This is a genomic window from Hymenobacter terrenus (assembly GCF_000972495.1).
Classification (GTDB): domain Bacteria; phylum Bacteroidota; class Bacteroidia; order Cytophagales; family Hymenobacteraceae; genus Hymenobacter; species Hymenobacter terrenus.
This window is the reverse complement of the sequence record NZ_LATM01000014.1, coordinates 1-57,671: the sequence shown is the minus strand read 5'-3', so window position 1 is coordinate 57,671 and position 57,671 is coordinate 1. Positions and strand designations below refer to the sequence as shown.

At 58.1% G+C, this 57,671-nt stretch carries 42 protein-coding genes and 1 tRNA gene (1 of these 43 running past the window's edge); 26 read left to right on the top strand and 17 right to left on the bottom strand.

All coding sequences use genetic code 11. The annotated features are described in order from the left end of the window. From WX88_RS16610 to WX88_RS16600, 3 genes are all read right to left on the bottom strand, one after another. On the bottom strand, positions 1–2,603 hold the 5' portion of the coding sequence (locus WX88_RS16610) for a glycosyltransferase family 117 protein (protein WP_046245522.1). 406 nt of this gene lie to the left of the window's left edge; only the first 2,603 of its 3,009 coding nucleotides appear in the window; it begins with the start codon at positions 2,601–2,603; its stop codon lies beyond the left edge, outside the window. A gap of 267 nt (positions 2,604–2,870) precedes the next feature. Then, positions 2,871–3,545 carry a T9SS type A sorting domain-containing protein gene (locus WX88_RS16605; protein WP_082116095.1) on the bottom strand — a complete coding sequence of 225 codons (675 nt, stop codon included), beginning with the start codon at positions 3,543–3,545 and terminating at the stop codon, positions 2,871–2,873. A gap of 243 nt (positions 3,546–3,788) precedes the next feature. Beyond that, positions 3,789–4,592 carry a biotin--[acetyl-CoA-carboxylase] ligase gene (locus WX88_RS16600; protein ID WP_082116094.1) on the bottom strand — a complete coding sequence of 268 codons (804 nt, stop codon included), beginning with the start codon at positions 4,590–4,592 and terminating at the stop codon, positions 3,789–3,791. A gap of 22 nt (positions 4,593–4,614) precedes the next feature. On the opposite strand from WX88_RS16600, the gene rsfS reads away from it, so the two are divergent. The 7 genes from rsfS (at position 4,615) to WX88_RS16565 (ending at position 14,341) form a co-directional block, all read left to right on the top strand. Next, positions 4,615–4,995, top strand: a complete 381-nt coding sequence (gene rsfS, locus WX88_RS16595; protein WP_046245520.1) for a ribosome silencing factor — start codon at positions 4,615–4,617, stop codon at positions 4,993–4,995. 268 nt (positions 4,996–5,263) lie between these two features. Continuing rightward, positions 5,264–7,393 carry an ATP-dependent zinc metalloprotease FtsH gene (gene ftsH, locus WX88_RS16590; protein ID WP_046245519.1) on the top strand — a complete coding sequence of 710 codons (2,130 nt, stop codon included), beginning with the start codon at positions 5,264–5,266 and terminating at the stop codon, positions 7,391–7,393. A gap of 249 nt (positions 7,394–7,642) precedes the next feature. Beyond that, positions 7,643–8,302, top strand: a complete 660-nt coding sequence (locus WX88_RS16585; RefSeq protein WP_046245518.1) for a LutC/YkgG family protein — start codon at positions 7,643–7,645, stop codon at positions 8,300–8,302. Further along, a complete protein-coding gene (locus WX88_RS16580; RefSeq protein ID WP_046245517.1) occupies positions 8,299–9,081 on the top strand; it encodes a UDP-2,3-diacylglucosamine diphosphatase in 783 nt (260 codons plus the stop codon). Before WX88_RS16585 ends, WX88_RS16580 begins: the two co-directional genes overlap by 4 nt. Positions 9,082–9,091: 10 nt before the next feature. Next, positions 9,092–10,045: a hypothetical protein gene (locus WX88_RS16575; RefSeq protein ID WP_052732773.1), complete on the top strand. Its 954-nt coding sequence runs from the start codon at positions 9,092–9,094 to the stop codon at positions 10,043–10,045. 109 nt (positions 10,046–10,154) lie between these two features. Continuing rightward, positions 10,155–11,321: a zinc-dependent alcohol dehydrogenase gene (locus WX88_RS16570; RefSeq protein WP_046245516.1), complete on the top strand. Its 1,167-nt coding sequence runs from the start codon at positions 10,155–10,157 to the stop codon at positions 11,319–11,321. Between the two features lie 383 nt (positions 11,322–11,704). Then, positions 11,705–14,341: a S8 family peptidase gene (locus tag WX88_RS16565; RefSeq protein ID WP_046245515.1), complete on the top strand. Its 2,637-nt coding sequence runs from the start codon at positions 11,705–11,707 to the stop codon at positions 14,339–14,341. Between the two features lie 307 nt (positions 14,342–14,648). Here WX88_RS16565 and WX88_RS16560 read toward each other — a convergent pair whose 3' ends face one another. Next, complete coding sequence (locus WX88_RS16560; RefSeq protein WP_046245514.1) at positions 14,649–15,464, bottom strand: M57 family metalloprotease; 816 nt, start codon at positions 15,462–15,464, stop codon at positions 14,649–14,651. A 438-nt stretch (positions 15,465–15,902) separates the two neighbouring features. Here WX88_RS16560 and WX88_RS16555 point away from each other — a divergent pair, with 438 nt between their 5' ends. The 7 genes from WX88_RS16555 (at position 15,903) to WX88_RS16525 (ending at position 24,290) form a co-directional block, all read left to right on the top strand. Next, positions 15,903–18,398 (top strand): outer membrane beta-barrel protein, encoded by a 2,496-nt coding sequence (locus WX88_RS16555; protein WP_082116092.1) that lies wholly within the window; start codon positions 15,903–15,905, stop codon positions 18,396–18,398. 64 nt (positions 18,399–18,462) lie between these two features. Further along, positions 18,463–19,380, top strand: a complete 918-nt coding sequence (locus tag WX88_RS27820) for an alpha/beta fold hydrolase (protein WP_052732771.1) — start codon at positions 18,463–18,465, stop codon at positions 19,378–19,380. A gap of 160 nt (positions 19,381–19,540) precedes the next feature. Further along, positions 19,541–19,897, top strand: a complete 357-nt coding sequence (locus tag WX88_RS16545; protein WP_046245513.1) for a DUF3088 family protein — start codon at positions 19,541–19,543, stop codon at positions 19,895–19,897. A gap of 103 nt (positions 19,898–20,000) precedes the next feature. After that, positions 20,001–21,032 carry a sensor histidine kinase gene (locus tag WX88_RS16540; protein ID WP_046245512.1) on the top strand — a complete coding sequence of 344 codons (1,032 nt, stop codon included), beginning with the start codon at positions 20,001–20,003 and terminating at the stop codon, positions 21,030–21,032. Then, positions 21,029–21,784, top strand: a complete 756-nt coding sequence (locus tag WX88_RS16535) for a LytR/AlgR family response regulator transcription factor (protein ID WP_046245511.1) — start codon at positions 21,029–21,031, stop codon at positions 21,782–21,784. The genes WX88_RS16540 and WX88_RS16535 overlap by 4 nt, the downstream gene beginning before the upstream one ends. A 342-nt stretch (positions 21,785–22,126) precedes the next feature. Then, positions 22,127–23,770, top strand: coding sequence for a regulatory iron-sulfur-containing complex subunit RicT (gene ricT / locus WX88_RS16530; protein WP_046245510.1), 1,644 nt, complete (start codon positions 22,127–22,129; stop codon positions 23,768–23,770). 52 nt (positions 23,771–23,822) lie between these two features. Continuing rightward, positions 23,823–24,290: a gliding motility lipoprotein GldH gene (locus tag WX88_RS16525; protein WP_231590727.1), complete on the top strand. Its 468-nt coding sequence runs from the start codon at positions 23,823–23,825 to the stop codon at positions 24,288–24,290. A gap of 136 nt (positions 24,291–24,426) precedes the next feature. Here the strand turns inward: WX88_RS16525 and WX88_RS16520 are convergent, their stop codons facing one another. Then, on the bottom strand, positions 24,427–24,621 hold the full coding sequence (locus tag WX88_RS16520; protein WP_046245508.1) for a cold-shock protein: 195 nt from the start codon (positions 24,619–24,621) through the stop codon (positions 24,427–24,429). Positions 24,622–24,846: 225 nt separating this feature from the next. On the opposite strand from WX88_RS16520, the gene WX88_RS16515 reads away from it, so the two are divergent. Next, the gene (locus WX88_RS16515; protein ID WP_197076814.1) at positions 24,847–26,169 is read left to right on the top strand and encodes a hypothetical protein; all 1,323 of its coding nucleotides are present in this window, start codon (positions 24,847–24,849) and stop codon (positions 26,167–26,169) included. An 84-nt stretch (positions 26,170–26,253) separates the two neighbouring features. Here WX88_RS16515 and WX88_RS16510 read toward each other — a convergent pair whose 3' ends face one another. Beyond that, on the bottom strand, positions 26,254–27,198 hold the full coding sequence (locus WX88_RS16510) for a hypothetical protein (protein ID WP_156176201.1): 945 nt from the start codon (positions 27,196–27,198) through the stop codon (positions 26,254–26,256). Between the two features lie 150 nt (positions 27,199–27,348). On the opposite strand from WX88_RS16510, the gene WX88_RS16505 reads away from it, so the two are divergent. Beyond that, a complete protein-coding gene (locus tag WX88_RS16505) occupies positions 27,349–27,945 on the top strand; it encodes a DinB family protein (RefSeq protein ID WP_046245506.1) in 597 nt (198 codons plus the stop codon). 159 nt (positions 27,946–28,104) lie between these two features. On the opposite strand, the gene WX88_RS16500 is transcribed toward WX88_RS16505, so the two are convergent. After that, positions 28,105–28,413 carry a winged helix-turn-helix transcriptional regulator gene (locus WX88_RS16500; RefSeq protein WP_046245505.1) on the bottom strand — a complete coding sequence of 103 codons (309 nt, stop codon included), beginning with the start codon at positions 28,411–28,413 and terminating at the stop codon, positions 28,105–28,107. Between the two features lie 138 nt (positions 28,414–28,551). On the opposite strand from WX88_RS16500, the gene WX88_RS16495 reads away from it, so the two are divergent. Together WX88_RS16495 and WX88_RS16490 are read left to right on the top strand one after the other, a co-directional pair. Further along, positions 28,552–28,965 carry an ester cyclase gene (locus tag WX88_RS16495; protein WP_046245504.1) on the top strand — a complete coding sequence of 138 codons (414 nt, stop codon included), beginning with the start codon at positions 28,552–28,554 and terminating at the stop codon, positions 28,963–28,965. 19 nt (positions 28,966–28,984) lie between these two features. Further along, positions 28,985–29,875: an SDR family oxidoreductase gene (locus tag WX88_RS16490; RefSeq protein WP_046245503.1), complete on the top strand. Its 891-nt coding sequence runs from the start codon at positions 28,985–28,987 to the stop codon at positions 29,873–29,875. A 587-nt stretch (positions 29,876–30,462) separates the two neighbouring features. On the opposite strand, the gene WX88_RS16485 is transcribed toward WX88_RS16490, so the two are convergent. Next, entirely contained in the window at positions 30,463–32,199 is a 1,737-nt protein-coding gene (locus WX88_RS16485) for a helix-turn-helix transcriptional regulator (RefSeq protein ID WP_046245502.1), read from the bottom strand. Positions 32,200–32,886: 687 nt separating this feature from the next. Between WX88_RS16485 and WX88_RS16480 the strand changes: the two genes are divergently transcribed. From WX88_RS16480 to WX88_RS16470, 3 genes are all read left to right on the top strand, one after another. Continuing rightward, positions 32,887–34,677 (top strand): T9SS type A sorting domain-containing protein, encoded by a 1,791-nt coding sequence (locus WX88_RS16480; RefSeq protein WP_046245501.1) that lies wholly within the window; start codon positions 32,887–32,889, stop codon positions 34,675–34,677. Positions 34,678–35,020: 343 nt separating this feature from the next. Then, complete coding sequence (locus WX88_RS16475; protein ID WP_046245500.1) at positions 35,021–35,329, top strand: integrin alpha; 309 nt, start codon at positions 35,021–35,023, stop codon at positions 35,327–35,329. A 16-nt stretch (positions 35,330–35,345) separates the two neighbouring features. Continuing rightward, positions 35,346–36,326, top strand: coding sequence for an FG-GAP-like repeat-containing protein (locus WX88_RS16470; protein WP_046245499.1), 981 nt, complete (start codon positions 35,346–35,348; stop codon positions 36,324–36,326). A 587-nt stretch (positions 36,327–36,913) separates the two neighbouring features. Here the strand turns inward: WX88_RS16470 and WX88_RS16465 are convergent. Beyond that, positions 36,914–37,690: an outer membrane beta-barrel protein gene (locus WX88_RS16465; RefSeq protein ID WP_197076813.1), complete on the bottom strand. Its 777-nt coding sequence runs from the start codon at positions 37,688–37,690 to the stop codon at positions 36,914–36,916. A gap of 197 nt (positions 37,691–37,887) precedes the next feature. Between WX88_RS16465 and WX88_RS16460 the strand changes: the two genes are divergently transcribed. Both WX88_RS16460 and WX88_RS16455 read left to right on the top strand, forming a co-directional pair. After that, positions 37,888–44,109 (top strand): alpha-2-macroglobulin family protein, encoded by a 6,222-nt coding sequence (locus WX88_RS16460; RefSeq protein ID WP_046245497.1) that lies wholly within the window; start codon positions 37,888–37,890, stop codon positions 44,107–44,109. A 130-nt stretch (positions 44,110–44,239) separates the two neighbouring features. Beyond that, positions 44,240–44,881, top strand: a complete 642-nt coding sequence (locus WX88_RS16455) for a hypothetical protein (protein ID WP_046245496.1) — start codon at positions 44,240–44,242, stop codon at positions 44,879–44,881. Between the two features lie 311 nt (positions 44,882–45,192). Here the strand turns inward: WX88_RS16455 and WX88_RS16450 are convergent, their stop codons facing one another. Beyond that, positions 45,193–46,743 (bottom strand): family 43 glycosylhydrolase, encoded by a 1,551-nt coding sequence (locus tag WX88_RS16450; protein ID WP_052732769.1) that lies wholly within the window; start codon positions 46,741–46,743, stop codon positions 45,193–45,195. A gap of 561 nt (positions 46,744–47,304) precedes the next feature. Next, positions 47,305–47,895, bottom strand: coding sequence for a hypothetical protein (locus tag WX88_RS16445; protein WP_046245495.1), 591 nt, complete (start codon positions 47,893–47,895; stop codon positions 47,305–47,307). A 471-nt stretch (positions 47,896–48,366) separates the two neighbouring features. On the opposite strand from WX88_RS16445, the gene WX88_RS16440 reads away from it, so the two are divergent. Further along, positions 48,367–48,804, top strand: coding sequence for a hypothetical protein (locus WX88_RS16440; protein WP_156176200.1), 438 nt, complete (start codon positions 48,367–48,369; stop codon positions 48,802–48,804). Next, the gene (locus WX88_RS30160) at positions 48,804–48,956 is read left to right on the top strand and encodes a hypothetical protein (protein WP_156176199.1); all 153 of its coding nucleotides are present in this window, start codon (positions 48,804–48,806) and stop codon (positions 48,954–48,956) included. The genes WX88_RS16440 and WX88_RS30160 overlap by 1 nt, the downstream gene beginning before the upstream one ends. Before the next feature lie 68 nt (positions 48,957–49,024). On the opposite strand, the gene WX88_RS27815 is transcribed toward WX88_RS30160, so the two are convergent. From WX88_RS27815 to WX88_RS16410, 6 genes are all read right to left on the bottom strand, one after another. Next, positions 49,025–49,453, bottom strand: a complete 429-nt coding sequence (locus WX88_RS27815) for an Imm7 family immunity protein (protein WP_052732768.1) — start codon at positions 49,451–49,453, stop codon at positions 49,025–49,027. Between the two features lie 64 nt (positions 49,454–49,517). Further along, on the bottom strand, positions 49,518–50,045 hold the full coding sequence (locus WX88_RS16430) for a DUF6368 family protein (RefSeq protein ID WP_156176198.1): 528 nt from the start codon (positions 50,043–50,045) through the stop codon (positions 49,518–49,520). Positions 50,046–50,182: 137 nt separating this feature from the next. Continuing rightward, positions 50,183–50,800 carry a hypothetical protein gene (locus tag WX88_RS16425; protein ID WP_046245492.1) on the bottom strand — a complete coding sequence of 206 codons (618 nt, stop codon included), beginning with the start codon at positions 50,798–50,800 and terminating at the stop codon, positions 50,183–50,185. Between the two features lie 914 nt (positions 50,801–51,714). Beyond that, on the bottom strand, positions 51,715–52,125 hold the full coding sequence (locus WX88_RS16420; protein ID WP_046245491.1) for a hypothetical protein: 411 nt from the start codon (positions 52,123–52,125) through the stop codon (positions 51,715–51,717). Positions 52,126–52,211: 86 nt separating this feature from the next. Beyond that, positions 52,212–52,283, bottom strand: a tRNA-Arg gene (locus WX88_RS16415). Between the two features lie 59 nt (positions 52,284–52,342). Beyond that, positions 52,343–53,701, bottom strand: a complete 1,359-nt coding sequence (locus tag WX88_RS16410; protein WP_082116086.1) for a Pycsar system effector family protein — start codon at positions 53,699–53,701, stop codon at positions 52,343–52,345. Positions 53,702–53,910: 209 nt separating this feature from the next. Here WX88_RS16410 and WX88_RS31460 point away from each other — a divergent pair. Then, positions 53,911–57,671, top strand: a 3,761-nt coding sequence (locus WX88_RS31460) for a metallophosphoesterase (protein WP_052732767.1), incomplete at its 3' end; no start/stop codon positions are given.

Sequence of the window (57,671 nt, the reverse complement as noted above, 5' to 3'; positions counted from 1 at the left end):
TCGTCGTAGAAAATGTTCGGGTTTTGCAGGCCGCGGTAGCTGAAATCCTTCAGCAGGCGCTGGTAGGTGAGGTCCTTCTGCACGTAGCCATCATCGCCGCTGCGGGGGTCGTAGTTCGGGTCCTTCAGCGGGAGCAGGCGGTAGGCCATGCCTTCGAGCTGGAAGTAGGGCTGTAGGTTCATGTAGTCGCTCGGTGCCACGGTGCTGCTGAAGTAGATGGGCCGCTCCCAGTTATTGGTGGCAATCATGTCGAGAATCACCAGGTTTTTCTTCTCGATGGCGCGCTTGCCCATGCTCCATTCCATGCGGGATACGAGCTGCTTTTCGCGGTCTTTGGGGATGATGCCCAGCTTCTTCACGGCCGCCGTGTCGATGGGCAGGTAGAAGTTGGGCGTCGGGAACGACATCATGCTCGGGCCGCCCTCCTGGTACTGCACTTGCAGCAGCGGGTTGTTGCTTTTCACGAGGTCGATAAACTCCTTGAGGTTCACGCTCTGCACCGCCGGGTTGGCCGCGAACGGCAGCATGTCGTTGGTGCCCTGGGCATAGGCCTCGGGCCCCATGCTGATGGGGAAGGGCTGCGACTTGTAGGCGCGGCGCTTCATCTGGGCAATGTACCAGTCCGTATTCAGGTAGCTGAGCACGGCCACGCGCACGTCGGTCCGGATGCCTTCCACCTCCTGGGCGTACCAGAGTGGGAAGGTGTCGTTGTCGCCGTTGGTGAAGAGAATGGCGTTCGGGGCGCAGCTATTGAGCAGGTTCTTGGCCGAATCCACCGAGTTGTAGCGGTCGGAGCGGTCGTGGTCGTCCCAGCCCTGGGCGACCATGATGCCCGGAATCAGCAGGCCCACCACCAGGGCCAGGCCGGCGCGCAGGCCATCAGCCTTCACCACCTTGCCGAATAGCTCCGCCAGGCCCAGTACGCCCAGCCCTATCCAGATGGCAAAGGCAAACGTGGCCCCAGTGAAGGTGTAGTCACGCTCGCGGGGCTCCCGCGGCGGCTGGTTGAGGTATAGCACGATGGCCAGGCCGGTCATCAGGAAGAGCAAGCCGGTTACCCAGGCATCCTTGCTGTCGCGGCGGCTCTGGAAAAACAAGCCAATCAGCCCCAGGATGAGCGGTAGGGCCAGGAAATTGTTGTGCGCCGGGCTCTCGCCCACGCGGGGCGGCAGGTTTTTGACGCTCGGGCTCAGCGGCGTCACCACGCCCGCCTGCTGAATGTCGGACTCGCGCCCCACGTAGTTCCACATGAAGTAGCGCCAGAACATGTGGCCCATCTGGTAGCGGAACAGAAAGCCCAGGTTCTGGCCCATGGTGGGCTTCACGCCGTCCTGAATGTCCACCCACTTCTTGTAGTTGGCAATCTGGTCGGGCTCGTAGCTATAGATGCGGGGCAGCAGCATCTTGTCCTCGTCGGCGTAGCCGGGCTCCTGCTGGCGAGGCAGAATTTCCTTGTAAGTGCCCGTTTTCAAGTCGCGGGTGTAGCGCGGGGAACCTTCCTCGTAGTGGTCAGGCTGGGCGTTGAACTGCGGGCCGTAGAGCAGGGGCCGCGAGCCGTACTGCTCGCGCTTCAGGTAGCTCACGAAGCTCAACACATCTTCGGGGTCGTTTTCGTTGATGGTCGGCTTGAAGGAGCTGCGAATCGGGACGATGAGGTAGCTGGAATACCCAATCAGGATAAACACAAAGCTCAGCATAGCGGTGTTCAGCAGCTGGCTGCGGTACTTGAAGGACAGCCGGAAGCCCAGATAAATCAAGCCAATAAAGAGCGCCAAGAAGATAACCAGGCCGGAATTGAACGGCAGCCCAATGGCATTGACGAAGAATACTTCAAAAGAACCGGCCAGCGTGGGCAGCCCCGGAATGATACCCACCAGAATGGAGCCCACGATAACCATGCTCACCACCATCACCAAAATGCCCCCCTTCACAGACGGGTTGGCGGTGCGGCGGTAGTAGTAGATGAAGCCCAGGGCGGGCAGCGTCAACAGGTTCAGCAAGTGAACGCCGATGCTGAGGCCGATAACGTAGGCAATGAGGATGAGCCAGCGGTCGGAATCGGGCTCGTCGGCGTGGGCTTCCCACTTCAGCATTATCCACACCACGGCCGCCGTGCACAGCGCCGACATGGCGTACACCTCGCCCTCCACGGCATTGAACCAGAACGAATCGGAAAACGCAAAGGCCAGCGCGCCAACCGCACCAGCACTCAGGATAAGCAGGGTTTGGGCTCCGGTGGGCTCGATGGTTTCGGCGGGCCGGGCGCTGCTGGTTTCACCCCGCAGCACCAGCTTGCGGGCCATGCGGGTAATAATCCAGAACAGGAACAACACCGTGAAGGCGCTGCTCAGGCCCGACAAGGCATTAATCAGCACCGGCACCTTCGCCAAGTCGCCGAAGGAGAACAGCGAAAACAAGCGACCCAGCAGCAGGAAAGTAGGCGCGCCGGGCGGGTGGGGCACCAGCAGCTTAAACGAGCAGGCAATGAATTCGCCACAGTCCCAAAACGAAGCGGTGGGCTCCAGGGTGAGCAGGTAAGTGGCGGCGGCAATGGCAAACACGAGCCAGCCGACGAGGTTATTCAGGCTTTTGAAGGAACGCATAGAATCGAAAAGAGCGCAGGCCCCAATGGCCAGCGCGGCGGGCAGAGGGTCGGAAAACGAAAGTTAGGAAAGCAGTGAAAGGTCAAAAGTAGCACGCTAACGTTGCAGTCGCATGAAGCCCCGGTTGCATTTAGCCGGCAAATCAGGGCGCTAGCTAGAGTTATTGGCACCACAATTGGGAGTTCGCAATGCTTGCTCCCATGGCCTACAAACACGAAAAGCAGCCACTGGCTGCTTTTCGATAGACAAATTTAGGAGACTTTTAGGTCAGTTCTGCAAAGTAATCCGCTTTGTGGTTACCACTTTACCATCAATCAGCAGGTTGCAGAAATAGATACCGGCGTGCAGGTCGCTCAGGTCCAAAGGCAGGCCAGTGCTGGTCACCTCAGGCTTGAGGGCGATGGTACGTACTTCCTGACCGATGATGTTGTTGAGGCGCAGCTTGTAGTTAGCGTAGTTAGCACTGGCTTTCTGGTTCAGCTGCAACAACTGCAACGTGACTTGGCCGCGGCTGGGGTTCGGGAAGATGCTTACGTCGATGCCAGCGGTACGAGCATTGAGCGTAGCGGTAGGTACAGCAGCTTGCACCGTGAGAATGCCGTATTGGCCAGACCCTGGCGAGCCGTGGGCAATGCAGTGATACGGGAAGACGCCTACTGTATTAAACGTCAGGGTGAAGCTCGTATTGGCGGCATTCATCGGGAAGGTAGTCCAAGCGGCTGGGGAGCTATCCGAAGCGGTAGGATGGCTGCGTACGCCCACATAGCTCCAGGTAACAACATCACCTACGGTAATGGTGCGGATATCGGAGTCCCCGGTGGTGACCCCTGGTCCGCGGTAGAAGTTGTCTCCTACCAGAATAGTGATGTTGGCCGCAACCGCCGGTGCCAAGGACAATGCCAGCATCGACAGCAGTAAAACGCAGCGAGTAAAGTGTTTCATAAAAAGAAGTGAAAAGAGAGGGAAAAGAAAAATAGAGGTTTGAAATTAGAGACAAGCACCGTGCCGGGCTATGCTAATTCTGCCGCTCATCCAGCAAACAGTGAGCGTGTTTGGGTTTGATGGACTGCTAAGAGATGCAAAACTTATAGCGGTAGTTGCAACACCAACTCGCTTAGTGACTCAATACGGTTGCCTGGGAGATTGTTTTTATTTTAAAAAACGTGCAGCAAGCTCAAGCGCCTGCTACACGTGCCGGATTTCCTGCAGGCCAAACCGTCGCAACTCGTTTCCGATAGCGACGGCCAGCCGGCCATCGTCTTCCACCCCGACAATCTGGCCGCTCACCTGTCGTCCCTCAATTTCGAATAAATGGATTTCCTGATACCGGTACAGCACCTGCAAGTAGGCCCGCCGCAATTGGCCCACTTGCCCGGCCCGCAGCTGCAGATAACGCTGCTCCAGGCACTCCAGCAGGCGGGCAGCCAGCGCCTCGCGGGCATAAGCGCGGCCCGTGAGCTGGCCAATAGACGTGGCCGTAGGCGAAACAAAGCGCTGCTGATTAACATTCAGGCCGATACCAATGATGCTATATTGAATCTTTGAGCCGCTCAACGTGTTTTCGATCAGAATGCCGCCGAATTTCTGGTTTCCATAGTACAGGTCGTTCGGCCATTTGAGCTTCAGTCTGGGGTCGGGCCCTAGCAGGGTACTGGCCCAGTCGTGTACGCCGAGTGCCACAGCCTGACTGAGGAGGAACTGTTGGGCGGCGGCCAGAAACGTAGGCTGCCACACCACCGAAAGCATGAGGTTTTCGGCGGGAGTGGCCTCCCACTGGTTACCGCGCTGGCCCCGGCCAGCGGTCTGAAAGTCCGTAATTATGGTGCAGCCCTCGCTGGCCCGGTTTTGGACAATCAAGGCTTGGGCCTCCGTATTGGTGGAGGTACAGGCCGGCAGCCAGATTAATTGCTGGCCCGTGAATAGGGTTTGAGGGGTGACAACCACGGCCTTCTTTCGCGTATCGTTAACTTCGTAGACTTTTGGCTGCAAAGCTCAAACCTAACCACACAATATGAAAAGCACGTTGGTCCGTCAGGATTCAGACACATTGGCAGAGTTGGTCGTTCGCGGCATGCAGGACAAGAAAGCGTCCGACATCGTAGTGTTGAATCTGAAGGAATTAAAAAATGCCGTGGCGGATTATTTTATTATCTGCTCGGCTAATTCGGATACCCAACTCGAAGCCGTAGCCCGCTCGGTGGAAGAGGAGATTGAAAAAATTACCGGCGAAAGCCCCTGGCAAACCGAGGGCCGCACCAACCGCGAGTGGGTGCTGCTCGACTATGTGGATGTGGTAGTCCACGTTTTTCTGCGCGACCGGCGCAAGTTCTACGCGCTCGAAGAGCTATGGGGTGATGCTGACATCAGCTACATCGAAGCCGAAGAAGCGTAGGGTAGTGGCTGTGGGCAAAAACGTGCTGTGCCGTGAAGCCGAAGAAATTTTACTACGCAACAAACGCACCTGCAACTGATTGGTTTACGCGCAGTAAAAAAGCCTCGGCTCTGAGGTAGCTTACTCGGTAAGCTTCTTGCTGAAATTGTTTGCAGCGCCGTGTTTGGTTAAAATAAAATTGCCGCCGATGCGTCTGCCTTTTTACCGAACATTTGCTTTCAGCGCGGTGTTCTGCCCGTAGTTATACCTGATTTAACTAGTTATTTTCATGTCGGATAAAAATCCCAATAACAATAAAAAGAAGAAGCCCCTGATGCCCACCCCCAATCCTCGGCCGGGTGTGCAGCTGTGGGTACTGGCTGGCCTGCTGGTATTCTTGTTTGGGGTGATGTGGGTGAACAACCTCAACTCGCCCGCCAAAATCAATCAGCAGCGATTCGAACAGATGCTGGCGGCCGGCGATGTCAAGGACATTACCATCATCAACGAGAAGGTAGTGGAAGTAGCCCTCAAGCCCGAAGCCCTGCGCAAGCCGGAATATCAGCAGGAGCTGGTGCGCCGCACTCCGTTTGGTAGTACCGGCTCCGGAGCGCAATTCTACTTCCCGGTAGTAGATGCCAAACTGTTTCAGGAAGACCTGGACCGGGTGCAGAAAGATGTGCCTTCTGCCCAGCGCCTGCCCCTCAATATTGACTCGCGCCAAAGCCCCGGCGACTACTTTGGGACTTATGGCTTCATTGTGCTGATGATTGTTGGCTTTTGGTTCCTGATGCGCCGCATGGGCGCCGCTGGGGGCCCCGGCGGCCAGATTTTCAGCATTGGTAAGAGCCGGGCAGCCTTATTTGAAGGTGGCGACAAGGTGAAAATCACCTTCAAAGACGTGGCTGGCCTTGAAGAGGCCAAAGAGGAAGTACAGGAGATTGTGGAGTTCCTAAAGAATCCCAGCAAATTCACCATCCTGGGTGGTAAAATCCCCAAAGGCGCGTTGCTGGTAGGTCCTCCTGGTACTGGTAAAACTCTGCTGGCCAAGGCTGTTGCCGGCGAGGCTGATGTTCCGTTCTTCTCGCTCTCGGGCTCCGACTTTGTCGAGATGTTCGTAGGCGTAGGCGCGGCCCGGGTACGGGACTTGTTTAAGCAAGCCAAAGCTAAAGCGCCTTGCATTATCTTCATTGACGAAATTGACGCCGTGGGCCGCAGTCGTTCGCGTGGTTCGGTGCCCGGTGGTAATGATGAGCGCGAGAACACGCTAAACTCGCTGCTGGTGGAAATGGACGGCTTCGGCACGGACTCGGGGGTTATCATCCTCGCCGCCACCAACCGGCCCGATACACTGGACTCGGCGCTGCTGCGCCCCGGTCGTTTCGACCGTCAAATCAGCATCGACAAGCCCGACATTAATGGCCGCACCGAGATTTTTAATGTGCATTTGAAGCCCCTGACGTTGGGCCCCGATGTAGACGCTCGTCGTCTGTCGGCCCAAACTCCTGGGTTTGCTGGGGCTGAAATTGCGAACGTCTGCAACGAAGCCGCGCTCATTGCCGCCCGTCGCGACAAGAAGATGATAACCGACCAGGATTTCACCGATGCCATTGACCGCGTAATTGGTGGCTTGGAGAAGAAGAACAAAATCATTTCGCCCGGTGAGAAGCGCATTGTGGCTTATCACGAAGCCGGTCACGCCATTGCAGGCTGGTTTCTGGAGCACGTCGACCCCTTGGTAAAAGTGAGCATCGTGCCGCGTGGCGTAGCCGCTTTGGGCTATGCGCAGTACCTGCCCAAGGAGCAGTTCCTGTACAACACCGAGCAGCTGATTGATGAGATGTGCATGGCCTTGGGTGGCCGTGCCGCCGAGGAACTGGTATTTGGTAAAATATCTACTGGCGCGCTGAGCGACCTGGAGCGCATCACCAAAATGGCCTACTCCATCGTGACGATGTATGGCATGAATGCCAAGCTGGGCAACGTGTCGTTTTACGACTCGAAAGGGCAAAACGAGTATGGTTTCTCGAAGCCTTATTCGGAAGCTACTTCGCAGATGATTGACGAAGAAGTACGTAGCATCATTGAAAATGCGTACGTCCGCACTAAGGAGCTGCTCACCGAACGGCGCCATGAGTTGGAGGTGATTGCCAAGGAATTGCTGGAAAAAGAAGTGCTGCAACAGGAAGACCTGACCCGCCTCGTGGGTCCGCGCCCCTTCGAAACCCAAACCAACTATCAGGCCCACATGGCCGGTACTGACCGCAGCGAAACGGCCAGTGAAGTGAAAGGCGAGCAAGCTGCTGGAGGCAAACTCGGCAACGACTTACCCGACCTGCACTTGCCAGGCTTGGATGATGACCGGAAATCACGCCCCGGCAACGACGTGGAAGCTGGCAGCACCGCTACCCCCGTTTAGCTGAGCGAATGAATATGTGAGAGTGGAAAAGCCAGCCTGCAAAGGCTGGCTTTTTTATTTTACCCAATGCCCATTCACCGCAGCTTCCATAATACGATTATCGCTCTTTCGTCTTTCTAAGGCTTTCTGTTGTAGCCCCCCAGGGGTACCACGCGAGGTTCCACCGGCCATGCGGAGTTGTTTGTTGAAGGCAGCACTATTACTAAGCCTGCTACCTTTGAAGCCCCTTATTTGAATTTCTCCTGAATTATGGCCGAAACATCCCGCGACGCCATTCTCGCTCGTATTCGTCAAGGCTTGGTGCAGTCCGCTCCGCTACCACCTCGGCCCGACTTCACGGCTCCCGTGCACCCGCCCCTGAATAGTGGTGATGTGGTGGTGGCCTTTGCCGAGAGCTTTCAGCGGGTGGGGGGCGAGTTTTATTACTGCGAGTCGTTGTCGCACTTGGCAGTGCAGCTTGTGGGTTTCCAGCAGCGCCAGCAGGTGGGCGCACCCTACGTGTGGGAGCCGAAAATGCAGGAGCTATTGCGGGCCGCAGGCGTCGCTTTTCGGGCTGATGAAACGAATTTTATTGCGCAGGCCGACCTGAGCCTGACCTCGTGTGAGGCACTGGTGGCGCGCACGGGCAGCGTGCTAGTAGCAGCGGCCACGGCCAGCGGGCGCCGGCTAAGCATTTACCCAGACCAGCACTTGGTGCTGGCCCGCCCTAGCCAAGTGGTGGCTGAGATAGGGGACGCGCTGCGCGTGGTGCAGGCCCGGTACGGAGCCCAGATGCCCTCGATGGTGTCGCTCACCACGGGCCCCAGCCGCACGGCTGATATCGAAAAAACCTTAGTGCTCGGGGCGCACGGGCCGCGGCGTCTTGCGCTGTTTCTATTGGAAGACGACGCCGAAAACCTACCTGAATGAAGCCCCCTCTTTTTTTGCCTGACTTGGTGCTGCCGCCCGGCAAACAGGTTTATTTTGCTTCTGATTTTCACCTTGGAGCCCCCGATGCGGCGACATCGCTGGAGCGGGAGCGGCGCATTGTGCGCTGGCTCGATGCGGCGGCGCAGGACGCGGCGGCTATTTATTTGCTGGGTGACCTGTTTGATTTTTGGTTTGAGTACAAGCACGCCATTCCGCGTGGTTTTATCCGGTTGCAGGGGAAGCTCGCGGAGCTGACCGATGCGGGCCTGCCAGTTACCATCTTCACCGGCAACCATGACATGTGGATGTTTGGGTATTTTACCCAGGAAATGGGAATTCCGGTGCTGCGGCAGCAGGTGTCGCAGCGCATCGGCAAGCAGCTTTTTCACATCGGCCACGGTGATGGACTGGGACCGAAGGACTACAGCTATAAGGCACTGAAGCAGATTTTTACTTCACCTATTGCGCAGTGGCTGTTTGCGCGCCTGCACCCCAATCTGGGGATTGGCATGGCTAATAAGTGGAGCCGACACAGCCGCTTGCAAGAGGGCAAGGATGATACGAAATTTTTCGGCGACGAGGAATGGTTGTTGCAGTACTGCCGAGAGTTGGAAGCGCGTTTGCACCATGACTACTACGTCTTTGGCCACCGCCATTTGCCACTCGATGTGGAAGTGACGCCCGGCAGCCGCTACGTGAACCTGGGCGAATGGGTCAATTATTGTTCTTATGGCGTGTATGATGGCAACGACCTGGCTTTGCGGCATTTTGAGAAGTAGCGGGAGCACTATGCAGCGTCGGCAGGGCCTCCAGCCGTTGGCGCCGCAGGGCCGGGCTATTATGCTACTCGTTGGGGCATTGCTACTGACGGATGTGGCCCAGGCCCAGGTTACCGTACCTTCGGCTGCATCTGTAGCGCCAGCTGCTAAGGCGGTGGTTTCGCCAGTGCAACCAGCTCTAACAGCCGAGGGTACAGCCGCTCCTGATGCGGCGCCCTGGAAGCTGGTGAGGCTTATCAAACTGCCCAACCCAGGAGCGGCGTCGCTCGACCGGCGCGGGGTGCTCTACGTGGCCGATGCCGATAACAACCTCCGCCAGTACGGTCCCGAAGGACTATTACTGAACACTTACGCGCCAACTCAGCCTGGGCATGTGGCCCAGGTAGAAGCATGGAACGTGACCAGTACCTTGGTTTTCAACGATGACCGCCAGCAGCTCATTTTGCTCGACCGGTTCCTGGCGCTTATAAGCGAAGTGCGACTGGCCGACTTATTTGATGGGACCGTGCGCGCCGCCACCCTGGCTCCCGACAACCGCATCTGGCTCTTGGATGAGAGCAATCTGGTGCTGCGCGAATTCGACCCCAGCACCAAAGGACTTATTCAGAATACCCCGCTGGATTTAATCATCGGCCGCTCCCGGCCCGATTTCCGGTTCCTGCGCCAGTACCAGAATAATACCTACCTCGTGGACCGCAGCACAGGCATTTACGTGTTCGATAACCTGGGCACTTACAAGAAAAAGCTGCCCTTCACCGGACTGAGCACAGTGGGTTTTCGGGGCGATGAGCTGTACTATTCCGACGCCGGAGCCATCCATTTTTTTCACCTCTATAACCAGACGGAACGCCGCGTGGCCTTGCCACCAGACGTGGACCCCGCCGCCGTGCACCAGGTGCTGATAGGGGAAGTATATGCTTATATTTTCACGCCGCAGGGAGTATCAGTCTATCAGATAAAGTAGCTGATTTAGGGCCCGGCTTACCGATTGATAGTGTCGAGTTGAAGTAACCCGAGGAAAAAGGGACCGTTAAGCTGGAGAGTTCTTTCTTTCCATTTATAATCCCTTTTCCATGAAAGCTCTTCGAATTCACGGCATGAGAGACGTCCGCGTAGATAATGTGGATGACCCCGAAATTCAGGATTCGCGCGACGCTATTATCCGCGTTACCAGCACGGCCATTTGTGGGTCCGACCTGCACATCTACAACGGCAGCCTGCCGCAGCCCCGGCCCATGGTGCTGGGACATGAGTTCATGGGCATCGTGGAGGAGGTGGGGAAGGGTGTGACCAACCTCAAGCGCGGCGACCGGGTGGTAGTGCCTTTCCCAATTGCCTGCGGGCACTGCCTGTTTTGCAACCATGACCTGCCCGGACACTGCGAAAACTCCAACCCTGAGCACTATGGCCCCGAAGGCGGCCTGCTGACGGAGAAAGGCGGCGCATTGTTTGGCTACACCGATTTGTACGGTGGCTACGATGGTGGCCAGGCCGAGTATGCCCGCGTGCCTTACGCCGACTACGGTCCCCGTAAAGTGCCCGATAACCTCACTGATGAGCAGGTGCTGTTCCTCACCGATATCTTCCCCACGGGCTATTCCGGCATCGACTGGGCGGGGGTGAAGGGCGGTGAAATTGTGGCGATTTTCGGGTCGGGCCCGGTGGGCATCATGGCGGCTAAATCGGCGTGGCTGCGTGGGGCCAGCCGGGTTATCATTATCGATACCCAGCCCTACCGCCTAGACTTGGCCAAGCAAACCGCCAATGCCGAAACCATTCTCTGGGAAAGCCATCAGCAGGTGGTAGGTGAAATCCGCAGTAAAAGCCGTGGCTACGGGGCCGATGTGTGCGTGGACGCGGTAGGTTTCGAGCCTGACCGAGACCTGCTGGACCGCGCCAAGGCCATTGTAAATCTCGAAAAAGGCTCCGCTAAAATTCTTCTAGCCTGCATAAGCGCGGTGCGCCGCGGCGGCTTCGTGTCGGTGTTGGGGGTGTACGCCACGCCGTTCGACAATTTCCCGGTGGGGCAATTCTTCGACAAGGGCATCATCATCCAGGGTGGTCAGGCGCCCGCCCACAAGCACATCGACAAGCTGCTTCAGCACGTAGCCAACGGCGACGTGCGGCTGGACGACATCATTTCGCACCGCCTGCCGCTGAGCCAGGCCCCGCACGGCTACGACATCTTCCGCAACAAGAAGGACAACTGCACGAAGGTGGTGCTTAAACCTGGCGAGTAATTCCCTGGTATCGTTGCTGTCCTCAGGAGGGTCGCCATCTCGGAGGCCTTACGCGCCATCTCGAAGATTCCAAGCGGCATCTCAGGTGCGTCATACGGCGTCTCGGAGGTCCCAAGCGCTACCGCGGGGATGTCACGCGGCGTCTTGGAGGTCTTCGCGTCATCCTTATAGCTTCGGGCGTGTACCTGGGTAAGCATGAAGGCACTACAGTGGGTGCGCTGGGGGGTAGGGGGCACGCGGGCGCCGTATGTACGAGCCGTGCCCAGTGTTTAAAACTTCTCCGGAGTTATCTTTGGGAAGGGGCCTTTCATCCCATACTTTCTACTTGGTATTCATAATAAAGCATGATGTTACCAAACCTTCGGTCAGCTCGTTTTACTAGGGTGCGGCCAGAGCTACAACGCAACTGGCATTGGCTGGTGCTGGTGCTGGTGGCGCTGCCCCAGACGCTGCTGGCCCAAAACACGCAGCGTGCGTTGCCCCAAGCCAAGCTGGCACCTGGCCTGCAAGGCATGGTTTCCCGCGGCCGCGGCGTGGCCCAGACAGTGCGGGTGAGCGTGGCCAATCCTGCCGCTTTTCGGCAGTGGTTGCAAAAGCGGTTGCCCGCTGCACGGGTGGCTCAGCCCATCGCCTCGCCTACTACGCTCACAGTGAGTGGCCTCACTACTGCTGACCTCGCACAGCTGGCGGCCAGCCCGGTGGTCAACTTTGTGGACGTGGCCGACCGCCGGGCCCACACGGAGCAGCAGCTGAACAACTCTGATTTATCGGTTAATGCCATCTCGGTGGTGCACGCGCGCTTTCCGCAGCTTGGCGGCCAGGGGCTGACGGTGTCAGTGAAAGAAGAGCAGTTTGACCCCAATGACATTGATTTTAAAGGGCGCGTCGTAAATCCGGAGGCTTTCGCTAAGTCGCCTTCCAGCCATTCCACCACCATGACCACGCTCATTGGCGGAGCAGGCAACTCGCACCCGCTTGGTAGGGGAGTGGCCAGGGAAGTGCGCCTGGCTACTTCCGATTTCGCCCGCCTGCTGCCGGACAATGCCCAGGAACTTGGCCAAGCGTCGGTCCAGAACCACTCTTACGGGGTGGATATCGAGAATTACTACGGAGTGGAATCGCTGGAATACGACCGGCAAGTGCAGCAGTTTCCGGTGTTGTTGCACGTTTTCTCGTCGGGTAATGTGGGCCAGCAGGCCAGTCCGAGTGGGGCTTACCAAGGGCTGACGGGGGTGGCCAACGTCACGGGGCAGTTCAAGATGTCGAAGAACACCCTCGCCGTGGGCGCTACCGGCCCCTCGGGGCAAGTGGCGGCACTCAGCTCGCGTGGGCCAGCCTACGATGGCCGCGTAAAGCCCGAACTGGTGGCTTACGGCGAAGGTGGCTCCTCCGAATCGGCGGCGCTGGTTTCGGGCATCAGCGTGCTCTTGCAGCAAACCTACCGCGACCAGCACAGCGGCACGATGCCACCTGCCGCCCTCGTAAAAGCCGTGTTGCTAAACAGTGCCAATGACCTGGGCCGGCCAGAAGTTGATTTTGTGAGCGGCTTTGGTCAGGCTGATGCGCTGGGAGCCATCAATACGATGCGCAGTGGGCAGTTCTTTGGCGGAACGGTAGCCCAAGGGGCCGAGCAGGTGTTCACCATCACCGTGCCGGCCGGGCAGCAGCAGCTGAAGGCCACGCTGGCCTGGACTGACCCCGAAGCACCCGCCAACGCCGCCCGCGCCCTCATCAACGACCTGGACTTGGAACTGGTGTCCACGGCTACCGGCCAGCGCTGGCAGCCATGGGTGCTCAGCCATTATCCTCACCTTGACTCTCTGGCGCTTCCCGCCCGCCGCCGCCCCGACCATCTGAACAATGCCGAGCAAATCACGCTGCCCTTGCCTGCCGCTGGTACTTACGAGTTGCACGTCCGGGGTTATGCCGTGCCGCAAGGTCCCCAGGCATTTAGTCTGGCGTATGAAGTAAATTCCCTGGGGCTGGAATGGCTAAGCCCTCAAAACACCAATAATGTGCGGCCTGGCACTACCAGTACCTTGCGCTGGCACTGGAGCGGCCCTGCCACCCCGGCCCGCCTGGAGTACCGGCCGGTTGGCCAGGCGCAGTGGCGTCTTATTAGCGCCACGGTCGCCCTCGAGCAAAATAGCTTTGCCTGGGCCGTGCCCGATACCACCACGCTGGCCCAAGTGCGCTTGGTGGCTGGCAGCAGGGTGTTTGAGTCCGCCACGTTTGCCATTGCGCAAGCGCCCACCATGCAAGTAGGCTACACCTGCTCCGACGAAACGCTGCTGCAATGGCGCTCTGTGCCCGGCGCCACTGGCTACCAGGTCTATCAGCTGGGCACGGAGCGCCTTGGACTTTTCGCTCAAACTACCGATACAGCTATTACCCTGAACCGGGCCCAAATGCAAGCCCGTTACTACACGGTGGCGCCTCTGTTGCGTGGCCAGCCCATAGCCCCGGGCTCCACCATCGATTTTACCGCGCAGGGCACCAGATGCTACTTCCGCTCGTTTCTGGCTCGCCAACTCGTGGATGAGCTGATTCACTTCGACGTGGAGCTGGGCAGCGTGTTTCGTCTGCGCTCGGCCACGTTGGAGCGCTTGGGTCCCGCGGGGTACGAGGCCGTGCAAACCATCGCGCCCATAACGCGAACGACCTTTGCCTTCACTGACCAGCCGCCAGCGGCCGGCCGCTACCTCTACCGCGTGCGGCTCGATAACCTAGCCGGGCAGCAGTTCTACAGCGAGCCCGAAGAAGCCTACCTACTGCGAGGCAATACGGCCCAGGCGTACCCCAATCCGCTGCCCGCCGGCGAAACCCTCAAGCTGGTTGTCAATACTGCCACGCCCGTTTCGCTTGATTTGTACGACGTACTAGGGCGACTGCAGCGGACGGCTACTGCCGAGGGGGTGGTTAATAATTTCAATACCAGTGGCCTCCGCCCCGGTTTGTACCTGCTGCGGGTGCGGTTTGATACCCGTACCGAGCAAACCATTCGGGTTGTTATTCAGTAGCTGCCTGCCGCTGGCGAGATTTGCTAGTGCAGCACCTGACGGTGGGACTTGAGTATTTGAGAGAGCTAGCCATTGGAAGGTAGCGACGCCACGCCTGGTTCCTCCTCACCCGCGTCACCTGCCCATATTCATTATTAATGACGGGATGCCAAAGATGGCGTTGCTACATCGTGCTAGCTAATGCAAATTACCTCCAAGCGACGCGGTTAGCGAATAATAGAAAGTGCATAGATTAATTAATAAAAAAGCCCCGACTCATCCGAGCCAGGGCTTTTTTTAGCACTACAATAAGGAGAGTGATTTACTCTTAATAAATGTAGTTGAGGGCAATGCGGTCATTAGAGTTGAAAGGCCGGTTGGTGCTGCCTAAGCAAGCGAGCATCCACGAGTTCGGGTCTTCGTTGGGATTGGTACCAGGAATTAGGATGGCGCCCACACCACCGTCGCCTTCGTTATTTTGGCTCGTTATCCGGCCGCAGCTGTAGGCCCGATTGAAGTAGTCGGTGTGGCGGAAGCCGATGGTGTGACCAATTTCGTGGGCAATAATCGTAGCCAGCGAGCCAGTGCTGCGGTTGCCAATTACGCTGGGTACCAAACGGATAACTGGGTTAGGATTGCCGCCCGATGGGAAGCCCTCCGCGCCGCCGAGTACTCCCGGACCGAGGCCTGAAGAGAAAATCAGACTAATGTCTGCGTTTGACCCCGCTGCCACGCGCCGAAACGTGAGACGCAGGCCTTCGGCATTGTAGCGGCGAATGGCTTCGTCAGTGGCCGTTGCGTAGGAGGCTGGAAATTGGTTGGATAGGCTCACGGTGATTACGCGAGGCAGCCCACGCACCACATTATTGGTGCGGTACTGCTCCTCGCCACCAATGCGTAGGAATGAACGAACGGGATTATCCGCCAGGTCCTCGTCCGATAAGATAAGGTCACCCTCTACCAGGTAGCCGCCATCAACCGGCTTTACATCTTCAGTGCTGAGACCCAACGCTTTGATTTGGCTCAGAACTTCTTGCGAAACAGCTGCGGGGGTAACTACAGCCTCTTCCTTTTTACTGCACGATGAAACAGCCAAAGCTGCGCCGACCAATGCAAACAGGGGTACCATTTTCAACTTTTTCATGTGGTTTTGGAAGTTATTAGTGAAATGATAATGGAAGGTATGATTGATTTGTCAAATCAACAATTTTAGAATCAATAATTGACAAAATTATGTACACAACAGCTATTTAATTGCGATAAAACCAATAAAAAACTAAATTCATCATCATCTCATAAAATATAGATTAAATTCTCTTGTAGTTTCACTATTCCACCTAAAGTGTGAGTAAGCGTTTGAACAGGCGCTACAAAAGCGGATGAAAAGCTAGGGCTGAGCGAAGTAGGATTCAAGCTCAGGAAGCCTTCCCAACGGTCTTTTTTGCTCAGCAGCGGTGGAACCAGCATACTCGGCGAAGCTGGCGTTGCTGTTCCCGATCAGTTTTCCGGCCTTCCCACGAAAAATTCCGCAGTTGCGCTTTTTGCAGCTGTGCCGTTTTGGTGGAGATGAGTGCTTTGGGGCATGAAATCTTCCTTACAACATTCCATTATCGCCGGAAGCCTGAATGTGCTTCCGTATTTCAGGTCTGGTCGCTTGGTGAGCCGGCGGCTCCTACTTGTTGGGCTACAATTGCTCGCCATCCATCAAGCCGGGGCCCAAGCCGTGTCGGCCGTGCGGGGCACCGTAGCTGATACCGCCGGGATGGCTGTGGAGTTAGCCACTGTTACATTGCATCGAGCGGCTGATTCGGTGGTGGTGAAATCTGAGTTTACCGATGCTCAGGGGGCATTTGGGTTTGAGCGGGCCGCGACTGGGCGCTACCTGGTGTCGGTGGCGCAGGTAGGATTTACGCGTGCCTGGAGCACTCCGATAGAAGTAGGCGCAGGCGACGGCGGGTTGCTACTACCCACCATTCGATTGCAAGTCAGCGCGGCTACGACACTACGCGAAGTCACCGTCACGGGGCAAAAGCCGCTCTTCGAGCGGCTGCCCGACCGCACCGTGGTAAACGTGGAAGGCAGCACGCTGGCGGCGGGAGCTACTTCATTGGAGGTGCTGGCCCGTGCCCCTGGCGTGACAGTGGATGCCAGCGACAACCTGGTTTTACGCGGTAAACAAGGTTTGCTGGTGCTCATTGATGGCAAACGCCAGCCCATGAGTGGCCGCGAATTAGCTGACTATCTGCGCACGCTACCCGCCGACCAGCTAAAAAATATCGAGTTGATAACCACACCTTCTGCCAAGTACGACGCGCAGGGTGGGGCCGGCATCATTGCTATCAACCTGAAAAAAGATGAACGCCTCGGCACCAATGGCAGCGTGAACGCCAGCTACGGCCGCAGCCAATACAATAAGTATGCTACTGGTCTGTCGCTCAACCATCGGCGGCAGCAGCTCGCATTTTCCGGAACCTACAGCTACGCCAACATTGAAAGAGCTAACCAACTCCGTAGCACGCGTACGTTTCTGGAAGCAGGGGCTCTTATTAGTCGGAATGAGCTAGTATACGAGCTACCAACGCGTACGCAGTCGCACAACTACCGGGTTGGGCTGGACTTCCGCCCCAAGGGACGCACCGAATTTGGGGTTGTACTGTCGGGCCTAGCCAGTCGGGCTACCATCACCAGCACCAGCCAGTCGCGGACTTTGAATGCCCAGGACCAGGAGCAAGCAGCGTATGCGGGCCGGGGCGACTTGCGCCTGACTAGGCCCAATGTGGCATTGAGCCTGCATGGTGGGCACTCCTTTGCAGACAGTACGAACAGCCCCAAGCTGACCGTAGACGCCGACGTAGCCCACTACAAGCAGCGCAGCCATCAGCTACTGAACACGGCTTACACACTGCCTATAGCCGTCTTGCTGCTCGATAATAATCAAACCGGTGAGCTAACCATCAGGTCGGTGCAGGCCGATTACCTCATGCCGTTGCCACAGGGCCGCCGATTAGAAGCCGGTATCAAAACGAGCGTGGTCAATTCAGACAACAACGTATATGCCCGTAGCACCACGAACAGCGTGAGCAGCGTCGATTTGAACCAAACCAACCGCTTCCGCTACCGTGAGAGCATTAATGCTGCTTACTTCACCATCAGCCACGTGTGGCCCGGGTTCAGCGAAAGTCTAGGCCTGCGCGTGGAGCAAACGCGCACCAATGGTCAACAAGAAATTGATAATCAGAGTTTCAAGCGAAATTATGTTCAGTTCTTCCCTAGCTTTAGTTTCAAGCGCACGTTCAATGAGCGGCACGAGTCAGCCGTGGCGCTGAGCCGGCGCATCGACCGGCCTTCGTACAGCCAACTCAATCCTTTTCGTGCCTACGCCGATGTCACGACCCTTGAGGAAGGCAACCCCAGCCTACGGCCCCAAACCAGCTACAACCTGGACCTAACCCATACTTACCGCCAACAATACAGCGCAATCCTCAGCTACAGCTACACCCGCCTCCCCATCTCCCAGGTGCTGCAACCGTTGCCCGGCAGTAGTACCATCGTGGGTCGCAATGTCAACCTAGACGCCCAGCACTACCTGGCCGCGACTCTTTCAGTGCCCGTGGAAATTGCCAAATGGTGGAGCCTCAACAACGACGTGGTGCTCTACTATAGCCGCTACCGGGGCCAGCTGGCTGGTACCGGCCTCAACCAGGGCCGCGCCGCGTATAACCTGAACTCGACCAGTGCTTTCACTTTAGGTAAAGAATGGAGTGCCGAACTGGTCGGCAGCTACCAGTCGCGCCAGCAGTACGGTTTTTTTGATATCCGGCCGCAGGGCCAGCTTACGGTTGGTGTGCAGAAGGGGCTGTGGCAGCAGCAAGGCTCCGTGAAGCTGACCGTTACGGACCTGCTCTGGACCAACGTGACCCGCATCACATCTACCTACGACAACTACCGGGACCGCCTCTACCAGCGCTTCGATTCCCGTGTGGTCAGGTTAGCCTTTACCTACCGATTCGGTAACCAAAAGCTGCCCGCCGCCCAGCAGCGCGCCGGAGCCGCCACCGAAAAAAGCCGGGCGCAATAGAAACCCGGATATTCTAACTGTGCCTGAAAGCAGCTATTACTGCTTCCTGTCTTATTGCTTGAACATGAATAGTATAAGGTTTATCCTGCTCGCAAGCCTGCTTGCGCTAGCAGCGGGCGGCTCCGTCTCCGCCCAAACCCGTAAACCCACATCGGTAGCGCGGGGTGCCGACTTCCGTTTCTACGCCGACCGGTTTGAGTGGGTGCTAAACATCGATGTGCAGCGGCTTTATCAGCGCGACAGCATTCCGCTGTACGTGGCGGAGTTTGGCGCGGGGCCGGATACGCTTGTTTTCGTGCATGGCGGCTTTGGTGCCGAGCACAGTGCCCTGTTGGACGCCTTCCTGTACCTGGCCCAAACCCATCACCTGATATTTTATGACCAGCGCGGCTCGTTGCGCTCGTACTGTCCTGATAGCCTAATCTCGCTTCCCGACCATGTGCGGGACCTGGAGCGGCTGCGCCGGGCGCTGGGCACGCCCCGGCTCAACCTGGTTGGGCATTCGATGGGCACACTCGTTGCCATGAGCTACGCCCAGGCTTATCCTAAGCGTGTAAACAGGCTGGTGATGGTGGGAGCGCTTCCGGCCAAAGTCCATAGCCAGGACAAATTATGGGAGGCCACGCAGCAGGCTCTGGCAGATACCGCCCGCAACCAGGTTATCAAACGTTACTTCACCAGTGTGCTTCATCAGAATGGGATGAGTCGCCAGGATTACCGGCAGCACAAAGGGCCCTCTTTTTCCCGTTATTACTACGTGCGGCAGTTTCTGTTCGCAGCTGCTAATATTCACCGCTTTGAGCAGTGGCGCCACGTGAAGGGATGCTACTTGTACAAGGCCGCGGCGGGCTCAGCGGCCAGCAAAACCACTCCGGCCTATTGGGATTTCACGGCCATGTTTGCCAAATTACCCGTCGCGGCTACCATCATTCACGGCCGTCAGGATTTCATTCCTATTCAGCTGCATCGGGACTACCGCTAATGCCGACGGTTAAGCTCATCGAAATAGACCAGGCGGCCCACCTGCCGTGGATAGACAATGAGCCCGCATTTCGAGCGGCAATGCGGCAAGCGCTGAAGTAAGTAAGAATGGGAGGTCCATCGAGAAAACCCTTTAAGTTTGGCTTTTCACACTGCTGCTCATGACAAAGCTGTTCTTACTCAAGCCAGACTTTCTCGATGAAAAGATAGGCCCAGGCGGCCGCCCCTACTATTGCCCACACTGCGCGATGATTGAAGGTGTTTTGAGCTACTACCCCAGCTTGAGGCAAGTACTAGCTATCACGCACCTTGATTTCCCTCGGCCTCGGCGTGAACTGGTTGACCTAGTGGGTGAAGAAAACCAAGGCTGTCCGGCGCTGATCATCCAAAAGGAAGAAAATGCTGACATCGACACGAGTTACTTCACAGCTTATGGCGACTTCCTCCTGGTCAACTCCGCGCTTTTTATTGCCAGGTATTTGGCGGATAAACACCAGGTAGGAGCCCCGCACCCGTGAACACAATTTGCAAGCCCTGCGGTGGGGCTGTGAGGGACTCCCGAGCATGCCATACAGGAAGCTTGCCACCCGAAATCGCCGCTAACAGCGTTCATCTACTATTATGCGTCAGAAACTGTTTGTACTTGCGCTGCTGTTCGGGCTGGCAATGTTTGCCGCCATCTTCGTTCGCCTGATGATAGCGGAAGATGCCGCGCATTTCCGTTTATTTGATGCGCCCTACTGGTTTTTTCTGCAATTTCTGATTGGCGTGGCGCTGTTTAATGCTTTGGACCGCTGGATGGTGCGGCGTGGCCGTAAGCAGCACACCGTAGCCTATTACGTGCGGCTATTTTTACTGGGCGGGGTCGGGTTTATCATAGCTGGTACTGCTATGTTATGGGTGGTAGAATATCTGGTGCATGATTTTGTTCCGCTGACCAATTGGTATCGGGAAGTACAGGTTGTTGCCATACAACTCTACCTCTACCTGCTGTTCGCCAGCACGTATCTGCTGGCGCGTTACTTCCAGCAGGAGAATGAGATTCAGCTGCGCTTACAGACTGTGGAAAAAGAGCGGGCTCAAGCTAAACTACGGGCCATGCGCCAGCACATCAACCCCCACTTCCTGTTCAATAACCTCAACGTGCTGTCGGCGCTGATTGAGCCCGCCAACGAGCCCGCCCACCAGTACCTGGCCCATCTGTCTGCGCTGTACCGGCACTTGCTCAAACACCACGACCAGGAGGTTATTCCGCTGCGCGACGAGCTGGCGTTTGCCAACGACATGGTGTATTTGCTGCGCATCCGGTTTGGGGCGGCCTATGATTTTCAGGAGCACATCCTGAGCCAGGAGAGCCTGACCGAGGGCCTGATTCCACCCGGTATTTTGCAGGAGCTACTCCACAACGCGGTGAAACATAACGATGCCAGCCCGGCTCGTCCGCTTACCATTACCCTGACCGTCAGCCAGAATTTGGTGGCCGTGCGCAACGACCTGCGGCCCGGTGCCGATGCCTCCGGCACGGGCTTCGGCTTGGCCAACCTGCGTGAGCGGGTGCGTGTCATTACCGATACGCCGGTTGAAGTAGAGCGTACGGCGGCGGCCTTTACTGTGCGCGTGCCCATTACTCGCCTTTTGCCCCTGGTCCGGTGAATATTCTTATCCTGGAAGACGAGCAGCCTGCTGCCGAGAAGCTGTGCGCTTTCGTGCGGCAGTATGATGCCGACGCCACGGTAGTCGCCGTGTTGGCGCACGTGCAGGAGGCGCGGGAGTGGCTGCGTACGCATCCTCAGCCCGACCTTGTGTTGTCCGATATCGAGCTGCTCGGCGGCAACGTATTTCCCCTTTATCAGGAACGACTCATTGCCTGCCCGGTTATTTTCACCACTGCCTACGACACATTCTTTGTGCAGGCATTCGAGCAGAACGGTATTGCCTACCTGCTCAAGCCCTTTCAGTACGCGCAGTTCTGCGGCGCGATGCAGAAGTACGAGCAGCTCCGCCGCACCTTCCAGCAAGACCTGATTCACCGGCTGGCGGCTGGCTTGCAGCCCGCGCGGAGAGCGTACAAGCAACGTTTCGTTATCAAAACCAAAGGGGGCATCGTGCTGCTGGAAACCAAGGACATTGCCTACGTGCAAATCAAAAATGGCCTAACGCACGCGTACGACTGGCAAAACCGGAGCTACCTGCTGGCCGAAAGCCTCAACCAATTAGAAGAACTACTCGACCCCGCCGAGTTCTTCCGCCTGAACCGGGGCGAAATTGTGCATATTAATGCCATTGAGCGGCTGGAAACCCACTTCAACGACGCGCTAGCCGTGAAGCTTAAAAACCGCGACCTTACGCTCATTGCCAGCGCCAGCCGCACGCCGGAACTGCGGAGGTGGCTGAATGGATTATAGCTGCTGAACTAGGCGAAAGCATCCCGTAGATGCCGCCCACGTCTAGCTGAAGAGCCACCCAAATGAGCCTCTGGTCACTCAGTCAGAGGCTTTCGGGTAAAATTTGAGGAGCGCGAGATGCCCCGTAAAAGGTCCTTTTTAAGCGCAAACCTTTCGACCTGCCAAAGGGGTTATCTTTGCTAGATTCCGACTTTTCGGCGGCCCGGATAAAGCGCCGCTTTACACATAGATTCTTTCAGCCTTATGGCTTGTTCAAGTTGTTCCACCGGTGGCGGCTGCGGCACCACCAAAGTAGGCGGCTGCGGTTCCAAGGGGGGCTGTAGTTCCGGCGGCTGCACCCGCATGAACGTGTTCGATTGGCTTCAGGACGTGGAAGTGCCCGATTCTTTCGCCGGTTTTGACATCGTAGAAGTCCGTTTCAAAGGCGGGCGCAAGGAGTTTATGCGCAACGACCAGCGCCTGCCCCTCGTCACCGGCGATGCCGTGGTGGTCGATGCTGCCGGCAGCGGCTGGCACCTCGGCCACGTGAGCCTAAAGGGTGAACTAGTGCGCCTGCAAATGCGCAAGAAGAAAGTCCCCACCGACTCCAAGGAAATCCGCACCATCCTGCGCATTGCCACGCCCGACGACGTGGAGCGCTGGGAGGCCGTGCGCGACCTCGAAAACGGCACCATGTTCCGGGCCCGCGCCGTGGTGAGCGAGCTGCGCCTCCGCATGAAGCTGAGCGACGTGGAATATCAGGCTGACCGTACCCGCGCCCTGTTCTACTACTCAGCCGAAGACCGGGTCGATTTCCGGGAGCTCATCCGCCGCCTGGCCGACGAGTTTCGGGTGCGGGTGGAGATGCGCCAGATTTCTCTGCGCCAGGAGGCCGGCCGCATCGGGGGCATCGGCGTGTGCGGGCGCGAGCTGTGCTGCTCCACCTGGCTCCAGGATTTTAAAACCGTGAGCACCACCGCTGCCCGCTACCAAAACCTGAGCCTCAACCCGCAGAAGCTGGCCGGCCAGTGTGGCCGCCTCAAGTGCTGCCTTAACTACGAACTCGACGCTTACCTCGACGCCCTGAAGGATATTCCGCAGGTGCAGCGTCCCTTACAAACCACTAGAGGTGAGGCATTTTTGCAGAAAACCGACATCTTCCGCCGTCGCATGTGGTTTGCCTTCAAAGGCGACAACAACTGGGTGATGCTCGACACGGCCCGCGTGCGTGAGCTGCTCGACATGAACAAGCGCGGCGAGAAAATAGAAAATCTGCTGGCCGCCCGCGAAGAAGCCCCCGAGCCCGAAGTTTCGGCCATCGTGGAAGGCTCGCTCGACCGCCTCGACGACAAAATAAAATCGACCAGCAAGCGTAGCAAGCGCAAGAAGAAGCGGGGCGAAGCAGGAGCCGTCGCCCAGGGCGAAGCGGCCGAAGCCCGCGCCCCGCGTGAGCCCCGCGCCCCCCGCGAGTCGGGTGCGGAACCACGTGAACCTCGCGAAGGCCGGGAGCCCCGTCCCCCGCGTGAGCCGCGCGAAGGACGGCCCGGTCGCGACGGCCGGCGCCCTGCCGGGGCCGCCCCTGGTGGTCCCCGCCCCCCCGAGCAAATGACCAGCCCCGGTCCCGGTGACCCTGATAATCCGGTGCCAGCCCTGGGCGATGTGCCCGAGCAGCGCGGCCGTCGGGGAGCCGCCGCTCGTCCGCTCAATCGTCGCGGTGGGCGTGGGCGAGGCGACGCATCCCGCCCGGAGCCGAAGGACGGTGCCAAGCCAAGCGAAGCCAGCGAGCCACGCCCCCCCGGAAGCGGCCGTAACCGCCGCTCCGAGCCGAAAGACGGCACCAACCAAGGCCCGCGCCGGCCCGATGCCAATGCCACGCCCCGCCCCGCGGCCGAAGGCGGTGGTGAGCCCCGCCCCCGCCGGGAAGGCCGCGGTGGCCGTAACCGGCGCGGGGGCCGCGGCTCTGCTGGCGAAGGCTCCACACCGGGCGCTGCTCCCGCAGGCTCGTAAATATCATTGTTTTCGAATGCTACTCATAAGAAACCAACGCTTTACTTTCCGTTTGGCTACGGCCGTCGGGCTACTGTACGTGCTCAGCGGCTGCGACCCTAACCGGGTGTTTGAGCAGAATACTGACTTCCCCGACTATTCCTGGGATGTGCAGCAGAAGCCAGCTTTCACCTTCGCCATTCAAGACACGACGGCGAGCTATGACGTGTATTTCAACGTGCGCTTTGCTCCAGCTTATGGGTTCTATAATTTGTATGTGAAGCACACGCTGATGGGGCCCACCGGCCGGGTAGGCTCGCCTTTGCTTCACCAAATGCTGCTGATGGACCCCAAAACCGGGGAGCCCAAAGGCAGCGGCACCGGCGACATCTACGACCTCCAACTGCTGGCCCTGCCTAACCAGCACTTCGCCAGGCCCGGCAACTATACCCTGACCCTAGAGCAGTATATGCGGCAGGATCAGCTGCCGGGCCTCATGGCTGTGGGCGTGCGGGTGGCCCAGCATGAGGTGAAAAAGTAGCTCTGTCTTTACTGTTAGAGGTACCTCGCCTTCAACCAAACATAAAAGCCGACCCTGCTCAATGCGTGGTCGGCTTTTATGTTTGGTTGAAGGCGGAGTCGGCCGGTGTAGGCCGTCTATTGACAGCTGAATACCGTTATTGCAAGCGGGTTACATCTACTGCGTTGGGGCCTTTCTTGCCGGCTTTGATGTTGAATTGGACCCGGTCGCCTTCCTGTATTTCGTGGATTAGGCCGGTTTGGTGGACGAAGATTTCTTCCTGAGTATCGTCGGCGATGATAAAGCCGAATCCTTTGGTGTCGTTGAAAAACTTGACGGTGCCGGTAAGCATGAGCGTGGGAATGGGTAAAGATGAAGCTGGCCTCGTCCTAACGCACCCGGCCCGCTGCGGGTTGGCCCTGCGGATGGGTGCGGCCGGATGCAGTTGGGCAAAGGTAAAATGACAGCGCTGAACCGACTGACTCGTCTTCCTAAATGGTGCAGCAGATGACCGCCAAGGAAAACAACCGATTGGGGAGCGCGTATAGACGAGTAGTTTATCCATTCACTGACTATAATGCCTTCCCACGCCATGCAAAACGAAGAAACAAACCTCAATACCGAGTCTAATGACATCGCGGGCAACCGCATCGATGGGCCGGTGGGCAACACCGCCGCCAAGCCCGGCCGGCCCGGCACAGGCGTGGGAATTCCGGGTGGCCCGGCGGCAGCGTCTGCTCCGGTGACTACCCCCGACGTTGACAGTCCAGGCGCTTCCGCCTCCAGCCAGTCCTTGGTCGATTCGGAAATGAATGCGGGCCAAGGAAGCGTGGAGCCCACTGAGCCGCAGGAAAACAAAGAAGCTAATCCAGCCAGCCTGACTTCTGCCGGTACCTACGGTGGCAATTTCAGCAATAGCACCCAGGGCAGCTACCGCGACCAGAACCGCCGCGATAATCAGGACAGCGACCCGAGCCGGGGCGAGTTTGGCGTGCAAGCTGCGCGGGGAACAACCCACGGTGGCTTCGGCAACCAAAACCGGCTGGCCGATTACGAACCCCACGGCTCGGCCGAGGATAAATACTATGGCGGCCCCGGCCGCTCCGGCCATCAAGACAATGCCTACCGTGCCTACGATGGCCGCGATGAGCGTCCCGATGCCCGTATCGAATACGGGTTTGAGCTGGGCACTGCCCCTGCCAACACCTCCGGCCATGCCGCAGACCGTGGCCAAATCTGGGGTGACAGCTACGGCGGACCCAATGATGACAACCGCAACCAGCCTGACCGGACCGACCCCAATGGCGCGTATCAGAACGATAACGGTTCGGCAACGGGGCCGGACCGGGGTTACGCCAGCGACTACGGCCGAACATCCATCGGGGGCGCCGGAACTACCAGTGAAAACACGCAAAGCAATGACATGGCCGTTTCGGACCGCCGCAACCAATCCGAGGATTACCTGCCAAACCAAGCTGGCTCCGACAAGCAGGGGCGGGTAGCACAGCACCCTGGCTACTCCACCAACACGCCCGAAGTGGCGGACCAGCGCGGCCAGCGCCCCACCAGCAGCCAGGGCTATAGCGACCGGGGCCGCGAGGAGCCCCGCCGCTCCCCCGATTTTCAAACCGGCAACGACCGCAACGGCTACGTACAAGCCAACGCTGGCGACTCTGCCCAAGGTACCGGCTCGCGCGGCGGCTCCTACAACGACGCCTACGACGATAGCCAGCCCGGCAGCAAAGCCGGCTCGCCCGCGCAAGGCAACCAGCGCAGCGAAGACCGCGCCCAGAACTATGGCGCCGCCGCTCGGCAGGAAAACCGGACCGGCGACTCCAATGATGCTGACCATGGCGCTCCCCGCCGCAACGCCGGCCGCGACGGCGAAGGTGATGAGTAGGTAACTTCTAAGCCAAGCAAGCAGCCCGAAACGCAGTTTACATTTTGGACTGCTTGCTTGGCTTAGAAGTTACCTAAGACAACGCTATCGATGGATTTTTACGTCGATATCGTATTGATATCGTGGAGGTCCACCCAGGGGAATAGCGAAGAATGGCAGTGCCGTATCGTATTGGTCAGTCACGTAAAACACTAGGTCGTTGGGGGCGGGCTTGGTGGATGTGAGGCGGAAATCGAGGCTGAGGCCGTGTTCTTTCTTGGCGATGGGAAGCACGCTGCTGGTCCATTCGCCATCGCCGCTCACGGCACCAGGGTGGCCGTTTTTCGCGACGCTGAATACGTTGAGCATCGCGGCATTGTCTACATCAAAATTGCTTTGCTTGATGCTCACCACCTTGTCATTCACAAACGGGTAGAGGTGCACAGTGGTCTTGCTGCTGGTGGCCGGCACCCGGAAGCAGTACTCGTAAGTGAAGGCGTTGCCACCCTCCACGGCCACATTGGCGGTGGGGCTGGTGCTGAAAAAGTAACGGTACAGATTACCGTCGTTGCCAGTCAGTCCCTGCGCCACCATCTTGAAAACATGCCCTTTAAATTCATTGACCAATTCGCCTTCGAGCGGATTGAGCGGGCCGAAGGTGTACCAAGTGCCATCGTATTGCGGCTCGTTGCCGAAGGTCTGGCTTTTGAGCAGCCGTCCGGTGGGAGTGGGGTTGGTAGGGCGCGGGTCGCGCGCCTGCGGGCCACTGAAAGTGCCCGGACCGCCGTAGAGGCTGAACGAAGTTGTGGTATTGGCGGCCCCCTTCAAATCGTCGTTTTTGCCGCCGCAGCCGGGGTCCCACACTCGGATATAGACAGGGTCGCGCTGCTGCTCAGGGATGAGGAAGAAAAACGTCTGGCTGAAGTCGTCGTCGCCCCACTGCTTGTCTGATTGAGCACCAAAAGTTACCAGGCTCTCGACTCGTTCGCCGACATTAGGCACGGCCTGCGCCCAAACGTCATTGACTGGCACCGCCAACAAGACTGCCAATGCACTACCGTACCAAAACCCTTGCTTTCCCATCCCGCCAATATACTGAATAAGCTCGACTTGACCAGGGCCCAGCGTCATTATTGAAAGGCTTATTATTCGAAATCAATCGCTAAATTGTATGTTTACGGCCTATAACCTTCCGCGACCATGCCTGCTGTCGTCCGCGCTACCTCCGATTTTTTCGACCAGCTGACCAACGATTTGTTGCAGCTGCGCGTCGTGGCTCACCAGCGCTTTCGTCCCTTGAGCGCCGAAGAGCTGAACCGCCGTCCCAGCCCCAGCCGCTGGAGTGCCGGCCAGTGTCTGGAGCACCTCAACATTGTGGGTGGCTACTATTTACCCAGCATTGCCCGCCGCATTGCACAAGCCCAGGCCCGGGGCTCGAAGCCGGCGGCCACAGCTAAGCAGGGCTACTTCGGGCGGCGCTTTATTGAGGAGATGCGTACGCCGGCCAGCTCCAAAGCCTACACCTCGCCGCAGCGCTACGCGCCCACTGGCACCCGCCTGCCCCGTACCGTAGCCGAAGTCTTCAGCCGCCAGATTGACGAGCTGCTGCGCCTAGTGCTACTGGCCCGCCAGGTAAATGCCAATGCCATCCGCATCCCCAACGCCGTATTTCCGTTGTTGCGGCTGCGCCTCACCGACCAGCTGGAGTTCCTGGTCGTGCATATTCAGCGGCACGTGACCCAGGCTGAAGCCGTACTGGTTGGCAACGGCGTCAGCACGAGAGCCTCGGCTGCCTGAGAGCCAATAAGAAGAGCCAGGGATAGGCTGAAGAGGGTGAGGTAGCAGGGGCAGGAGCGTAGGTGTGCCTTGCCCGATTTGAGGGCTTCTTCATTTCTTACGCAATGGGCAACAGGGACTTTGAGTACTTAGTCTTATGCAGCCCTCTTACTCCCTGCGTCAGGAAAGACCGAATTTCTCTATTTGCTCGATTAGCGGCAATGTCAGGCGTCCTCTCTCAGTCAGGCTGTAGTCAACGCGGGGGGGGACCTCTCCATAAGACGTTCTGATTAACAATTCACTGTCCACCAAATCCTTCAGCTCCATAATGAGCATTCGTTCGCTGATATCGGGAATGAGCCGCTTGATTGCGCCGTACCGCAGGGTTTGCTCGCCAATCCTGTACAAAATCAGCATTTTCCACTTCCCGCCAATCAGGCTTAGCGTCCGCCGGACGGGGCATTCGGCCGGCACAGTATCTTTTTTCATTGTGTCTGAAAAATAAACCGCTGATTGTCAGTAAAAAGAATGTATGTGTTGAGTACTGCACCTTTTTGTAGGTACTTGACAAAAGTAATGTTACGAGCTGTCCTTTGCAATCAACCTTAACAAAACGCAAACACGCAGATGGACATTCCCAAAATATTTTTCGCTGATCTGTACAATGCCAATGACCCCGAGCGGGCGGCTTCGCTGGCCGAGTCATTGGCGGCCGACGACTTCGTTGACCATTCGCCCGCTTTCGGGGCCACACCCGACAAGGCCGGGTTTGTGCAGACGGTAGCTTACATCAACGCCACGTTCACGCAGCAGTATGTGGTTGAACAATATATGCAACAGGGTACTATGCACGTGGGCATTTGGCGGTCGGTTGTCCGGCATACGGGGCCGTTTATGGGCATGGCCCCGACCGGTCGGGCTTTCGACGTGCAGGGCATCACCGTCTACCAGATTGAAGACGGCAAGGTTAAGGCGCACTGGGAGCAGTTCGATGTCGTTGGCATTCTGCAAAACATCGGCATCATCAATATCAACGTCTGAACAACCAAGCTTTTCAACCATGAAAACTGTATTTGTGACAGGTGCGAACGGGCTTCAGGGAGCCGCCATCGCGGCCGAGTTAGGACACCAAGGATTTACCGTCAGGGCTCTGGAGCAGCCACAGGAGCAGGGTAGCTATTCGCCGAGGGCCGACCGCTTCGAATCTGTAGTGGGCAGTCTTGACGATGTCGATTCCCTGATTAACGGGTTTCGGGGAGCGGACCATGTGGCCTTAACGTTTCCACTAATTTTTGATACCAACCGGATTCAGCAGTTTGCTCACAACATTGTTGCGGCTCATCTTGCGGCTCCGGTCCAATCAATCGTATTCAACACCAGTATTCCTGTACCCGACCGGGCGGTTGGTGCCGTCGCGATTGATAGCAAGCGGATGACAGAGGCCATTTTTGACCAACACGAACTGCCGTACATTTCGCTGCGCCCGACGATCTATCTCGACAACTTGGCGGCCCCGTGGTCATTACCATTGGTCACGAACGAGCACATCTTGCCTTACCCGGTAGCAGTTGATGCGCGTGTTGCTTGGCTTAGCCACCATGATTTGGGCGTATTCGTTGCCGAGGCTATCAAACGCCCCCAATTAGTGGGTCAGAAATTCAACCTCGGGGGGCTGCAGCGGCTCACCGGAGACGAAGTAGCGGCCATCATCGGGGGTGTTGTTGGTCACCCGGTCCAGTTCGTGGCTGTTCCACCCGACGCGTTTGAACAGCAGTTGGCGGAATCGTTCGGTGCCGAAGCCGCGCGGGAGATTGCTAATATATACCGCTTCGTGGCTAATTACCCTGATTTTTTGCAGGCGCACGACCTGCGCGATCAGACGTTGGTTCATTTGCCCGTTTCACTACAACTGGCAGAACAATGGGCCGCACGGGTTGCGTGGCGCCCATAGCGGGTTCTCCTCTCAGTCTCATCCAAACGGGCGGATTTACATGCACAATAAGCGAAGATTACCCATCTATCCGCTTTACCTGCCGCTGGCATGGCGGGAGCAATGAGCAATAGTTCCCAGCACAGAGAGTGTCAGAAAAGAGAGTGTCAGAATTATTTTTCTGACACTCTCTATACTAGTAGTCGAGCCGTGGCCCCTATGCTGCATGCTGTGCGCACCCACTACGGCGTGATCTTTGGGTCATTAGCCGGCTGGCTAGGAGTCTTAGAGCCCCGCTCGTAAAGGCTGACATTGGGCCGGGACGGGCCGACAGTAGTTGCCTACGTGCGGCTTTGCCTGCTGGTAGAAGCCCTACCGCCACCCTGGAACGCGGCTCGGTCTAACGCTAGCCTGCAGCCGACTCTGGACCTGGGAGCAGCCCTACTGCCGCCCCCTGCCCCATGCCGCCCGATCTGGCTGTCTTGCGCACCTGGCTGAGGGTGGCCCAGACTCTGGCCCCATTGCTGCGTCGGCAGGTCTAGACCCAACAGTTGTGGGCAGTGCTGCCCGCGCTGGTCGCCACCTACTCTACTGATGTGCTTGCCATCTTAAAGGCGCATGAGAAAGTCCGTGATGTTTGCGTTGGTGGGTAGATCCAATTTTTGGCGCAGGCGGTGGCGGGCCTTGCGTACGCCGTCGTCGGAAATGCCGAGCAGAGAGGCGATAGGCTTGGAGGCGAAGTTGAGTCGCAGCAAGGCCGCCAGCCGCAAATCGTGGGGCGTGAGGGTGGGGAAGCGCTGCTGTAAGGTCATAAAAAAGCTCGGATGTACTTGCTCGAAGCGTAGACGAAACTGTTCCCACTCCTGGTCAGGGCGGCTTTGCTGTTCGAGGCGCTGGCGTAGTTTACCCACCTGCTGGCGTACAGTTTCGGCCTCATTGGCATCTTGGCCGAGGCGATACAGTTCGCCTTTCAGAGTCTCGAGCAGTTCGCTTTTCTGGCTCATGCCCAGGGCCAGGGACGTTAGTTCCAGGTTTTGGCGGGCCAGCCGATCTTCGGCGGCTTGCAGGTGCAGTGCCTGAGTGGCATGCGCCGCCTTCGCTCGAAGCTGGACGCGCTGCCAGGCCAGCCACCCCAGCGCCGCCAACGCCACCACCAGCACCGTTCCCAGCCCCGCCCCCAAGCGGTTCAGACGGCTCTGCTGCTCCAACTCCCGGATGCGGAAGCGTTGCGCCTGGAGCTGCTGAGCTTGGCGCGAGCGGTTGTATTGGGCGCGTAAGGTGGCCATTTGGGCAGTCGCTTTGGGCCCCATCAACGAGTCCTTGAGTTCATCGCCGCGCTTATGCCAACGCAGAGCAGCCTGGTATTGGCCTTGGGCGGCTTTCACTTTTGCCAAGTTTTCATATACGTCTGGAAGCAAGCGTAAATCCTGGCTGCGCTCGGCAATGCGGCGAGCAAGGTTGAGGTGGCGGTCAGCCGCCACGTAGTCGCCCTGGAGCAAGGCCAGCTCGCCGGAGGCCAGGGCCACGTTCTGACCGAGGCCGACACGTCCGCCGTGCGCCGCATTGCCCAATTGGTCCACACGTTGTTGGGCTTGCGCCAAGAAAGAACCGGCGGCCTTGAGTTCGCGCCGCCTTAGGTGAAATTCGCCTAAGTTATAGAGCGTTGCAAGGACGCGCAGGCTGTCGCCGAGTTGCCGGTAGCCAGCCAAGGCCAGCAGAAAGTAACGGCGGGCCCGCTTGGCATCAGGCACCATGGCGTAATTCGAGGCCAGCCCCGTATAGGTGATGGCCAGCGTGAGCGGCGGGGCTGGGGGGCGCCGCGCCCGCAACAACAGCTGCTTTGCCCGTTCGCCATAAGCTGTCCCCTGGCTAAAATTTTTCAGGTCCGTCTCGATATTGCTCATGGTCTGCAAAGCGCGGGCCTGGCGCAGCGTGTCGTGGACGTGCTCATACTGGCGCAAAGCTTGTAATGCCCCAGCCAGTGCGGCGGGATAATTGCCACGCTGGCGTTGCACGTGGGCCAGTAACAAGCGCAGCTGCGCCAGCAAGGTCTTATCGGCTAGCCGCTCGGCCAACGGCAGGGCCGCCTGAAACGATTGTTCGCCCTGCGACAAATGGCCTTGCATCGTCAGAGCCCAGCCGCGGACGCGCAAAGCCAGCACGTGCCCCCGAGTTGAACGCGCACGCGCCGCAAAGCGCTGAAGGTCGGTTGCTAGGATCAGCGCCCGCGACGGATCGGTTTCGGCCGTTTGCAGCGCCTGCTCGGCGAGTTGCTCTAAGCGTAGAGAGTCTTGACTGGCCGGCTGGGTAGCCTGGCTGACTAGTGGCAGCCACAGCGCGAGCAATATTCCCCAACGGGCTGGGAATATCAACCAGTACCATGCCCTCAAGCCCACTCCCCTTTGACCGGCAGTAATTGGGAAATGCAACTGTAGTTTTTTGTACATTTTCAAGTCGAAGGGCCTGCCAGGACCGTTTTCCGATAGCGCTTGAACCGCGTACGGTCGAGTAAAGTTAGCGCGTCAAGTGCTGGTATTACTTCCGCAACTGTCAAAATAATAAGACGCTCCGGTACCTAGGCAGTCGGCGAAGCCAAGCGGGTGACTACAATGTAGTAGAAGGGGACTTTCGCGTTGAATGACTGGGCTAAAAGAACATACGTCTAAATAGTTGTAATAAAACAATTATTATTACAACTATGGCAACTTGTACACATGATGTCACGCCTCCCTAGGAGGAAGTACACACTGTATCAACGTTTGCAGGAGGGATATATGACAAGCTACCTCAGACCTTTGCATCATTCCTGGTTTGGGCTGGGCGTCTGCTTTGAGCCGGTTTCAGTTCTGCAGGGCCTCAGTGCTCAACCATAGTACTAGCCTGACCAGTTGCCGCAGCCGGGTTAAGCAACGACGTTGAATGGGTGGTTCATCCGGTAGTTAACTTTTTCACTTTACCCCGAAAGACTTTTTAGTAAGTGCACAGCTAAAAATCTTTTCCCCTTTTCTCTTTATTCCCTCTTCTGTTTACACATGCAACGCGCTCGTACTCTATTTTTCCTGCTGTTTTCTAAACGGCACTTTTATGCTGCTTTTTCCTGGCGTTATGGCTTGGTGTTAGTGTTGCTGCTGGGGTGGTTGCCGGCGCGCATCGTGCGGGCTCAACCGGCGGCTCCCGCTTGGCAAGCCGCCTTAGCCATCGACCAAACTGCCAGTGCGGATTATGTGGTCATGGACGTGGCCACCGATGTGGCCGGCGACGTGTACATTGCCGGGGGCTTCACCGGGATGCTGACCATCGGTAGCACCGTGCTGACTGGTAACAGCCGCCGCACCCTCTTCGTGGCCAAATGGAGCCCCAGTGACAACCGGTTTGTCTGGGCTCAAAAGGCAACGGCGGGAAACAACATGACGTTTCCTTTTACTCTGGCCGTGAGCGGGACGAGCGTTTACGTAGCCGGGGATTTCGAAGGCATCGTAAGCTTTGGGGCGACCACCCTGACGGGTACCGCCAACAGCCGCGGCGTTTTCGTCGCTAAGCTGGATGCCGCTAGCGGGGCCTTTGTCTGGGCCCAGCGTGCCGGTAGCACCGAATCTGGGGGCCGTGGGCTGGCAGTGAGCGGGGCAAATGTGTACGTGGCCGGCGATTTTAAGGGCACGGCGGATTTTGGCTCGATAACACTCACCAGCTTCGGCCAAAGCATGGGTCGAGGGGACGGGTTTGTCGCCAAATTAGTGGACGCTGGCAGCACCGCCAGCTTTGAGTGGGCCCAGCAGTTTGGCAGTGACACGAGTTATCCAACCGTCCGTGCCCTGGCGGCGGAGGGAACCAGCGTGTACGTAGGCGGGACCATCATCGACGCCGGGGCTCGGTTTGGCCCCTTTACTTTCAACAGCATGGGGGGAGGACCCGATGGGAGAGACGGTTTCGTAGCTAAACTCACCGACGCGGGTACTACCAGTAGCTTTACCTGGGTGCAGCAAGTGGGAGGGTCGGGGGGTGAAGACATTAGGGCGTTAGCCGTGAATGGGCCCAACGTGTACGTGGGTGGGGAAGCAGTATTAAATTCCGTAGTTAGCTTTGGCTCCCTTGCCGTGCCCTCCAATGGAGGAGTCAATGGCTTCGTGGCTAAGCTCACAGACGCAGGCAGCACCAGTAGCTTCAACTGGGCGCAGGCGGCGGCTGGTTCCTCCGTCAACGACTTGGCAGTAAGGGGTACATCGGTGTACGTGGGCGGCAACTTCAATACGCGGGTGGGTGGTACGGTCACGTTTGGGGCCACCACCCTGACCGGAGCGGGCGGAGAGGATCTGTTCGTGGCCAAACTCACGGACGCGGGCGCCAGCAGCAGCTTTGCCTGGGCGCAAGGGGCCGGCGGCTTGCGGGGAGAAGACGCCTCCTCCCTAGCCGTGAGCGGAGAGAACGTGTACGTGGTGGGCGATTTCTTCAGCAATTCAGTCCAGTTTGGCGCTTTCGCCCTGGCCCATCCCAATCCCAGCACCCGGGCCAACTACTTGGCCTCGCTCCGGGACGCGCCCCAGGTGCTGAGCGCTACGCCCCGGCTCACTCTGGCGGGCGTCAGCCTATACCCGAACCCTGCCCGCGGACAGGCGGTAGTGCAAATACCGGGCGGGTCCGGGGCCGCACAGGCTACCGTGACACTGATTAATGCGTTGGGTCAGCTGCTGCACACGCACACACTCACCTTGCCGGCAAACGGAGCCACGACGGCGGTACCGCTGGCAGGGTTGGCCGCGGGCCTATACGTAATGCGCGTACAAGCCGGTGACCGGCAAACCGCCCATCAACTTATCGTGGAATAACGCGTGCTACCAGCAGCAAGGACGGGTTACAAGCGTAGAAATGGCCACCGAGGACGTCCATTTCTATGCTTGCGGCTCCATGAGCACCTTACAGTTGTAAGTGATTATAAGTGATGAGACTCACTATTGCGCTGGACGGCTTATTGGCCTGAGCGGGCATACGTCACCAGTTACCACAGCCGCCGGGTTAAGCAACGACGTCGACTGGTTCATCCGGCAGTTGACTTTTTTACTTTATCCCGAAAGGCTTTTCAGTAAGCGCACCGCAAAAAATCTTTTTCCCTCTTCTCTTTATTCTCTCTTCTGTTTACACATGCACTGCGCTCGTACCCTACTTTTCCTGATGTTTCCTAAACGTTCCTCTTATGCTGCCTTTTCCTGGGGTTATGGCTTGCCGCTAGCGTTGCTGCTGGGGTGGTTGCCGGCGCGCATTGTGCGGGCCCAACCGGCGGCTCCGGCTCGGCAAGCTGCCCTGGTAAGTCCGGTAGCGCTCACCGAACCCGCAGCAGCGCCGGGCAACAGTTTTGGTTATACAACAGCTGGCGTCGGTGACGTGAACGGCGACGGCTTTGCCGACGTGCTGGTGGGCGCCAATGGCACCGACAAGGACCGCGGTCGGGCCTATTTGTACTCGGGGGGCAGCTGGTCTTAGGCCATCAACGCCCCTGATGCTTACCGAGCCGAATGCGGCGGAGAATAACCGCTTTGGCACTGTGCTCGCGGCGGCCGGTGACGTGAACGGCGACGGCTTGGCCGACGTGCTGGTGGGCTCTGAATATGCCGCCAACTTAGAAGGGCGAGTCTATCTGTACTGGGGTAGTCGCACGGGGGGCCTCGACCCCGTACCCGTGCAGCTCGCCGAACCGGGCACCGCGGCCGGCAACTTGTTCGGCAGCGCCGTGGCCGGGGCCGGCGACGGCTTCGCCGACGTGCTGGTGGGCCTGCGCTGCATCAACGGCAACGAGGGCCGGGCATTCCTGTACCAAGGCAGCCGCGCCGGACTACTAACGGCTAATGCCACCACGCTCAGCGCGCCGACGTTCGTCAACAGCAACATGTTCGGTGCCGCCGTAGCGGGGGCCGGCGACGTGGACGGCGACGGCTTCGCCGATATTTTGGTGGGCGCCTACCGAGGCACCGGCACCAGAGGACAAACCTATCTGTACAGCGGTACGGCCGCGGGCCTCAGTGCTACCCCAGTGGTGCTAAACGACTCGCACCCGACCAATAACAGCTTTTTGGGCAACTTTTTTGGGGAGAGTGTGGCAGGAGCGGGTGATGTTGACGGCGACGGTTTGGCCGACGTGCTGGTGGGCGCCAGACAAACCGACAATGTTCAGGGCCGGGTTTATTTCTACCGTGGCAGCCGCAGCACCCCTTTAGCAACTGTATCGGCAACAGCCCGGAAATTTTTGGCGATTTACCCCACAGTAGCCGAATGCGGCCAGCTCGTGCATTACGAGTGCGAAGCCGCGGCGCTGAGCCCCGACGCCAGCTTAACGGTAACGGACCTTAGCGGGCGCCTGATAGCGCAACAGTCGACTGCCAGCGTCGGCGTGCTATCGACGACGGGCCTGGTGCCGGGTGTGTACATAGCGCGCTTGCGCAACAAAACCGGCGTTTTCGTTCAACGTTTCGTGATTCGGTAAATCTGCCGCTATCTATTGAAGGGGCCCATGTTTAAGCCATTGCTTAAACATGGGCCTCGTTGCGACGCCACCGCAACCCGACACCTAGCAGCCTACCCATTTAAACTTTTGGACCAAGCTTTTAATCAACGTCGGCAGTGATGAGCAACAAGATCGAGGGCTTTTGTCACCTTGTCAGAAAAGAGGCTGTCAGAATTATTTTTCTGACAGCCTCTTTTCTGACAAGCCCTATGTTCGCAGCCGACGCCGCCCCGACCCGCTGCCGGCTTCGGACCTGGGCCCTGCCCTATGCGCCCGATTGGCGGCTAGCCAGCACTTGCCCTTGGGAGCAGCGCGGAGCTTGGTCCCACTGCTGCGCAGGCCCAACAGTTGCGAGCGGTGCCGCCCCTGCTAGAATGGTGGGAGCACTACTATCTATTCAACGCGTTGTTTATCTGAAGATTGTAAGGGGCTTATTTGCTGCCAATGAGGCCGCTCCGGGATACCGGAGCGGCCTTTTGATTGGTGAAGCTATTACATCTACTTGATTGGGGAGGCTGCCCGTACCCGCCCGGTGCACGAGCTGGAACGCCGCGCCAGCTGGTGGCCTACTTGCCGTCGAAGAAGTAGCTGGCCGAGAGTTGGAAACTGCGGTGGTATCTTTTGCTGCCAGTGTCGGTGCCATCGGTGTCTTTGGGCACGAAATTGACGAGGCCCAGGCCGTAACCGAGTTGAACCTGGAAGGAACCTACCCGGTAGCCCACGCCCCCGTTCAGGCCGGCATCAAAACGATGGAACGTTAGGATGAGGGGAGGAGCGGAGGTAGGATTGGGGGTGTTTTGGGTATTATTCGCGTTCTGCCGGTTGCCGTACTCTATTTTCAGCGGGCCAGGGTAGCTGCCATTGTAGACAGCCAGGTTAGGGTCGGTAGTACTGAAAGTGAAATCATAAGAGCCCCTACCACCGACGCCCAGCGCCACGTAGGGCCCGGCAAATATTTGGAAGCCGTGGTCACCACCGCTGGTGTACACCATGTTCAGCGGCAACTCGATAAAGGTGAGCTTGGGCGAAACCATAACGCTGTAGGTAATGGGTGCGCCATCGAAAACCTCCTTGCCCGAGCTTTTCAGCTCGGCACCTTTTTGCGTGAAAATGATAGCGGGCTGGAATGCCAGGTTGCCGAAGCTGATGTTGGCCGTGCCGCCCACATGCAGGCCCATCAACCACGTTGCTTTATTTAGCTGTGGGGGCGTGCCGCTGTAGGAGAAGCTAGAGCTGTTGAAGCCCAGGCGAGCACCAAAGGTGACGGCTGTTTGCGCGTGCGCAGTGGTAGCAGCTCCGGCGAGGCTAGTGGTAAGAAATAAAACAGTAAACAGATTCTTCATGAAAAGCAAAAAAAGGTGGTGTTGGAAAATGATTAGCGTGGATAACGTAATAATATTGACAAAAATAAGGGCCATAATTGTTCAGTCAATGCATTGGGTAGACGACGATAATGGCCGACGATTTTATCAATCGGGTGTGTAATAAAAGCGCATCGGGCATCTTTAAGGTCACAACCCACCCTTGCGCCCATTTGCTTATGCGCTTCTTCCTGTTTACCTGCCTGTTCCTGACCATGATTTTTAGCTCCGACTCTGCTGTTCCCGCGCCGCCCGGCCGGTATGCGGCGCGGTGGAATAAGATTGACGCGCTGCTGGCTAAAAACCAAACCGCCACGGCCGCGCCGCTGGTGGAAGCCATCTACCAGCAAGCCCGTAAGGAGCAGAATACTCCCGCCTACGTGCGGGCGCTGCTCTACAAAATGCGCCTGCTGCAAGCTAAGGAGGAGGACGAAACTGAAAAGTCTATTGCCCTGCTGGAGAAGGAGCTACCCACCGCTACTTTCCCCGCCCGGCCCATTCTGCACTCTCTGCTGGCCGAGCAGTACACGTATTATTTAAACCATAACCGCTACCGCATCTACGAGCGCACGGCCGGTGCAGCCTCCACTACCGGCCCCAGTGGCGCCGCCGACGCTGGCACCGGCCTCGCTACCTGGGACTTGAGCCGGCTGGGCTCGGCCATTGTGCGGCACTACTACCAGTCGGTGGAGGACTCGCCCCAAGAGCAGCTCACTACTACCCTGGCGGCCCTCGGCGACCTGGCCATTGGCGGCGATGCCGAAGGCCGGGCCCTGCGCCCCACCTTGTATGACCTGCTGGCCCAGCGCGCTATTGAGGGACTGAAAAACCGGGAACTGTACGTAACCCGGCCCGAGCAGCAGTTTCAGCTTACTGATCCGAAGCTGTTTGGGACGGCGGCCGAGTTTGCCGCGCTGCGCCTACTGGCCCCGGCCCCGGACTCGCTAAACGGGCAGCTGCACGCGCTGCGCCTCTTGCAGCGCCTCATGGCTTCGCGCCAGCAGCTGGCTCCCCAAAACCTGGCCGCGCTGGCCGATGTGGACCTGAGCCGTATTGATTACCTGCACACCCTCACCCAGAATACGGACTTGGCTGCTTACTACGAACCAGCCCTGGTGCGCCTGGCCGAGACGTATAAGGCGCTGCCCATCAGCACGGAATTCATGGCTCGCCGGGCCGAAAGTCTGCGCGAAACCGACCCGGTGGCCGCCGTGAAGCTGGCTCAGGAGGCCGAAGCCCGGTTTCCAAAGTCGCGTGGCGCCGCGCTGGCGCAGCATATAAGAGAGCAAATTCAACGGCCCGAAGTGTCGTTTTCGGGGGGCAATATTGTCGTTCCCAACCAGCCCTGGCGGCTTGATGTGAAGGCCCGTAATGTGACTGAGCTACACGCCTGGGCCTACCGGATTTCGCTGAAAGAGTGGCGGGGAGAGGATAGGCTTAGTCCCGAGCAGCGAGATAGGTGGCAGGCACGTGTCGTGAGCGGCAAGCCGGCCGCTACGTGGGCGATTCCCGTGCCGCCGCATCCACTCAACTACAAGGAACAACGATTCGCTACGGCGGGGGCGGCGCTGCCGGTAGGATATTACATGCTGGTCATCAGTAATCAGGCTGCCAGGCCCATGGCGTCACGCCCCGGCCTGGTGACGACCTACGGCCTGCTGGGAGCCAGCAAATTGAGTAGTGTTGAGCGAAGAAGTCCACGGGGCCGCCTTGTCACGTTGCTGATGCTGAATCGTCAGAACGGGGTGCCCGCGGCCGGGGTGAATGCCTACGCCAACTACATTCTATACAACCAGGCGAAACAGAATAATGAGTACCGGCGAAGTAAGCTGTTGACTTCAAATGCGGGCGGCGAGATAGCAGTGGCGGCTGGGGCGTCGGTAGATACGCAGCAGAACGAAGAGCGTTTGGAGGAGGTGCGGGTGTGGCAGGGCAAGGACACCTTGCTGGTGCCCATTCAGAACGGATACTACATCCCGACGGAGGGTTCTGCGAACGAGGTAACTCAGCGCCGCACGTTTCTCTTCACCGACCGGGCCATTTACCGGCCCGGCCAGACGCTGTATTTCAAAGGAATCCTGACCGAAAGCTTGCGCGCGAAGAGCACCCTCGTATCGAAACAGCCGCTGAGTGTGCGGCTGCTGGACGTGAACGGCCAAACCGTATGGACACTGTCCTTCACGACCTCCGAGTTTGGCAGTTTTGATGGCTCCGTGGTATTGCCCACCGGCCTGCTGAATGGCGAAATGAGCCTGCAAACCGACCACGGCGCCATCGGCTTCGCGGTGGAAGATTACAAGCGACCCACTTTTCTGGTTAAGCTGGATTCGGTACCCGGCCGGCCTCAATTGGGCCAGCCGCTGACGATGGGCGGGCAGGCCCGTGCCTACGCCGGGCAGGCCACCGACGGAGCCACGGTCAGCTACCGCGTTGTGCGGCGTGAGTTGTTGCCTATGTTCGACTACTACGGCTGGCCCGGACGGACCTCGTACCGGCCGACCCGTAACACAAGTCAGGAAATTGCCCACGGCACTACTACCACCGATGTCGAGGGCCGCTTCAGCATCTCTTTCACGCCGCCGCTGGTGCCCCCGACGGTGGACCGACGTGACTGGGAGCCGGGCTATCTGTTTGAAATAACGGCCGACGTAACCGACGCGGCCGGCGAAACCCGTACCGGCAACCGCAGCTTTCCCATCGGCCGCAACCCGCTTACTATAAGTATAGTAGGGTCCGAATTGGTCGATAGGCAGCGCTTGCCCATGTTCACCCTACTGGGCACCAACGCCACGGGGGAGACGCTGCCCGCCGCCGGTACCCTGCGCCTGCTGGCCCGCCGCTACCGCCCCAACCCGCCCGGTGTGCCCGGCCCCGCCCCCGAAACCAAGGACAATGAAGCCCAACCGGAGCTGGTCAGCACGTTGCCATTTGACACCAAGAGTAGTACGGCACTGGACCTGAAAGCGGCGTTGGCAGCGCTGCCCACCGGCCGCTACCGCCTCGAAGCGCAGGCGGCGGGCGCCGATTCGGCCCGGGCGTGGCTCGATTTCACGCTTTACGATTCGGGAGGCGCTACGGTCCCCTTTGCCACTCCCGATTGGGTCGTGGTTTTGCAAGACACGGTGGCGCCCGGCCAACCCGCCACCCTGCTGCTGGGCAGCAGCGAAGCCGGCACCCGCGTGCTACTGGAAGTGGAGCGCGAAGGCAAGTTGCTGCGTCAGGAGTGGCTCACGCTGAATGCCAACGAGCAACGCCGTCTGAGCCTTGAAAGCGGTCCTACCACCGCCGTTGGGCCACTCTACATTCACACTACGCAGGTGCGCGACAACCACCTCTACCGCCACGATGCCGAAGTGCAGGTAGCCGACAAGCCGCAGCCGCTGCAGCTCGCCATCAGTACCTTCCGCAACCGGCTGCAGCCGGGCCAGAAGGAAACCTGGCGCGTCACCATTCACCAAGCCAACGGCAAAGCGGCGGAAGCGGAACTGTTGGCAACACTGTATGACCAGAGCCTGGATATTTTCCGGCCGCACAGCTTTATGGAGCTGGAGTCCGGGCAAGGCTACAGTCCGGCACAGTTCGCGTGGCAGGGAGAATTTAGGGAGTTGAACTCATCACCCCTTGTCTACACAGCAACAAAGGAACGGCCAGTTGATATACAATACCCAATACTGAGTTATGATACCGAGTCCTTTCTCGACGCAAGACCACAGTATAGGAGGGTGATGGGCAAAAAACGTTCTATCGGTGGGCAGCCTTATGGAGCCGTTGACAAGGCTAGTGGGGGTGGGATGATGGAAGAGGCCCTCCGCGTGCCCGCACCAATGGCCTCGTCAGTGAGGCTGAGTGATGACGAAAGACATGCTGGATTTGTGGAAACATCAGCAGCAGGTAATTCAGCTGATGCTGCTATGAGCAGTCGACCGGCTAAAGGCGCGGCCCCCGACCTTACCGCCGTGCCTGCTCGCAGTGACTTCCGCGAAACGGCCTTCTGGCAGCCAGCTTTGCGCACGGATAAGAACGGCGACATCGTGCTTGAATTTCAGATGCCGGAGGCCGTGACGCGCTGGCAGCTGCTGGCCCTGGCTCACGATAAGAGCCTGCACCGCGGCCAACTCGCCCGGCAGCTCGTCACCCAGAAGGAAATCCAGATTACGCCCAATGCGCCGCGCTTTTTCCGGCAGGGCGACACGTTCAGCTTCCCCGCCAAGTTCTCAAACCTCGCCGACCGCGCCACCGGCGGCACCGCGCAGCTCTTTCTGCTCGATGCCGTCACGGGCCAGGACCTCACCAGCCAGTTGCTGAAAGGCAACACCCAGCAAGCCATTTCAGCCGCCGCGCACCAGAGCATCAGTCTGAGCTGGGAAATCAGCGTGCCTGCTGACTTCGCGCCAGCCGCCGTGACGTATCGGGTAGTTGTGAGTGCAGGGAGCTTGATGCCTGATAAGGAGGATAGAAATACTAAGCGTAAGGGTAAAAAGTCCGGCACCCAGCACCAGGCACCAAGCACCAATTTCACCGACGGCGAGGAAAACACCCTGCCGGTGTTGCCCAACCGCATTCTCGTCACTGAGAGCCTGCCTTTGCCCATCGTGGGACCCGGCACCCGCACGTTTGAGCTGCAAAAGCTGACCAGCACCAGCAGCCCCACGCGCCGTAACTACGGCCTCACGCTGGAGATGACGGCTAACCCCGCCTGGTACGCCGTGCAAAGCCTGCCGTATTTGATGGAGTACCCTTACGAACACTCCGAGCAGGTCTTCAGCCGCCTTTATGCCAACCTGCTGGCGGCCCAGATTCTCAAAGCCAACCCGCGCTTCAAAACCATACTGGCTGAGTGGACGCGCCAGGCGCAAAGTGGCACCGCCGCCCAGAAAAATGCCTTAGCCAGCAAGTTGGCCCAAAACCAGGAGCTAAAGAATCTGCTATTGCAAGAGACGCCCTGGGTGCGCGATGCCCAAGGCGAAACCGAGCGCCTGACCCGCCTGAGCGCGCTGTTTGACGAAGCCCGCCTGCGCACCGAAACGGCCGCGGCCCTCACCAAGCTGCAACGAATGCAGGCGAGCAGCGGCGCATTCCCGTGGTTTGAGAAGATGCCCGACGACCGCTACATCACCCAGCTCATCGTGGCCGGGTTTGGTAAGCTGAAGCGGCTGGGTGCTTTCGATGCCAGCCAGGACGAAATAGCTCAGGACATTCTGCAAAGCGCCCTGCGCTACCTCGACGAAGCCACCACTCGTGACTATGCCGAACTGCGCCGCGTCAAAAACGTGAAGCTGACCGACGACCACCTCGGCGACTTGCAGATTCAGGCGTTGTACGCCCGCAGCTTCTGGCCGCAGCAGGCCGCCACCGCGCCCTCGAAACTAGCCTATGCCTATTACCGGGGGCAGGCCGCCAAGTACTGGCCGACCCAGACGCGCTACCTGCAAGCCCAGATAGCGCTGTTGCTTTTCCGCGAAAGCAAAGCCAACCCGGCAGCGCAGGAAATCCTCCGTGGCCTTGCCGAAAACGCCCTGCACTCGCCCGAGTTGGGCATGTACTGGAAGGAAGTGCGTGGCGGCTACTACTGGCGCGAAGCTCCGACCGAAACGCAGGCTACGCTCATTGAGGTGTTTGATGAGGTGAAAAAGGACCAGAAATCGGTGGATGAAATGAAGCTTTGGCTACTCAAGCAGAAGCAGACGCACAACTGGGAAAGCACCCGCGCCACGGCCGACGCCTGCTACGCCCTGTTGCTACGCGGCAGCGACTGGCTGGCGCCCACCCAGCCATTGCAAATCACCGTCGGAGAGCAGGCCATCCGGCCCGAGGCGGCGCAGGCGGGTACTGGCTACTTTAAGACTAACTGGCCGGCCGCGGAGGTGCAGCCGGCGCAGGGCAAAGTCACTATCGCCAAGCCCGACGCGGGCGTAGCGTGGGGGGCGCTCTACTGGCAATATTTCGAAGATATTGACAAGGTGGCGCCGGCCGCAACGTCGCTCAGCCTAGAGCGCCAACTCTACCGGGAGACCCGCACGCCGGGAGGACCATTATTGGAAAAAATTGGGGCCGGCAAGCCGCTCACGGTAGGCGAAACTTTGGTGGTTCGCCTGGTACTGCGCACCGACCGCGCTCTGGAGTACGTGCATCTGAAAGATCAGCGCGCCGCCGGGCTGGAACCCATTAACCAGACCAGTGGCTACCACTACCAGAACGGGCTGGGCTACTATGAGTCGCCACGTGACGCAGCTACAAGCTTCTTTTTGAGTGAGGTGCCACGCGGAACGCACGTGTTTGAATACCGGCTGCGGGGGGCGCAGGCGGGCGACTTTTCCGGGGGGCTGAGCGAGGTGCGGTGCCTGTACGCGCCGGAATTTGGGGCGCATTCGGCAGGTCGGCGGCTGCAGGTAGCCCGCTAAGCCGGCGAACGGGTAAATCAGGCCCTTGGACTGCGGAAACAGCCTTCTGAGCGGTTAAAACCGCGTCAGGGTTGCATCTAGCCGGGGTAGACTGTAGATTTGTCTTCCATAGTTTTTACTTTTTTGTTCTATGAAGCACTTCTTAATCATCCTTTCGCTGCTGCTCACTTGGAGCGGAGCCCAGGCTCAAAACGAGAAAGCCATTCCTGTTACGAAGCTGCCCGGCGAAGAAAATCTGAGCTTACGCGAACGGGCCGAACGGGATTTCCTGATGCCGGTGCGTCGCAAAAAGATTGTGACAGAGGCTCCCAAAGCCGTTGAAGAAGATAACACCGCCGCTCCAGAATCGGATGTGACCGCGCACTACGCCGAGTCGGCGGAGGAAGCCCGCGAAGCCGTTGTGCCGGCCCACACTACTCGTAGCTATGAGGCTCGCCACACCGAGATGCTGGCCGCTCGCCGGGCCGCTGCCCGCCGCGAAGAGTCGCGCGCCGAAGCCAGAGCCGAGGCCCGCCGTGCGGCCCGCCACTCGTCGCGCCGCTCCAGCCACAAGGCTAAATCTCACAAGTCAACTACCCACAGCACTAAGACAAGCAAATCAAAGTCGAAAGCCAAGTCATCTGCCCGTGCCAAGGCTAGCAAGAGCACGAGGAAGAGTAAGCATACTACTGCTAGAAAGAGCAGCTCGAAAAAAAGCAGCGCCCACAAATCGACTAAGAAAAGCAGCTCTTCAAAATCGAAGGCCAGCAGCAAGAAGCATCGCCGCCGTTAGATTAAATAGGAGAGTAAAAACAACAACGCCCGGCACAGATGTGCCGGGCGTTGTTGTTTTCGGATTGGGCAATGCTCCCCAAGGTGCCTCATCGCCCGATTCGCCTTAAGCCTTCAGGAGTAGTTTAAATTAGCCCGCACGGGTAAGTAGAGACCACACACTTGGCATCGCCTCGTTGTAAACCTGCTACTTGGTTCCCCTCGCCTTGGAAGAGGAAGTAAGGTTCTCTTCCGGCCATGTGTTAGAACGGGGTCAATAAAAAAGCCCGGCCGCCTGATGGGGCGGCCGGGCTTTTTGAAGTGAATCGGGAGTTACCGCTGGTTGCGGATAATGAAGTTGTTGAAGGTGGCGGCGGTGCCTTCGGTGCCTTGGGCGACGAGGGCGACGCGGACGCCCCGGTCCCAGGGGGGAAGGTAGGTGCCGTTGAGGGTGAAGCTTTCGGTGGGCAGAGGCTGCCAGGTGGCGCCGTCGGTGCTGTAGGCGAAGCGGTAGCGTTGGCCGCCCCACACTTCGAGGCGGAGGGTGATGGTGTCGCAGGGCTCGATGAAGGCTTGAGCGAGGCACTGCTGCTTGCCGCTTTTCACGTGCCAGATTTGCACCTGGCCGTTGCCGGCCATCAGGGCGAGGGCGTTGTAGGGGTCACCGACGGCGGCGAGACCGGCGAAGGTATCAGCGGGCAGGCTGGCGAAATCGAGGGTGGTGGCAGCTTTATAGGTGGCCACGTGAGTGCGGCGGGCGAGCAGGGTGCCGAGGCGCGAGGAGCCGGCAGCCAAGCGCAGCTGACCATCGCGGACGGTGGTGGTGGGCTTGGGGCTGATGATGGGCCACTGCCATTCCAGGCCCAGCTCGTCGCCTTCGAACTCGTCGGCCACGTTGAGGGCGGCCACGTTGGTGAGGGGGGCAGCTTGAGGGCTGCGGTTGACGAACTCAGGCCAACCTTGGGCGTTCCAGGTGAACTCGCTGAGGAGGCCCTGGCGGCCGACGAACTCGTGACTGTCGGCGAGGTAGGCGTGGTGGAGGAGGAACCAGCGGCCGTCCATTTCAGTCACGGTGCCGTGGCCGGGGCATTTCCAGGTGGTGTTGCGGTCGAGGATGGGGTTCTGCTCATACTTTTCCCAAGGGCCGAGGAGCTTGCGGGAGCGGGCTACGCCGGTGGCGTAGTTGCAGCTTTTGCCGCAGCAGCTGTTGCCGGCGTAGAACATGTAGAACCAGCCGTCGTGGCGCACCAAGGCAGAGCCTTCCACTAGTGGGCCTTCCCAGCGGGCGTCGTTCTCGAAAAGCTCGGTGGCTTCGCCGATGAGGGCGGTGCGCTCGGGATTGAGGCGCTGGGCCCAGATGGGGGTATCTTGGTGGCAGGAGTTGCCGTCTTCTTTCCAGATGAGGTAGAGGTCGCCGTTCTCGTCGGGCATGGCGAAGCCGTCGATGGAACCGGCTTCCTGGCCTATGAGGGGGCCGTGGTCGTGGTAGGGACCTTCGGGGCGGTCGGCGCTGGCGACGCCTACGCAGAGCACGCCGCCTTTCTGGCGGGCGGTGTAGTAGACGTAGGTGCGGCCGTTTTCCTGATAGAACTCGGGAGCCCAGAAGTTGGAGCCGGCCCAGTCAGGCAGTTTATCGGGGAAGACGTGGCCGACCAGCTCCCAATCCAACAGGTTTTTGGAGGTGAAGAGGGGGAATACGGCGCCCCATTCGGCCGACGTAGCGCTGGCCCAGTAGGTATCACCGATTTTAGTGATGGTGGGGTCGGGAAAGTCGCCAGGCAGGACGACATGGTCGTAGGAGCGGGCGGGAGCCGGGGCTACTTCGGGCGAAACGCCAACGGTGAAGGGGGCCAGTGGGGCCGCCAGTTCTAGTTCGATTGACACGGGAGGGGTGTGAAAAGGATAGAAAGGATTGCCAAAAAAGGAAGGTTGGCGTTTCCGCTTGGAAAGTTACTGACTTAAATCAGATGACGCAGCGGAAGTATGATTTTTTTGGATGAACCTCGTAAAGTAATCGGCGAACGAATAGTTGCACCGGATGAAAGATATCAGAGTTAATACGTACAATTTTTTTTACTAAACCCCCAAAAGATAAGCAAGAAGGGCTATGTTTGTGAAGAGGTGGTGCTGAAAAATACGGAAGCATAATTCAGGCCAACCTTGTTCCAGAGGAGGAGCTAAGTAGGATAAAAATTTGATTCTGCCAAGAAGCGGCGGCCGGGCGGGAATGGAGCGGAGCGGCGGTAGCTGCGCAATGCGAGCCGGCGGGCTGCTCGTTGCGAGGACTTAACTCTGTCACCGTCTGCTTGAGTATTGGTTGGGTGCTCCGGCGATAAGTAGCCCGATAGGGGGCTGTGACCGTTTTATTATGTTTGGTGAGCGGGCTGCCAGATGGAGGGTTGGGCGGGTAGGTATTTTTTTGCGGTCGGGATGCGTGGGGATGCGCTACTTCGCGGCAGGCTTGAGGGTGGGGATGGGGGCGGTAATCATCTTGTTTAGTAGGGCCGGGCGGTCCTGGCGCAGGTTTTTCAGGAAGGGCGTTACCTGGTCGCCGTAGGCTCGTTTGGTGTAGGCATAGATGACGATGCCTTGCTTCTGTTTGCCAAGGTCGACTTGCTTGTAGCGGTAAATATTGAATTCTACAATGGTGCTGACTTCGGTGGTGTTTACTCCAAGCAGGAAGTCGACTATGAATTCTTTGCCGCCGGGGCCTTCCGTGACCTGGTAGTTGCAGGTGGGGTCGGTCTGCTTGCGGGTTTCCAGCTCCTGCAGCTTCTGGTTGACGGCGCTTTTTAGGGGCGTGTCCTGGGCGAATAGATGGAGGGTTAGCATCTGGTTGAAGCGCTCGGCCGTTTCGCCTTGGGGTAGGTACTCCTGGATGGAATAGGTGGCGTTGGGCTTGTCGGACCAGGTGAGGTCGAACGTTGTTTTGTTGAAAGTTAAGGGGCCTTTGACGCCAATCCGGTCGACGGGGCCCGCTGTGAAAGACGTGAACGATGTGAGGGTCATCGTCAGAGCAACGAGCTGCTTTTTCATGTTGAGAGGCGTTTCAGGAGGGGTTGGGGCAGGATAACCGTGCACTGGGGTGAATGTAAGGCGAGCAACCTGTAACTCGGGGGATGCTGGGGTTTGTTGTTACTGTAGTGTTGGCCCTAGTAGCGTGAGTGGAGGGCGCTACCATTTCGGCTACCCAATGCTGGCGGGGGTTGGGGCGCGGCGGGGGTTGGGGCGGGAGTACGTGGGGTTTTGGCTTGTGGCAAGGGTGTTTGGGAGGGGCTAGGGGTGTTCGGCGGGCTGGCAAAGGGGTGGTGGGAAAGGAATAACCTGTACATTAGGCGCAGCAGGCAATTGTTTGTGACGCGGGCCGGCGCGGTCTATTCTATTTTTCTATTCAACAAGGATGAAGCAATTCAAGGAAGACCGATTGGTGATGTGTGGGTGCGTGGTAGCCTACGGGGCCGAAAACAAAGTTGCCATTGTGGCGCCAGTGAGGTGGCGGGCGAGCAGTTGAGCACCGTTATTACGACTTACAACAAGGTGTCGGGGGCGCGGGGCGGCACGGCCAAGCGCACGCAGAAGCTAACCGAGGGGGCGCTGGCGGCGCGCAAAAGGCTGCTCGACCTGCTGCCGGGCCTGCTGGGGCCGCTGAACCGGGTGGCGACGCGGCTGGGCGATGCCGACTTGCAAGCGTCGGTGACGCTGAGCAACAAGCAGCTGCGGAAGCTGCGGCCGTTGGCATTTATTGGGGTGGTGGGGTCGGTGCTGGGCAGCGCGGCTCGGGCCGATGTGGTGCCGGAGCTGGCCAAGCAGGGCCTAACGCCCAAGGCGCTCCAGCCGCTGGCCGAGGCCCTGGACGCTTTCTGCACGGCCCAGCCGGCTGCCCGCAAGAGCATTGATGAGCGGGTGCTGTCGGGCGCGGCCTGGAAGACTTGCTGGATGAGCTGATGGACGAGTTGCGCGCCCTGGATGAGGACATGAAGGCATTTAAGCTGATTGACCGGCCGCTGTATGATGAGTACGTGCAGATGCGGAAGATTATCAACTCGGGCGGGGGCAATGGGAGTACGGTGACGGTGGGCGAGGCGCCGGTGGACTAGGTTGCTGTGGGGGTGGTTTGGAAATAAGGCCGCCCGCTTCCGGTTGGGGAGCGGGCGGGTTTTGGGTGTTAATCCTCGGGAGGATTGTTCTCATCATACTCCCTTTTCCTTTCTACTTCTTCATGATAAGGCGATAGAAACGAGTCCTTCGATTTGGCGAGCTTTCCTCTTTTCAGGACATAGACTTGAAACTCATTGAAGGCTTCTTGGTCTTCGTCATCGTGGAAGTAAAGCAAGCCATAGCTACCAGTTGATTCTTTGGCGACCCACGAAAATATATCCAACACATAAAAAGAGTCTTTGTGGTTGTGCTGAACATCAATTGCAAAGCATTCTAAACCATTTCGGTCAATAAATCGGCCGTAAGAATTCTCCAATACCCAATTATACTGCTGGGCTAAGTAGCCTTTGAAATTCGCTATGAAATCACGCTGAAGGTGGTCTTCAGAATCGTAGTCGCTATATCGGAGAGTTATCCAAGCATGTATTTCTATCATCTGCTTTAGTCTGTTCGTTTGGGTGGCGTAGACAAAAAGCTCCCTGCTACCGGTTGCGGGGTACCTATTTTATCATTTTAAATCCTGAGCGATTCAACCACCACTTCATAAATTCCGTGTCACAGACACTGTAAGCTGCTGTGGCTTCTTCCGTATCTATGTCACAAATCTTTCCTTGATGACCAGCTATTTCCTGTAACTCAAGGTTGCCATCGAAATAGATAATTCCATTCAGCGTGTTGGCGAAATATAGTGTCAACTCTCCTAGAATTCTGTGGTCAACTTGTCCATTACACATTGCGATTAGATTTACACTGAAAAGCGGCTTGCTATGCGAGAAAACCGCTATCTGGCTTAATTCATAGGCTGAATAAAACCCTCCGGCTCTTATTTCTTCTAATTCCAATATAAATGGCCGGGCTTCGATTGTGTTGTTAATCTTTACTGACCCGCCTATTGGAACGGTTGTAGCAACCCAAAAATCCTCGCCTTGGACTGTTGCGGAGATTTCTTGGATGTTGTTCTGAATGTTGGCTAAGTCCGTTTCACTGGGAATCAAGCTTAGAAGTACTGCCGAAGAAGGTCCTGCCATAATTTATAGTCGTGTGGAATTGAAGCTTCGTGGTAAACTACTTCCGCTCTGCGCCGGTCGCGCCCTCATCACAATAGCCGCCCTTTGCCACATTAGCTGCGCCAGAAACGGCTGCGTTAGTCGTTGCCCGTTGGGGGCTACTCCCGGTGACCAGATGCAAATGCATCTTCCAGCAAATCGAGTATTTCCTGTGTTGATTTAGCTTCTGCATCCAGAGTAGTCAGGGGGACCACCACTTTAGGGAATTCATCTACAAACTGCATTTCCTCAAACTTCGGAATGCCGTGTTGAGCCATAAGTTGTTCGAACTGCTGCCGGTCAACACCCCATATCTTGACAAACTTCGACTCTGTTACATAGACTTCTGCTAGGGTTGACTCGTCATTGTAGATGAGACCAAACTCCAAATGGCAGTCTTCGGACAACTCTTTTTGCAAAGAGCCCAAGATGGCTAGTATGAGTTCCTTCTCCTGATACTCGCCGTAAGTTACGTCGCCTGCATACGGACAGAAAAGGCACGCGCATACATCCGGTAATATGACGGCTAATTGTGTGAACAACTTCCATAAGCGCGAATTATTGACATTTACTTCGGCGTAGAAGCGAAATAGTTGTTCTGGGTCCTCTACTTCTGTCAGCACAAAGCCCTCAATAAAATGTGCTTCTCGGCGCGCTGCAATTTTATTCCAATAGGAACGCGGCACCTCTTGCTCTTCAGCAAAGCGAGTTGTTTTTGGTAGTTCTAGGCTAGGCATGATTTCGTTTAAGTTTTATTTCCGCACCGGCCGCAACCCCTTACTGGAGTAGGTAAGTGAACAGTAGCAGGCCACCGGCCTTCGCTACGCCACTTGCAAATCCCAACAAAGCAGCCTCCGCGACTGCCCGTAGTAGTTTTTGCACACGCTTATTTCTCATTACTAGGGAGAAGATAGGTGTTCATACCACCTGCTTCTTTGAAGCCCTGGCTGCTCCAACAGCCGGTGCTTCGTCTTTTTCAAGACCAGCCGAGGTGAGGCGGAGTAACCGTGCGTTGGGGTGAAGGTACGGCGGGGCTTTGGTGGGAGAGCGGCAACTGCACCGGTTATACGCCCCAATCGTAAGCACTAGCGTGTCGTCTTTTGCTACATTCTGCTGCGGTAGGCACGGCGGCGGGAACTGCTGCCCGTGGCCGGTGACTTGCGGTGCGTAGACGGTTTTGGCGCGTTGGGAGTTAAGCCTGTGGTGCCGCTGGTTGCGAGAGAGTCCTTGCTTTCACGTTCAGGGCTTTGAAGACGCGGCGTACCGTGTCGAGGGTGACGTTGAAGGAGTTGCGCGTTAGCTGGTGACTTGGTGCTTGGCCAGTACTGTGGCAGCAAACTAAGAGGTAGAGTTGGGCTTGTTGCTGCTTTATAGAAACTGAATAAAAATGCCTGCCAGGCCAGAAGGCACAGCAGGCATTATTGATGGTTCTTACAGGAAGACTTCAGGAGAGCTTAGCCCCTGCTTCAAGCTATTTCACCATTTCAATTTTGTCGATGCCTCGGTTTAGGCCCCGCCAAGTCATCATGCGTGGTTGCTCAGGCACTATCTCCAAAGAGAAGTTCTCTTGCAATAAGCCCAGGGACTTTAAAAGTTGCTCTTCTGGCTCAGTAGGACGAGAACTCACGGGAAAGTTAGAGTCAAGTAGCAATTAAGCTTGGGGGCCCTCGTCGTGGACGAGGCGCTGGGAGGCAGCATTGAGTTCGAATTGAATCGGGTAGGTTTTGGTCTTGTAACGCAAGAAGCCGGTGAAATTCGGATAGCGCGGGTCGCCGGATGAATGACGGGACGGAGCCGGCTGAATAGAAAGCGTGGCAAAGTCCTGGAACACGGTGTCTCGCTTCACGCCTAACTCGTGCTGCCCGATATTGAAGCGTTGGGCTTTGATGTGCACCCGGCGTAGTGTCCAGTTGCCTACCACGGCGGGGCTCACTGCCTGCATGATTTCCTTACTCTTCTGGTCGTAGTCTATCTTGGGCTTGGGGGCTACCTCGGAGGTTTTGGTGCATTGGGAAAACAGCAGGCTGGTAGCCAGCAACACGGGTAGAGTAAGGGTTTTCATAGAAGGACTGTGAGGGTTTTGGGCAAAAAAAACAACGCCTTGGTTTTCCAAGGCGTTGCTAATTACGCAAGAAGTAAAACAGCAAGTAGCCGCGACGGGAATCGAACCCATATCAAGCGTTTAGGAAACGCCTATTCTATCCGTTGAACTACGCAGCCTTGCTACAAAGATAGGAACGGACACGGGCAGTACTACCGCATCAGCCAAAACAGGTGCCTTATGACTTATAGAGCAAGGCGATGGCGAACGAGAGTGCCGTCAGAATCAGCCCGACCATAAAGATGGTGTAGCTGGTGCGGAGCAGGCCGTACTTGCGGGCCAGCACCTCGCCGAGGTAGTACACGTCGGTGACCATGTTGGTGTAGAGGCCGTCTTTCTGGCGCATCAGCTCGCGGATGCCGCTCTGGAAGTTGTCGAGGCTGAGCTTGGTGAAGTTGCCGAAGAACAGCAGGTTTACCCGGCGGTTAGTGGCGATTTCGGGGCTTTTCTTCAGCCACTTGAAGGCCGTGACGTCGGGCTGGGCCGAGAGGATGGCCGTGGTGACCGAGCCCAGGGCTGTGGCCAGCAGAATACTCACCGGGATGCCCAGCACGGGGTTGTTGGTCATGAGCGGGCCCAGGGTGCCGGCCTTGCCCATCTTGGCCCCGAGGTAGGTGATGATGACGGAAATCAGCACGGCATTGAGCTGAATCATCATGCTGGCCTTTTTGTCGGCCATGTCCGACAGCTTCATGTGGTTGTTGTACATGGTGCGGAACATGGTTTCGATGCCGCGCTTGGGCTGCGCGAGGGTATCGTTCTGTTCCCTGTTCTTCTTTTTCTCCTTCTTCTCGCTCTTTTTCAGCTGGTCGCGCTGCTCCGCTATGTTGGCTTTGAAGGCTTTGCGGTAGCTATCCTTGCCAGCATCGGAATGGTACTTGTGGGCCAGCATGAAGTTGAGCTGCAGCTCGGCCCATTCCAAGTTGGAGTACGTTTTTCCCAGTACCACTTCCCACTCGGTGCGCAGCAGCTCGGCATTGGAGCGAAAGTCCTCGCGGGCCAAGTTGCTCATGTCGGCGTCTATCAGCAGCTTTTGCAGCTCGGTTTCGGGTACCGAGTCGCGGTGCGTGGCGCTGATAAGGTCTTTGACGAGCTGCACGCGGGCTGGGGCTACGCCGTGCTCGGTGAGCCAGGCTTCGGCGCGCTCCATGCTGCGGAACTCGTGGCCGTCGTATACATCAAGGTAGCCCGTGTCGTGAAACCAGGCGGCCAGCAGCAGGGCCTCGGTGTCGTCGGGGCTGAGGTTAGCAACCGGCGCCAGTGCGCGGCACTCCTTCACCACTCCTTCGGTGTGGCGCAGCGAATGATAGGTGAGCTTGGCGGGCAGCTCTTTGGCGAAAAGCTCGGTGACGTAGGCCTGCGCCTCTTTTACCAGGGACGACGCTTTGGCTTTGTGCGGCTTGTCGCCTTCGGGAATGAGCGGGCTGGCTACGGCCGCAGCGGTCGGCAATTCGCTTCCTTTTGCAGTAGTTTCCGAAGATTCGGTCGCCACGGAAACGGGCGCCGTTTCGAGGGATTCGGAGGTGATTTCTTTCATGGTACGCGAAGCTACGGCCGGCGCATCCGGCAGGCCCGCCGGCTTTCAACGCGAAGCGGCGGGCGTAAGTTAAAATCCAGGACCTAACCGCACTGCCGCGCTTTGCGTAACGGGCGCAACCCGCCCGGTCCTGCGGCGGTTGTAAATTTACTAACTATCATTCTTTCTTGCTGTCAGTTCCCGCGCCTCGCTTCCCATACACCCGTTACATGACGCTATTTCGCCGTTTCTCTTTCCTGCTGGCCTGCTGCCTATCCCTCACGGCGCGGGCCCAAACCGCTAAACCCCCGAAGGAAACCCAAAAGGAATTTGGCGAAGCCGGCGAGTCAAGCCAGAATCCTCGTCGTAGCCGTCCCAACTACCGCAAGAGCGGCGTAAACTGGCAGCGTAATGTTCCGCCAGATTCCAGCCGCATCCGGTACCGGGTATTTCTTATCGGTGACGTGGGCAACCCCATTGCGCCCGAAAAAGGTGGCGAGCCCAGCCTTAATTTCCTCCGGCAGGAAATTATGCGCGCCGGCAAAAACAGCACGACCATTTACCTCGGCGACAATGTGTATAACTACGGGATGCCGCCCGAAGGCGCTTATGACCGTAAAATTGCCGAAAAGCGCCTCATCACCCAACTCGATATTTTTAGAGGATACCCCGGCGAGAAATACATGACGCCCGGCAACCACGACTGGATTCAGGGGGCGCCCGGTGGCTTGGCTCAGGTGAACCGCGAACAGGCCTTTGTGGAGAACTACATGAAGAAAGACTCGACGGCGTTTTCCTATACCGGCGACTTCTTTGTGCCCCGCGACGGCTGCCCCGGCCCGTTTGAGGTGCGCGTGCAGGACGACTTGGTGCTGATTGCCCTGAACTCGCAGTGGTTTCTGACGTCGCCCACCAACCGGCCCTTCGGCCTCAACGGTAATTGCGGCGCCAATAACAACGATGACGTATTCGCGGCGCTGGAAGAAGTTGTTGCCCGTAACAAGGACAAGCACATCCTGGTATTTGCCCACCACCCGCTGTTCAGCGATGGTATTCACGGTGGGTATTTCACCCTGGCCGACCATATTTTTCCGCTCAGCATCGTCGCTAAGTACGCCTTTATTCCGCTGCCGGTCATTGGTTCTATCTATCCCTTTGCCCGGAAGTATGGCGGGGTGAGCCAGGATATTCCGCACCCTCTGTACCAGGCCTATCGGAAGGGGCTGCTCGATATTTTTAATAAGTACCCGAACGTGATATACGCGGCCGGACATGAGCACAACTTGCAATACTATAAGGAAGGCGGCACGCACTTCATCGTGAGCGGCTCGGGCTGCAAAACCCAGCACGTGAAGCCCGGCAGCGCCGGCGGTGCCATTTTCTCGGACAAGGAGAAGGGCTGGGCCGAAGTCAATTACTACGACGATGGCCAGGTGTGGACCGAGTATTTCGTGCCGCAGGGCGCAGGAAAGACGGCCCGCCGGGTGTTCCGGACGCCGCTCTACGCCAAAACGACGGGCACCATCGCGACCCAGCCGGTCGAGCCCATGTCCGAAGCGGCCCTCACTACCACCAATGGCAACCCCAATGGCAAAGAGCTGACGCAGACTAAAAATGCCATCGAGCAGAGCAAGAAGGACAAGGCCCGGAAAAAGCAAAAGACTGCCGAAGCCATTGCCAAGGCCCCTGTGCCTACCCAACGGCCCGACTTCCGCGACAGCACCGTCACGGTTGCTGTCAACCCGAGCTATGACAAGCATGGCCGTTTCCACAACTGGCTGCTGGGCAAGCACTATCGTAAGGAATGGGCGACACCGGTGAAGTTTCGCACCCTCGACCTGGCCAACGACGAAGGTGGCCTGATGCCCTACAAAACCGGGGGTGGCAAGCAAACTGCGTCGTTGAAATTGCGCAATGAAGCCGGCCACAATTTCTCGCTGCGCGGCATCGACAAAGACCCCGCCGCCGTGCTGCCCGAGCAGCTGCGCACCGGCCTGGCCAAGGCCGTGCTTCAGGACCAGATTTCGGCCCAGCACCCATATGCCTCTTTTGTGCTGCCGCCGCTGGGCACGGCAGCAGGCATTCTGCACACCAACCCGGTGCCGGTGTATATTCCGCAGGACCCGTTGCTGGGCCAGTACTACGCGCAGTTCGCCAATCTGCCCGCCGCCCTGGAGGAAGACGCCAAAGACAACCAGGACAACGTGGCCAGCCTCGGCAACGCTACCAACCTGGTGGGTACCGAAAAGATGCTGGAGCGGCTGCTCGACGACAATGACAACCAGGTAGAGCAGGTGGCTTTTGCGCGCTCGCGCCTCTTCGATATGTGGATTGGCGACTGGGACCGCCACGAGGACCAGTGGCGCTGGAGCGAGCGCAAAACCAAGGACGGCGACCGCCGCTTCACAGCCGTGCCCGAAGACCGCGACATTGCCTTCTTTAAGGGCGATGGTGTGCTGCCCTACCTGATTTCGCGCAAGTTTGCCATTCGCAACTTCCAGAACTTTGGCTATGATTACGCTGACTACAAGGGCCTGAACCAGACGGGCCTCAGCAACGACCGGGTATTCATGAGCGCCGTGACCCGCGAAGAGTGGATAAAGGAGGCCGAGTATATGAAAGCCCACCTCACGGATGAAGTGATTGAGAAAGCATTCCGCGAGAAATGGCCCAAGGAAATCTACGACCTGCACGGCAAGGAAATCATTGCCAAGCTGAAAAGCCGCCGCGACCTACTGCCCGACCTGGCCGGCAAGTATGCCGACGTGGTGGCCGAAATCGTAGAAATCAGGGGCTCCCGAAAGAACGAGAAGTTTACCGTGGAGCGCCTGCCCAACCGCCGCACCCGCGTGGTGATGCGCAAAATCAACAAGGACGGCAAGCTGACTAAGGTGCTCTACGACCGCACGTTCGACGACAAGGTGACCGACGAAGTGCGCCTCTACGGCATCAGCGGGAAGGACGTATACGACGTGCGCGGCGACGTGAAGAGCGGCGTGAAGCTGCGCATTATTGCCGGCACGGGCCGCGACTCCATCACCACCCGCGACCACGTGGGCGGCCTGCTCCACAAAACCCAGGTGTACGACGCCGACACTGGCAACGTCATTAATCCCAGCTCGGAAGCGCGCCTGCGCCTGGAGCCCGGCTACGAGGTGAGCCGCTACGACTACCCCCACCGCTTCGACCTCAAGGACTACCGGCTCGACTACGTGGGCCCGGCCCTGTACTTCGGCTATAACATCGACGACGGCATTCTGGTGGGCGGCGGCGTGACGTACCGCCACTTCGGGTTTCGCCGCGAGCCTTTTTCTTGGGAACAGACCATCGCGGCCAACTTCGCCCCAGCCCGCGATGCCTACAACATCCGCTACACCGGCCAGTTCACCCGCATTTTCAAGAAGACGGACTTGCGCATCACGTCGCAGTACTATGGCCCGCAGCTGCTCTACAACTTCTTCGGCATCGGCAACAACACGGTGAACCTTGCTTCTGAGGACGAAAACCGGGGCCGGGTCACGGTCCGGACCGTGAACAACTCGTACCGGGTGCGCTTTCAGCGGTTCAGTATCGCGCCCACCTTTGAGCGCAAGCTGCTTCGCTTCATGAAATTTGGCATCGGGCCGCATTACGACCAGTTTCGCATCGAGCGGGAACCCATTGGTACGGTCATCCGCGACAGCCTCACCCGGAACGGCAACCTGACCTACGAGAACCGGCGCTTCGGGATGCGGGCCTCCGACTTCCGCACCAACCAGTACCTGGGTGGGCTGCTGTACTTGAACATTGATGCCAGCTCCTCGCCGAAGAACCCTCGCATTGGGCTGCGCTGGTACAACGAGTTTCAGTATAACTGGCAGCTCAACGGGGAAGGGCTGCAGTTTGGGCGCTTCAGCACCGAGTTTCGGGCCTACCTCACCCCCAACTTTCCCTTCCACCTCACCTACGCGGGGCGCATCGGGTACCAGCATACCTATGGGGACTACCGCTT

Coding starts and splice junctions, on each gene's coding strand:
- WX88_RS16605 (WP_082116095.1), bottom strand. CDS start 3,545: ATGAAACACTTTACTCGCTGCGTTTTACTGCTGTCGATGCTGGCATTG.
- rsfS (WP_046245520.1), top strand. CDS start 4,615: ATGAAAAGCACGTTGGTCCGTCAGGATTCAGACACATTGGCAGAGTTG.
- ftsH (WP_046245519.1), top strand. CDS start 5,264: ATGTCGGATAAAAATCCCAATAACAATAAAAAGAAGAAGCCCCTGATG.
- WX88_RS16585 (WP_046245518.1), top strand. CDS start 7,643: ATGGCCGAAACATCCCGCGACGCCATTCTCGCTCGTATTCGTCAAGGC.
- WX88_RS16580 (WP_046245517.1), top strand. CDS start 8,299: ATGAAGCCCCCTCTTTTTTTGCCTGACTTGGTGCTGCCGCCCGGCAAA.
- WX88_RS16575 (WP_052732773.1), top strand. CDS start 9,092: ATGCAGCGTCGGCAGGGCCTCCAGCCGTTGGCGCCGCAGGGCCGGGCT.
- WX88_RS16570 (WP_046245516.1), top strand. CDS start 10,155: ATGAAAGCTCTTCGAATTCACGGCATGAGAGACGTCCGCGTAGATAAT.
- WX88_RS16560 (WP_046245514.1), bottom strand. CDS start 15,464: ATGAAAAAGTTGAAAATGGTACCCCTGTTTGCATTGGTCGGCGCAGCT.
- WX88_RS16555 (WP_082116092.1), top strand. CDS start 15,903: ATGAAATCTTCCTTACAACATTCCATTATCGCCGGAAGCCTGAATGTG.
- WX88_RS27820 (WP_052732771.1), top strand. CDS start 18,463: ATGAATAGTATAAGGTTTATCCTGCTCGCAAGCCTGCTTGCGCTAGCA.
- WX88_RS16545 (WP_046245513.1), top strand. CDS start 19,541: ATGACAAAGCTGTTCTTACTCAAGCCAGACTTTCTCGATGAAAAGATA.
- WX88_RS16540 (WP_046245512.1), top strand. CDS start 20,001: ATGCGTCAGAAACTGTTTGTACTTGCGCTGCTGTTCGGGCTGGCAATG.
- ricT (WP_046245510.1), top strand. CDS start 22,127: ATGAACGTGTTCGATTGGCTTCAGGACGTGGAAGTGCCCGATTCTTTC.
- WX88_RS16520 (WP_046245508.1), bottom strand. CDS start 24,621: ATGCTTACCGGCACCGTCAAGTTTTTCAACGACACCAAAGGATTCGGC.
- WX88_RS16515 (WP_197076814.1), top strand. CDS start 24,847: ATGCCTTCCCACGCCATGCAAAACGAAGAAACAAACCTCAATACCGAG.
- WX88_RS16505 (WP_046245506.1), top strand. CDS start 27,349: ATGCCTGCTGTCGTCCGCGCTACCTCCGATTTTTTCGACCAGCTGACC.
- WX88_RS16500 (WP_046245505.1), bottom strand. CDS start 28,413: ATGAAAAAAGATACTGTGCCGGCCGAATGCCCCGTCCGGCGGACGCTA.
- WX88_RS16495 (WP_046245504.1), top strand. CDS start 28,552: ATGGACATTCCCAAAATATTTTTCGCTGATCTGTACAATGCCAATGAC.
- WX88_RS16490 (WP_046245503.1), top strand. CDS start 28,985: ATGAAAACTGTATTTGTGACAGGTGCGAACGGGCTTCAGGGAGCCGCC.
- WX88_RS16480 (WP_046245501.1), top strand. CDS start 32,887: ATGCAACGCGCTCGTACTCTATTTTTCCTGCTGTTTTCTAAACGGCAC.
- WX88_RS16475 (WP_046245500.1), top strand. CDS start 35,021: ATGTTTCCTAAACGTTCCTCTTATGCTGCCTTTTCCTGGGGTTATGGC.
- WX88_RS16470 (WP_046245499.1), top strand. CDS start 35,346: ATGCTTACCGAGCCGAATGCGGCGGAGAATAACCGCTTTGGCACTGTG.
- WX88_RS16465 (WP_197076813.1), bottom strand. CDS start 37,690: ATGAAGAATCTGTTTACTGTTTTATTTCTTACCACTAGCCTCGCCGGA.
- WX88_RS16460 (WP_046245497.1), top strand. CDS start 37,888: ATGCGCTTCTTCCTGTTTACCTGCCTGTTCCTGACCATGATTTTTAGC.
- WX88_RS16455 (WP_046245496.1), top strand. CDS start 44,240: ATGAAGCACTTCTTAATCATCCTTTCGCTGCTGCTCACTTGGAGCGGA.
- WX88_RS16445 (WP_046245495.1), bottom strand. CDS start 47,895: ATGAAAAAGCAGCTCGTTGCTCTGACGATGACCCTCACATCGTTCACG.
- WX88_RS30160 (WP_156176199.1), top strand. CDS start 48,804: ATGGACGAGTTGCGCGCCCTGGATGAGGACATGAAGGCATTTAAGCTG.
- WX88_RS27815 (WP_052732768.1), bottom strand. CDS start 49,453: ATGATAGAAATACATGCTTGGATAACTCTCCGATATAGCGACTACGAT.
- WX88_RS16430 (WP_156176198.1), bottom strand. CDS start 50,045: ATGGCAGGACCTTCTTCGGCAGTACTTCTAAGCTTGATTCCCAGTGAA.
- WX88_RS16425 (WP_046245492.1), bottom strand. CDS start 50,800: ATGCCTAGCCTAGAACTACCAAAAACAACTCGCTTTGCTGAAGAGCAA.
- WX88_RS16420 (WP_046245491.1), bottom strand. CDS start 52,125: ATGAAAACCCTTACTCTACCCGTGTTGCTGGCTACCAGCCTGCTGTTT.
- WX88_RS16410 (WP_082116086.1), bottom strand. CDS start 53,701: ATGAAAGAAATCACCTCCGAATCCCTCGAAACGGCGCCCGTTTCCGTG.